The organism is Nitrosopumilus sp. b1 (assembly GCF_014078545.1).
Classification (GTDB): domain Archaea; phylum Thermoproteota; class Nitrososphaeria; order Nitrososphaerales; family Nitrosopumilaceae; genus PXYB01.
In genome coordinates this window covers 1-57,671 of the sequence record NZ_MU078717.1, presented here as the reverse complement: position 1 = coordinate 57,671, position 57,671 = coordinate 1, and the positions used below count along the sequence as shown (strand labels likewise).

Sequence of the window (57,671 nt, the reverse complement as noted above, 5' to 3'; positions counted from 1 at the left end):
TAATCATGAAAGAAGCAGGAGTCCAAAAAGGCTCCGGCACTCCAAATACTGAATTTGCTGGAGATATTCCAATGGATGCCGTAATCAAGGTAGCTAAGACAAAACTAGAGACGTCATATGCTACATCAATCAAATCAGTTGCAAAGACCATCATTGGTACCTGCAGAAGCCTGGGAATCAAGGTAGAAGGAAAATCTCCAAAAGAGATTACTGCAGAGATTAATGAGGGTAAATGGGACGCAAAGTTCCAATAGTTATTTTATCAGGTATACAGGGTCTTTTTCAGTTTTTTGTAATTCAACAAATGTCTCAGTTCCCTGAATTCCATCAATCTTACCAATCTTTTCGATAACGACAGTATGAAGTGCCTCTAGGTTTTCAGCAAACACTCGAATCATTATATCAAATCTGCCTGTGACTTCAGAGATAGATGCAACATCTGGAATCTCCATGAGCTGCTTGTGAATGCTCTCCTTTAGTTTTGGATCACGATTTATGCCAACTGATGCCTTTACTCCAAATCCCAAGAGAGTGTCATCAATTACTATGGTGAATTTTTTGATAAGCTTCTTTTTCATCAAGCGCTTGATTCTGCTGTATAGAACAGATGCATTGATGTTGAGCTTCTTTGAAAGATTAGGAACAGAGATTGAACCGTCCTTTGTTAACTCAAAGAGTAATTTCATGTCAAGTTCATCAAAGCGGTGCAATGCTTGTCAAAATCTTTTCTTGACGTTAATAAATGTAGGTTTTTTTTTCAAAAAAAAAACCAAAACAGGTAAAATCCTAGTAGAATTATCTGATTTTTTGAAAATAACTGTACATTTTCAAACAGCAACCTCTAAACGATTTTAAATAGGGTTTCTGAATTTCTTGCATAATGGTTTCTGATGCAGAGTTAGAATCAATGATTAAAAAGGCCAAGGAAGGCGACAAGGACAGAAAGTTCACTCAAGCAGTCGAACTGATAATGGTCTTCAAAGATATTGATGTAAAGAAAGGATTCTCACTTAATGAGACCATTCAGCTTCCAAAGACTAGCTCACCAGCTCGTGTATGCGTATTGGCAAAAGGTGACATGGGAACCAAGGCAAAAAATGCAAAAGCAGACAGAGTTGTAAATGAAGATGAGCTAAACAAGATGGGAGCAGACAAGAGAGCTTCTCGTAAATTTATCAACAGTTATGATTTCTTTTTGGCAGATACACAACTCATGCCAGTTGTAGGTAAGGTACTCGGACAAATTCTCGGTCCAAGAGGAAAGATGCCAACACCAGTTCCATTTAATGCACCAATTGAATCATTCTTGCAAAGATTTAGATCATCAATTAGAGTTAGACTGAGAGCATCATTGTCATTGTCTTGCAAAATTGGAGATGAGACAATGGATAACAAAGATCTTGCAGTAAATGCACACACGGTGATTAACACAATTGAGAAAAAATTACCAAGCGGTGACAAGAACATCAAAAGAATTATGATTAAAACAACAATGGGAAAACTAGTCAAAGAAGTACCACAGGTGAAGAAGAAGAATGCATGAGAATAGAACAGAATACCCTAAAAGAAAGACCCAGATGTATCAGCAGCTTCAAGAGCTTCCAAAAAAATACAAAGTTTTAGCACTAATCAAGATGGATAAGGTTAGAGCATCACAAATTCTTCCACTCAGAAAAAAACTAAAAGATGATGTAGAGTTTGTTGCAATCAAGGATAAAGTTGCAAAGCTAGCATTATCAAAAGTTGATGTTCCAGGACTCAAAGAAACAATTGAGCAGCTAAAGGGACAATGCATGTTACTTTTCACAAACATGTCACCACTGAAACTGAATCTTTTACTTGCAAAAAACAAAGTAATGATGCCAGCAAGAGGTGGAGATATTGCAAGCATTGATGTTGTTGTTGCAGCAAAGAACACTGGAATTGCTCCAGGTCCAATGCTTACAGAGTTCAAAGAAGCAAAGATTCCAACAAAGATTGACCAAGGAACAATTTGGATTTCAAAGGATTCTACCCCAGTCAAAAAGGGCGAGGTGATTAACACTAAACTAGCAGCACTACTTGGAAAACTAGACATCAAGCCAGTAGAGGCAGGCGTATCACTTGAGAGTGCACTTGAAGAAGGACTACTCTACAAGAAAGAAGAGCTAGTTATCGATATTGAGGCAATCAGAAACGAGTTTGCCCAAGCACACCAAGAAGCAATATCATTATCCATAGAGGCAGCATATGTCACACCAGAAAACGTATCCCAGATACTTGCAAAGGCTGCACAATCTGCACGCTCTGTTTCAGTAGAATCGGGATATATGACAGACGAGACAAAAGAGCAAATTCTACAAAAGGCTCATGCACAAGCACAAGGTCTTGCATCAAAAGCAAAAGACTACAAGCCAGCTTAATCAGATTTTACTCTAGGAAGATTCCAGTTATACTTCATTGCAACTAGTCTTAATCCAGTGACTAGTGATATTCCAATGATTGATGCAGAGTATAGCTCACCACCAATACTTAGAATGACAAAGAACACTACACAACCGACAAAACTTGCCGATGCGTAAAACTCTTTGACAAAGACAATAGGGGTCTGGCTCACAAAGACATCACGTAAAATTCCACCACCTATTGCAGTAAGAATTCCTGCAAACGTAATTGCTAGGAAATTTAATCCAAATGTGTGATAGGCAAATGTTGCACCAATGATAGTAAACACTCCCAATCCAATTGCATCAAATTTTAGAAATACATTCCAATGTTTTTTGAGTCGTGAGTATAATAGAAATATTGCAATTCCAGTGGCAACTGTTATTCCAACATAGGCAGGATCTGCAATAGAGTTTGGAGGATATCTCCCCAGAATCACATCTCTAATTGTACCGCCTGCAACACCGGTAATCGTTGCGAGAATCAAAATTCCTACAATGTCAGACTTGTGTTCGATTGCCTTGAATGCACCAGTTACTGCAAATGCCATTGTACCAAAGAGATCCAAAATATAGATGAATACCTCTGCTGGAACTGAAAAATCTACCAAGCCATATTGTGAAGCTAGGGAGTAATAATTAACATTGGTGGAAAATTAAATGTAAAATAGAAAATTTAGGTTTTATCCAAACAGAGAAGATAATCCTTCCATTGCAGCTTCTTCGGATTTTCCAGCCTCTTCTTTTGATTCCTCTTTCTTTGCTTCTGCTGCACCTGCGTCACCGGCTGCTGCTGGTGCTGCGGCTGCTGCAACTGCTACTGGAGCTGCTTTGATTGCTTCTTCAATGTTTACATCTGCTAGTGCTGCTACAAGTGCCTTTACCTGAGCCTCGTTTACCTCAGCTCCAGAGGCCTTTACTACGGAAGTAAGGTTTGCCTCATTGACATCTTTTTGTAGTTTGTGCAATAGTAATGCAGCGTAAACGTATTCCATCGTATCGGTCTTTGACTGGGGGAGTAATATAAAACTATAGAGAATCAACTTGGATTTTCATTTCTAAATTTTATAGATCTAAAAAGGCATACCACATTACAAAATCTATCTTTATGATATTCGATGTGTTATAGAAATTATCAAAGCCAGCCATCTGCAAAGATGTGGGGGGTCACAAAAATTGTCATCCCGGTAAAATTGTGACCCTCTACAAATTAAAAATTTGATAACTTATTGGGTTAAAATTTTGAGACTTCGACACACAGAATAGAGATTTTGTTTTAGGTTCTTGTCTGTGAGTGTGTCTTTTCTGTTGATTAGGATGCGTCTTGCTTGGTCTCTTTCGGAACCAGGTGGTAGTGACAAAACATTGTTGATTAGCTCAGGTAATGATTCCCTAACCCAACCATCCAAAATATTGTAAACCTTTGGAGGAATTAATACAACATTGTCTTTGTACTGATCAAGTACATCTGTAAAATTGTCTTGCTCAATTCTGTAGATCAATGCAAAAATACAGTTCTCAGAAGTTGGATTTTCTAAAATTTCAGCAGAACGTGGACCAGCTTTCCCCTGTTCCACCTTATTGATCAATCCAATCGGATTAATTATCAAGCCATTAATTCCAACTTTAGATCCATCAACTCCAGTGACAACTCCAAAGAGAAATTTCTTGTACTTTCCATTTGGTCGTGCGGCAAAGACGTGAACTCCTTCCTTCATTGAAGGGGTTTTTTTACCAAACATGAGCTATCTCTTATCATATTGTATTTAATTGATGGTAATTTAAGAAAATAAGATTGGCTTTTTCAAGCTCATTTTACAATTAGACAGGGCACTTTGGTTGAATGCATTACGTGATTTGAAACGCTTCCAAGAAATTTTTCCTTTAATCCACCTAATCCACGAGAACCAATCACTATCAAATCAATCTTGTTAGTTGATTTATTTGCATATGCTGCGATTGCTGAACCCGGATTTCCCTTGATGATATCAGATTTTGAATCGACGCCTTTGTTGTCTATTTGTTTTTTAGCAGATGCCAGATGCCTTTTTGCTTCTTTGTACATTTGTTCTCTAGCAGCTTTGTTTGGAACATATGCTTGGACTGCTGGAAAAGGTAGCACGTAAACTAGATTTATTCTAGCGTCAAACTTTTGTGCAACATCAATTGCTTGATCCATAGCTCGTTTAGAATTGGCTGAGCCATCAAGTGGGAGAAGAATTTTGTTTATTTTCTTTGCCATTGCATTCAAAAAGTGTTAAAGTAATTAAAATACTTTATACGTTTTCCAAAGTTGATATCACATAATTTCCTAAAGGATGAAACTATTCAAGTAATTAATGATAAAACTAAAAATGCTGCGCTAACACCTGCAATTATTAAACCAATTCTTCTCCCTAGTAACATAAATTAGTTTTTTCTAATTATGATATAACAATTTCTAAAATTATTTGTTTGATTCGGTAATGGTACTTGATTGAGATATTAGTAAGCTACGGGATTTCATAGTTTTCTTAAACAAGACAAATCCTAATGCAGTAGTAGTTGCGCCAAACAGAATATTTAGAAGACTTGATTCGCCTGATGCAGTCATTAACGTAAATACTAGGCCAAGACCCATCATTCCAATTCCCAATCCTGCAAAGATCATCATGACCAATGGAAGTTTGGTTGGAACTTGACTTGGTCCTCTCTTTGGTATTACACCACTAGCGACTGACTTGTGGCATACATCGCAATAGTTTCCGTGTTTTCCTTCCTTGTTTGAGGATTTGAGAAAATAAAATTCTAAATTGCAAAGATCACATGGTCTTGTTGTAAGAGTAATCTTTCCGTGTTCATCAAAATCTTTTCCGAGAACTAACATGCATTTTTTACAATAGTATCCGGAAATTCTCCACATCTTGTGGAACTTGTATTTTTTAAAGCCGAGGACTTCTCCACACCCGGAGCAACTAGCCATTACTTATCCTCTTTAGATCCAACGACTGTTTTTTTGCCTCTTGCGATCTGTGCAATTCCTTCTCTAGCCTCTATAATTGGTAGGCCAATTATAAAGAATGATGCTACACTTACCCACACAACTGCAATTCCTACCCATAGGCTGTAAAATGCAGTGTCAAAGACATAATCTGAAAAGAACAATGGCAAAGGCCATGCGACTATGAGGATTAGAGTCATTGCTCCACCGCCCCTAATGCTAAACTTGAATGCCCTCTTGAGTGTCTCCTCATCTGCATCAAGCTCGTCTAGTTCTGCCTCTGTCAAATCAACGAGTTTGATTCTCTCCTTAATTTGGCTCCACTCAAATGGAACTTTCTTAACAAGACTTCCAATTATTGCAATTGCACCACCAGACAATATTCCTGCAATGTTTCCAAACAACATTGAATAGTTGTTACCCAATGTTGCCAATGAAACCTCGCCACCTGGAGGTAGTGATGCGGCAACGCCGATCCATGTGGATAGTGCTATGACCAGTCCTGCAATCGCACCAGCAGTAGCGGCGTACTTGTTTGTCCGTTTCCACGTAATTGTTAACGCGATTGGAATTACTGCAGAGCCTATCAATACACCCATTGCAAGGTAAACGAATCCTAGTGAAAGTCCCATTGCTAATAGTATAACTGCTAAACCACCCATACCTATTCCAAAGCCTACAATTACCGCTCGAGAAACTTTGAGCAGTTGCTTTCCGGTAGCATTTGGATTCTTGTACGTCCGGTACACATCATATGTAATCAACGATGACACAGCAATCAGCTCAGCTGATCCTGCAGAAGTAACTGCCATGAATAACATTGTCAAAACCATAATTGCACCAACTTCACCCATCAAAACTGAAGCTGCTGCTGGAACTACCAATCCAAGCTGTACCTGTTCTGGTGTCAAGTCTACCTGCAGCGCCACCGCCGTCAGACCCATAGTTGTTGCTAGTGTAAATGGAATTGCAAACCAGCACATTCCACCTAAGAGGAATCCCTTTACTGTGGATGCTGGTCTTGCAGCAATTGCTCTTTGCCAGTATGCTTGGTCAACAAACACTGTACCAAAGTTTCCTACTATGTTGATTATACCAAACATTAGTCCACCAAGGGATGCCATTGTAAGGTATGCTCCTGCAGCGTTACCCTCTACTGGGTTTAGCTTTGCAGCTTCGACAAGTTTTTCGTACATACCTTCAACTCCGCCAGTGATATCGCTGGTAAAGTATACGGTACTTACGAATGTGAGTATGACTATGAATATGATAATGGTATGCATGTAATCAGCAACAAATGTCGCCTTTAGTCCTCCTACCAAAGTGTAAATCATCACTCCAATTGGAATCAGGAATGCAGCAAGCGAGATATTCATGCCTGTAAGGCCGTTTACTACTGCTGCACCGCCCAAGAGAAGCATCGAGGTAACAATCATGTTGGTCATTAAAGCAAAAACTAGGAAAACTCTGTGAGCGCCATCACCATATCTTGCACGAATAATTTCTAGGAAAGTGTGAGCGTTTGGTGCTTTTCGTTTTAGTTCAATCGCCAAGATTCCAAATAGTAGAACTTGGATTGAAGCTCCTGCAGCATACCAGAAAGGACCGCTAACACCGTACTGGTACGCAACCGTTGAGGATTGTAGTAAGGTTGCAGCCCATGTCCATGCAGATACGATAGCTGCAGCAGTTAGGCCTGTCTTGATGACTCTTCCAGCAGTGTTAAACCACTCTGAAGTTTGAGCAACACCAAGATACTTTTCTTCGACTTTAATCTCAAATGTAATTACAACTGCAAAGACTGCTCCGAGTCCAACAACGATGAACCATCCCCATGATTCATCTAAAACTTCACCAATTTTGAATTCGCCTTCTATTACACCGGCTGCATAAGCTGATTGTGAAAAACCAATTCCGGCAACTAGTGCTACAACGATGATAGCTAATATGGTGCTAGATTTTCCCCCAACCACGTGAGACTAAGATGCTAGAGTTTACTTATGTATTCAACAGCTAAATTTCTTTATTAACTTAAAATTTGCCAAATCCTAAAAAATTCTGTCGACGTCGACTAGTACAGACTGTATAATCTACCAAGAGATAATTTGTCAGCAGGATCAACTGTTGCAATCTTTCCGTCTATCTTTACTTCATAAGTTTCCGGATTGATCTCAATCTTTGGTGTTTTGTCATTGTGTATCATGTCTTTTTTTCCAATGTTTCTACAGTTCCTGACTGCAACAAGTTTCTTCTTTGTGCCAAGCTTTTCTTGCAGTCCATCATCAAGTGCAAGCTGCGAAGTAAATGTAACAGATGTGGTTCTTACTGCATCACCATGTGAGCCCCACATTGGTCTATAGTAGATTGGCTCTGTAGTTGGAATTGATGCATTGGGATCACCCATCAGAGAGTATGCGATAAAGCCTCCTTTGATGATTAACTTTGGTTTTATCCCAAAGAATTGTGGAACCCAGATCACAATATCTGCCATCTTTCCGGGCTCAATAGAACCCACATAATCAGAAATTCCGTGCGTAATAGCGGGGTTAATTGTGATTTTTGCGATGTATCGCTTTACTCGCAGATTGTCATTTTCACCAGTCTCGTCTGGCAGCCTTCCTGTCATCTTCTTCATCTTATCGGCAGTTTGCCAGTTTCGTGTAGTGGTTTCCCCAACTCTACCCATGGCCTGACTGTCTGATGACATCATGCTGATGACTCCCATGTCATGTAGGACATCTTCTGCTGCAATAGTCTCACCCCTAATTCGAGATTCTGCAAAAGAGACATCTTCTGGAACTGCAGGGTTGAGATGATGACATACCATCATCATATCAAGATGTTCAGCCAACGTGTTGACTGTAAATGGTCTTGTTGGATTTGTAGATGATGGTAAAATGTTTGGCTCGCCTGCAACTCTCATGATATCAGGTGCATGTCCGCCACCGGCTCCTTCAGTGTGATAGGTGTGAATTGTTCTGCCAGCAATTGCGGCAATTGTATCATCGACAAAACCACACTCATTTAGCGTGTCAGTATGGATTGCAACTTGGGTGTCTGTCTTGTCTGCAACCTTTAGAGCAGAATCTATTGTTGCAGGAGTTGTACCCCAGTCCTCATGTAACTTCAAACCACATGCGCCAGCTTTAATCTGCTCCAATAGCGCAGGTTCTTGAGAATCATTTCCCTTTCCAAGAAATCCAAAGTTCAACGGAATATCCTCAACTGCTTGAATCATTTTATGAATATTCCACTCACCTGGAGTGCAGGTAGTTGCGTTTGTTCCATCAGCTGGACCGGTTCCACCTCCAATCATTGTGGTTGTTCCATTACATATTGCATCAATTGCCTGCTGTGGTGAAATAAAATGAATGTGGGAATCTATTGTTCCGGGAGTGCAAATGGTATGTTCACCTGCAATGACTTCGGTGTTTGATGATATCACCATGTCAACATCATCCATAATGTTTGGATTTCCTGCCTTTCCAACACCAACAATCTTTCCATCCTTAATTCCAATGTCGGCCTTTAGAATTCCAAGTATCGGATCAATTATTACTGCATTTGTGATTACAAGGTCAATAGAGTCCTCTCTTTTTACACCACTTGCCTGACCCAATCCATCCCTTGCACTCTTTCCACCACCGAAAACAACTTCGTCTCCATACTTGAGGAGATCCTTTTCAATCTCAATTATTAGATCCGTGTCAGCAAGCCTGACCTTGTCCCCGACTGTTGGACCAAATAGCTCAACATAGTTTTTTCTTGGAATGTTTAATGTCATGCTCCCTTAAACCCCGCTTCTTTTGCCTTCTTTATCGCCTGTGATTTGTTGGTATCCAACGGGCCATTTACCAGTCCACTGAATCCAAAGACAATTCTCTTTCCACCATACTCTGTCAGCTCAACCTCTCTTGAGTCACCTGGCTCAAATCTTATCGAGGTTCCAGCTGGAATATTCAGATGATATCCGTATGCTTGCTCTCTTGGAAATGATAATGCCTTGTTTGCCTCAAAGAAGTGAGTGTGTGAGCCGACCTGAATTGGTCTATCACCTGTATTATCCACATGAAGCTTGATTGTCTTTTTGCCAGAGTTTGCGGTGATTGGTTCAGTTGAGACAAAATATTCGCCGGGAATCATATCACTCACACTATTGGGTTATGTACTGTCACCAGTTTTGTTCCGTCCTCAAAAGTGGCTTCAACCTGAATGGAATGGATTAGATCAGAAACTCCAGGCAAGACATCGTCTTTTGATAAAACATGTTTGCCAGAATTCATTAGATCTACTACAGACTTGCCGTCTCTTGCTCCTTCTAGTATGTGATCAGTAATTATTGCAACAGCTTCGGGATGGTTTAGCTTTAGACCACGTTGCTTTCTCTTTCGTGCAAGCTCTGCTGCCAAAAAAATGTGTAATTTGTCAATCTCTCTTGGAGTAAACATCATGGCCAGAGTAGTAGATTAATGTATTTAATAATTGATGGAAAAGAGGCAAATTAAAATTTCATACAATATGAAGGGCATTGTGCTAAAGGTAACCCAGATTGTAGGAAACATTTTTCATGATTCAAAATTAATGCATCTAAAAAATTCTGGTGCCGAGATATTGTCGGTTTCAAGGGCAGAGCTTGAAAAGAATAGATTGCGAAAAGCAACTAATCTTGGAACAGATGTTGGTCTGATTCTGGATACAGGAAAGCATCTTCACAATGGCGATGTCATTCAAGACGGAACAAAGACGATCATAGTTGAACAAACTCCGGAAAAAGTCATCGGCCTCCGAGTAAAAAGAGATTCTGATGAGATTCGTTTCTTGGTTGGTCACATCATTGGAAACAGACACAGGCCAATTGCGATGGATTCAGGGAAGGTCTATTTCCCAATTCAGGCAGAATCTGAGCTTGAAGTCTTTAGGCGATTATTTTCTGACATCATTGAGGATTTAGAGTTAAAGATTGAAGAGAGAGTTTTCGTACCACATTTAGGAGCAAATGTTCATGAACACTGAGGATCTCTTTGAGGAGCTTGGAATAATGCAATTATCTGACTCGTTTTTCCCAACCGGATTATTTGCAACATCAAATGGATTAGAGTTTTTGCATATGACAAAAAAGATTTCATCTCAGCAGGAGTTGTTTGAGTTCATCAAAATTGCAATAAACCAGCAAGTTGGACCTGCTGATTGTGTTGCAATGCTTAATGCATACGAGTCAGCAAAGAATACAGACTTTTCAGAGATTAGACGAATCGATGAGATAATTTTTGCACTAAAGACAATCAAAGAGATGCGTGAGTCGTCTTTGAGGTCTGGAATTCAGATGCTAAAGTGCGTCAGGGAATTTGTTAAAGACGATACCCTTGAGTGGTTCCAAGACGAGGTAAGAAAGAGGTCAGCGCATGGCAGCCATCCAATCGCATTTGCATTATGTTGCAATGCATTGAAGATAAAAAAGGAGAAAGCATCACTTATGCTTCTTTATGGTTTTGCAACTAGCGTTGTGGGTGCAGCCCTACGCCTTGGTTTGATTCAGCACTTTGAAGCACAAAAAATTCTTCATCAGATAAAGCCAGTAATTACAAATTTCATTTCAGAGAACTTTGATAAAAAGACCTCAGAGATTTGTCAGTTTTCTCCGCAGCTTGACATCTTTCAGATGAGTCATGAAAATATGGATTCAAAGATGTTTCTTACATGATGGTGATTACATGACAGAGAGAATACCGAGAATTGGAATTGGTGGCCCTGTAGGCTCTGGTAAGAGCATGCTGATTGAAAGAATAGTTCCGATTCTTGCTCAAAAGGGATACAGTGTAAGCATCATATCAAATGATGTCATATCAAAGGAGGATGCAGATAGGATGCGCTCAAACCTTGCCACAAAACGCGGTTTGTTACCTGAGAATTTGGTAATCGGATTGGCAACTGGCGGATGCCCACACACTGCAATTAGGGAGGATCCATCAATGAACATCTCTGTAATTGAGGAGATGGAATCTCAACATCCAGAACTTGATATGATTATAATCGAAAGCGGCGGAGACAACATCACTACAACATTTAGTCCTCTCTTGGCTGATTACTTTATCTACATAGTTGATGTTGCAGGAGGCGACAAGTATCCCAGAAAGGGAGGGCTCGGGATAGAGACCTGTGATCTATTGATAATAAACAAAATTGATCTTGCCCCGCAAGTTGGTGCAGATATGGAAATTATGAAAAGGGATGCAGAGAAGATTCGCAAAGAAAAGCCTTTTGAATTTATCAACTGCAAGACTGACCAAGGGGTAAATGAAGTGGTAAATCACATAATTCGTGATCTACTCTTCGATGCAAAACCAAAAGGAACCATAGAGGCATAAATTGAGAGAACTAAAATTCTATACCCCAGATGACATTCCCTCTGAGATCTTGGTATTTGATAGAGACGTAGAACAGTTAGGAGTCGGCAAGTCTGGAAAGATTGGATTCTTGAGCATTACAATAGAAGATAGGGATTCAAAGAGTGTCATCACTGAGATAGAGAGTCAGGCCCCATTGCATCTGCAAAAGGCGCTGTACTGTGAGGAGTCATTTCAAAAAATGGCCTTTCTTTATGTTGTATCTTCATCAGGAGGCATTTTACAAGGAGACCGATACAGAATTGACATTTCACTAAAGGAGAACACATGTGCGCACGTTACCACTCAGGGGGCGACGAGAATTTACGGAATGAATTCAAACAGTGCAATACAGATGGTTACCCTCAACCTTGCAAAAAATTCGTATCTTGAATTTTTGCCTGACCAGATAATTCCATATGAAAAATCAAGATTTTACCAAAAGATGAACCTCAACGTTCAAAGTGATTCCACACTGGTTTATTCTGAGATGATCACACCCGGACGAACCGCAATGGGTGAGTCGTTTAGCTATGATTTGTGCTATCTTAAAACAAAGTGCACTGATGAGCTTGATAATCTTTTGTTTTTAGATGTTGTAAAAATGGAACCAAAGAAAAACAGCTTGGCATCATTTGGGATACTGGGGGAAAATGAAGTTTTGGGAACAGTTTACATTGTTACAAAAAAAGAAAACATCGAACCGATAAAAGAGAGCATACATCAGATCATCGAGGAATCAGGAATCCTTGGAGGTGCAAGTATACTTCCAGGCGATTCTGGCATTATTGTGAGATTCCTTGGCAAAAAAACAGACAAAATCAAGGATGTAATTTACAAAACATCAGGTATCGTACGGAAACAAGTACTTGGCGCGCCATTTTCAGTAATCAGGAAGAGCTGAACTTAGATCAATTGCATTTCAAAATGATTTTTGACGAATTAAGATTTCTTGTATATATAAAAAATTAATTTTATGAAACCTATCTATCTTTTCTGCGTATACTATATGTGTTAAGAGTAGAGTGCATAGAAACAAAAAAGGATGGCTCTGTAAAAAAATCAAAATTCGAATATTCCACAAACCATGAAGTCATGCTAAACAGCATGTATGAAAATACTCGGGATAAAATAAAAAATCAAAGAATGCTCACTCTAGTGGAGATTCTTGCATTTTTCTCGTATCATGTAGCAAAAAAAATCAGAGAAAATAATGGAGAGGACAGAATTGAGCTTGAGCTGAGGGATTTTCTTCGGTACGATAATGTATTACATACTCTGCAAGAGTCAAACGAGATTCAATTTGCTGTTATTGCAGATAGATATCCAAAGAAGATTATTCATCTTTTTTTGGAGTCCATTCCAAAACTAATTGATTAGTACTACTGGTTTTGATGTAAGTTTTAGGACTTTGCTTGTAACATTACCAAGATCTTCTTTGCTTTTGCCCAACCCAGTTTTTCCCATTACTATCAGGTCAACGCCAAGTTTTTCTGCAATTTCGGCAATCTTTGATGGGGGATCTCCTAGCTTTACAATTCTCTCATAGTCATTTAGCTGCTTTGGCATAATCACGCTTCGTAGAACTCGCCGACCCTCTTCTTGCATCTGTACTGTCATCTCTTCATCCATGTTCTCTTCTTGCTCATCGGTCCACTGTATTACATGAAGAACGTGAATTCTTGCCTTAGCGTAACCCTTTAGCAAAAAGTTTGCATGATTTAATGCCTTTAGTGAATCAATGGAGCCATCTATTGGAACAAGAATTTTTAGAATCTCTCTATTTTCGTTATCAGGTAATCGTTCAAGATCAGACACCATCATAGAGTTTGTGGACTGGTTTGCCTTGTGAAATATTTCACCAATGCTTCGTCTTGCCTCAATCAGTGGAAGAATTATGATGATTGTTGCAGCCCCAATTGCCCAGACAAATGCCATCCAAATCCAGATATAAAATGCCGAAAGTGAAAAGATGTAATCAGAAAAATACAATGACAGCGGCCATGCAACAACTAAGAAGAGAGTGGTAGAAAATCCAACTTTGATGCAGAATTTAGATGCATTGCTTAGTGTCTCCTCGTCTGTGTCTTTTTTTATCATGTTTCGGATTCTATCATCAACAAGCAGAATCTTTTGTTTCATTGAAGCAAAGTCAAAGCTTTCAGGTTTGATGAGGCTACCACCAAGGGTTATTCCAAGAGATACGCCAATTGATGTCAGGTTGCCAATGAGTAATGGAATTAGATTTCCAGTGGTTGCAATGCTGATTTCTCCATAAATCATGTTAGTAACAAGAATCCACGTAACGACACCAGACACTAGACCAATGATGGCTGCTGATGTTGCTGCAAACTTGTTTGTCTTTTTCCATAAAATTCCAAATGATATTGGTGCAACTGCAGAACCAATCAAAATTCCCATTAGCAGATAGACATATTGTAAGCTTACTCCAAACTGGAACAAAATTGAGGCTAAAATTCCCATCCCTACTCCAAAGATCAAAATTGTAAATCTCGAAATCGTCATTAGCTCACGACCTGAGGATGCAGGTTTGATGTATGTCCTATAGACATCATATGTAACAAGAGAAGATACGCTGACGAGCTGCGAGGAGCCTGCTGCAGTCACTGCAGTAAATATTATTGTTAGAATCAGTATCGCACCAAGATCACCCAAAAGATTTGCAGCTGTAGTTGGCGCAACTAGTCCCAGCTCAATCTCAGATGGAGACAGGGTAACGCCAGTTGCGATGGCAGCTAGACCCAAAGTTGTTGCAAGTGTAAAGGGAATTGCAAACCATGCTAGTCCTCCAAGGATGAACCCCCCAGTTGCAGCCTTTGGTCTTGCAGCAATAGCCCTCTGCCAATATGATTGATCAACAAAGACCGTACCAAAGTTTCCTACTATGTTAATGATTCCAAAAATTAGTGCACCAGTTGATGCCAAGGTAAGATACATTCCCATGGCATTTCCTTCCACGGGTTTGAGGATTGATGCGTTTGTGAGTTTTTCATACATGCCATTTATTCCGCCAATTTCAGGAGATACAAAATAGATACTTGTTACAAAGACTAGAATTACTACAAAGATGAATGCAGAGTTTAGGTACTCTGCAAAGAAAGTTGCCTTTAATCCTCCAAAGATTGTATAGACAATAATTCCAAGCGGTATCAAAAATGCTGCAATTGTAATATCAACACCTGTCAACGAGTTGACAACTGCTGCACCCCCTAGTACCAGCATTGCAGTGACTACAGTATTTGTCATCAGTGCAAAGAAGAGAAAGACCTTGTGGGAATGTTTACCAAACCTTACAAAGAGCATCTCAGGAAACGTGTGTGTCATTGGCGCCTTTCGTTTGAGCTCGATTGCAAGAATTGAAAATAAGATAACTTGGATGCTAGCTCCGGCAGCATACCAAAATGCACCGGCCATTCCAAATTGAAAAGTTACAGTTGATGATTGGAGAAGTGTTGCAGCCCACGTCCAAGCAGATACGATAGATGAGGCAATTAATCCAGTCTTAATTGTCCTACCAGCAGTGTAAAACCATTCAGATGTCTTTCTTGTTCCTAACCACTTTGTTTCAGCCTTTACCATCAAAGTTACTGCTAATGCCATGAATAGACCTACTCCGAGCAATACGACATAGCCAATATTCTCAGTTAGAATGGCACTCAACTAGAAGAGTAAGAATTTCTCATTATTAAAGAGGATTTGTTTATGATGTACAAGGAATGATTTGCTAATAGATGTTAAATAGAACAATTTCAAATAAGAATAATTGGTTGACAAGATAGATGAGTTAATTCTTTCTGCGCTAAGCCAAAATTCTAAGCAGTCCATCTTTGAGATTTGGGATGTTATCAAGGGAAATGGTTATGATTTAACTGAAGAAGAGATAGAATCAAGAATTAGCAAACTGGAAGAAGACAGAGTGATCAAAGGATATACAATTACGATTGATACCAAAAAGATTCATCGAAGAGTGATTCGCGTTGACCTTGTTACATTTAGAACATCTCAAGCCTTGCCAAAAAGATTGGACGGATTAAAAAAATACTTGCGTGATGCTCCATTTGTTGTATTTTCTGGCAAGACGCGTGGAGGATACGATTGGATTACTGTAAAATCATTTTTGTCTGAAGAGATGGCAGATGAGGAAAACGACATTTACAGAAATCTCTTTGGCGATATAATCCAAACATACGAAGTTTATGACTTTGTTCCACAAAAGGAGGCATCAATGTATGCACTTGCCTACACTGAAAGTGAGTACAAGAAATTCCTCAAGGAATGGAGTCCTCCGTTTCTTGGACATTAAATAAAATTATTTTATCTTCTTTTGATAGTGGATAGTCTCATCAATCATTGCGTGAGTTTGTCGTCTAAGATCCATTAGCATCTTGATTAGCTCGACTCGCTGTTTTGGAGTGACATTGTGTGCATCCTCAATTAGATCATCTAGTCTTGAGAGCGTAACCTTTAGGGCCAGAGTGCTCTTTTTTGCTATTTGAATGTGCTTTGAGTCATTTTTTGTAACTGGTTCTTGGTTAGTGCTCTTTATTTTTCTAATTTGTTTTATTGTAAGCTTGTTTGAGATAATCTCATCAGCTAGCTTTGTCTGTAGTGATTCACCTGCAGTTGTTAGCTCCAATGCTTGGCTTATACTAAGATGATTGGTGGTAATCTTTTCTTTGACCTCTTCGGGTAGTCGCAATAGCTGCATTCTATGTGATACGTATTCCTCACTTTTTCCAATCTTTGATGCAAGGTCGCCAACCCCTCCCCATCCAAAGTCTACTACATATCGGTGATATGCTTCTGCTTCTTCGATTGGATCCATTGATTTTCTTTGAATATTCTCGGTTAACTGAATCTCGTATGCTTGCTTGTCTGAGAATTCACGAATCTTACACGGAATAAATCGCCATCTAAGTGACTTGCATGCGATAAATCTTCGGTGTCCTGCAACAATTTCAAACCCTTGTTCTAGTGGACGGATTACGATTGGTTGAAGCAGACCATGTTGCCTAATACTCGTCTTTAGGTTATCAGCATCTATAGAATTTTTTTTGTCAGTGTATCTTACTGCATACTTGGCAGGTCGAATCATCCTAATCTCGATTGGTTCGATTATAGAATTATCATAGATCTCCAATGTCCCAAAATCCCCATAGATTTACCCACTACAAAGTATTTATCGATTTTTTGAAGTATGAGGATATTACAAAATTTTTTGAATAAATTTAAAAAAATTTCAAAAACAAGTTGGTGTATACAATTGGACCGGTATTGTTGGAGTATTTAATGGAAAAAAACAAATTTTTGTAGTTACTTTTTTTGTGAAAACATTTCTTTTGCTGCCTTTTCCATCTCTTGAGGCGGGATATCTTTTGTATGAGTTGCAATTGCCCACCTGTGTCCATAAGGGTCTTGAATTTGTCCATATCTGTCTCCCCAAAACATATCATTAATTGGCATAATCGGTGTTGCTCCAGCATCAACTGCTTTTTTGAATAGCTTGTCTGCATCTTCAGTATAGATATGCATGACAACAGGTGAACCGCCAAGTTTGTTTGGTCCAACTGCACCCATCTCTGGAAACTCATCTGCCATCATAATGATAGAGCTTCCAAGCTGAATCATTGCATGCATTACTCTTCCATCTGGCATCATGCTACGATAGATTTCATGAGCTCCTAATGCTTTAACGTAAAAGTCAAGTGCCTTTGCACAATCATTGATTACAAGATGAGGAGTAACAGATGAAAATCCTTTTGGAATTGCATCAACCATACACTACTAGACTCAATAGAAGTATTTAGAAATTTTCCAAGATTTGGAAATTTAGCTCATTGAAAATAATACGAAGAGATTATTTACGGGTCAAAATGGAATCGAAGATGCAAATGTATCGAGTCAAAAGAATAACCATGTCTGAAATCATCATGGAGATTGAAGCAATGGTAATGAATGAAGGTCATAAGGACTATAGCTACTGGAAGATTGGAAATACTGACAGACCAACTCCTAGAAAAAAGCAGTTTGCCAACCAAGGAGAAAATACAAAGTTTTGGAAACAGTGGTATACTGTAAACAAAGATGACTCGTTAGAGATTTGCAAGCACTTTATTGAGAAAGGAATGAAGTCAGAGCTGACAAAAGAGACTGGCGCAAACTATGTGTATGTTTTTTAGACTCATTTAATTTTGTAATCTAGTTCTATGATTTCTCATAAAAAAATGAATTATTTGATTGAGCAGACTGGAACGCATTGTAATGTGCAGACTTCTGCATCTGGATCATGTCTGCATGCAGATTCACATTCAAGGTACTCACCGTTTAACTCTGAGCATTGCTCAGATGAGATGTATTCACATTCATTAAATTCTTCTAGCCAAGTTCCACCAAAGTTGTTGCATTGAACCTTTGGGCTTGCCATTCTGGTTGGAATCTCTTCAACGAATGTTTGGCCATTATTTGTTCTACATTGTCTTGGGAATGATTCCATGACTGGATTTCCCGCTGCTGCGCATTCTTCAAAGCTGTCAATTGTAGACTCTACCAAAGTCCAACCTCGCTCGACTAACTTCGGGGCAGTCTCAAAGGATACACACGCAGGTGTGGTATCATATTTTTGCAATAGAATAAGTGAATCCATGCACACTATATCTTCTAAAGATACTCCAGACTTGAATTGATCTAGTGGAGCTTTGATCAAGTTTTCAACAAGTAATGTGATTACATATTGTTCCTTTTTGATCTCCATGTTTTCTTCAGGATATGGTTCTGTGTTTGTCAACGTTAGGGAATAGGTATCAAATTCAACTGAAGTAGTTTCGCTAGTTTTAATTTCAATTGTAGAAGATTTGTCAGCACCTTTTGTAATGTTAAAAGTCGCAGTTACCTCACCTTCCCAGATACATGTTACACTCTTTGGGCACCGTGAATCAGAGATGTCTTCAAGTGTGATATCTAGTTGTTCTGATTTAATTTCAGCTGTCTCTCCAAGGGATAGTTTAATCGGAGAATCCAGCTTTGCATCATGGTGTGCAGCAGTTGCACTGGGCATCATCATAAGGCCAGAAAGTGCGACTGCGGCAATCAAGAAGAGTGTGAAGTTTGTTTTCATATTGTCTTATCAATTTTGTCAAAGATACATAATAACCTTTGATTAAATTTGGTTTTAATCAAAGCCTTTATCCAAATATGATATTTGAAAAGACATGTTTCCAACAAACGATGACAAAATAGGAGCAAGTTCTAAATATTCGAACTTGTCTTGGAGCACGATATGAGTAAACTAGTTCTAGGAATCATAGCAGCAATTGTCATAGTTGGTCTCTTTGCAGCTATTCTCCTACTAGATCCTGAGGATGCTATTTCAAAAAACGTTGATGTAAAGGAGCCTACAATTACAAAGTTTTCTTCAATGGAAGAATCGGGTTCTCTGATAAAATTTGTAAGTTATAATGAAGTTCAAGAGTATTTAGCTGAATCTGTAATTCAAAATCAATTAAACAGTGGATTCAGAGGAGGCGGTGTTTTCATGTTTGACGATGGTCTCATGTTAGAAAGAAGAATGGTAGAAGCAGTATCAGAGCCCATGCCAACCTCTGCACCAACACCGGGAGCTCCACCAATGGCAGAACCACAGGCCGGAGTGGATGAATTTGATGGCGGGGTTGGAACAGGTGTAGATTTCTCAAAGACAAATGTTCAGGTTGAAAATGTAGATGAACCAGACTTTATCAAAACAGATGGCAAGTATCTTTACGTATTATCACAAAACAGTCTTACTATAATTGAGGCATATCCAGCAGAATCTGCAAAAGTAATACTCAAAGTTGCACTAGATGTTGAACAACAAAACCTAGAAAACATGTTTCTAAATGGAGACAATCTTGTGATATTTTATCATGGTTCTGGAGACACTATGGGAATTGCAGAATATGACTATATCCCACAAAGAATCTACACCCCAAAGACTATTGCCACAATCATTGATGTATCAGACAAAGAGAATCCAGAGATAATTAATACATATGAGATTGATGGTTACTACCACAACTCTAGAATGATTAATGACACAGTTTACCTCTTGACTACAAGCGGAGTTGACTACTATAATCCAATCATTCCAAGAATCATCACTGAAGATGCAATATTTGCACCAGATGTGTACCGCTTTCCAAATCCAGAACCAAATTACAACTTTAACACAGTAAGCGCGTTCTCAGTATCTGGTGATTTAATAAATTCTGAATCATTCTTGATGGGTCATTCCAATACAATTTTTGTTTCAGAAGACAATTTGTTTATCACATATCAAAAGAATCTTCCCCATACATTCTATGAAGCAATGCAAAAAGACAGATTCTTTTTAGTAGTTGTTCCATTATTACCCCAGTCTGTTCAAGATGAGATAAAGTCAATTCAAGATTCAGATTCGGATTCATTCTCAAAATGGAACCAAATCGAGAAGGTCTTACAGGATACATACAATGCAATGTCAAAGGAGCAAAAAGACCAACTCTATGATAAAATCAACAAAGCGATTGCAGAATACGATACAAAGGTAAGAGAAGACACACAAAAGACTGAGATTCACAAGATTCACCTAGATAATGGAAATTTCAAATACATCGCAAATGGCCAAGTGAATGGATACCCACTGAACCAGTTCTCAATGGATGAGCACAGTGGGAAATTCAGAATTGCTACAACTTCAAACTCTTTTTCAGTCAGGGAATCAATAACATCAAACAATGTCTACATACTAGATGAATCACTAAAGACGGTAGGAAAGCTGGAAAAGATTGCAGAAAATGAGCGAATCTTTTCTGCTCGATTCATGGGTGACAAGCTATTCTTGGTGACATTTGAGCAGATTGACCCATTCTTTGTAATTGATCTTTCAACTAACACGCCAAAGATCCTAGGTGAGCTAAAGATTCCAGGATTCTCAAACTATTTGCAGCCATATGACAAGGATACCATAATTGGATTTGGACGCGACACAAAGGTAAACCAATGGGGAGGAGTCCAGACATTAGGTGTCAAGGTATCACTCTTTGATGTAAGTGATCTAAAGAATCCAAAGGAGATTGACACCATATTGATTGGTGATGGCTCAACTGATTCAGAAGCGCTCTACAACCACAAGTCATTGTTGCTAGATAAGGGCAAAAACATAATGTCAATTCCAATCAAAGGTAGTGTTGATTCAATTTCCGGCTCTAGCATTAGAGCACCAGAATACAAGACATGGAATGGATTCTATGTTTATGGATTTGACAGTAAAGGATTCAAAGAAAAGGGAACCATCGTTCATTTTGAAGGAAGTAATTACAGTTATTCGTACATGCCAGCCAGATCATTTTACATTGAGAATACATTGTATACGGTAATGGATGGCTCTATCAAGATGAATGACATTGAGAATCTTAGTGAGAAAAAGTCAATTCACATAGCACAGACTGGAAAGATAATTCCGTTCATGAAATAAAATCAGCGACGGAATTTCTTAATACTGGACCCTATTGAGTGCAGATATTGGGGAAAAAAGAGATTTTAGCAAAATTTTCAGCGGATTCTGATAGGTACTACAAGGTAAAACTATTCGAAGAGCAAGGATTTGAGCGCAAGTCATGTGCCACATGCAAGAGATTCTTTTGGACTCTGGATGCAAATAGAATTCATTGCCCTGACCATGGCTCTGATACCTACTCCTTCATAGGAAATCCCCCTACAAGCAAGAGATTTGATTATACAGAATCATGGAAGCAGGTAGAGTCATTCTTTGTAAAAAATGGTCACACATCAGTGAATAGATATCCAGTAGTGTGCAGATGGCGAGATGATCTCTTCTTTACCATTGCATCAATTGTAGACTTTCAAAGAATAATGGGTTCAAAAGTTGTCTTTGAGTTTCCTGCAAACCCGTTAGTTGTTCCGCAGACATGCCTTAGATTCAAGGACTTGGAAAATGTCGGCGTCACTGGAAGACACTTTTCTAGCTTTTGTATGATTGGTCAGCACTCTGTTCCAAACTCTCAAGGATACTGGAAGGATGAGTGTGTTGATTTGGATTTTAGATTACTTACTGATCAATTTGGTATAAAGAGAGACGAAGTTGTCTTTGTTGAAGATGTTTGGGAAGGCGGCGGTTCATTTGGATCATCACTGGAATATTTTGTCAGGGGATTAGAGATTGGAAATGCAGTGTTTACAGAATTTCAGGGTGAGCTAAACAACGCAACTACACTGGACCAAAAAGTAATTGACATGGGGGCAGGTCTTGAGAGATTTGCATGGATTACAATGGGTACACCTACTGCATATGATTGCTGCTTTGGCCCGATTACAAATAAATTGTTTGAAAAGATTGGAATTGATTCAGATTCCACATTACTTACAAAATACTTTACAGAGATTGCAAAGAATTTGGATAACTTTGAGGACTTGACTGATGTAAGAAAGGTTGCAATAAAAAATTCTGGGCTAACGGATGAGCAGCTAAGGCGAATCATCACACCAATTGAAGGTGCATATCTGATTGCTGATCACTTGCGCACACTAATCTTTGCAATATCAGATGGGGCATTACCCAGCAACGTTGGTGGAGGTTACAACTTGCGAATGATGCTACGAAGAATTATTGGAACGATGGATAACATGAAGCTAAAACTAGACATTGATGATCTTATTGATACACATGTAGACTATCTAAAGGAGACATATCCTGAGCTTGATGGAGCAAGAGAGGACGTCAAGAAGATTATCAAGGTTGAATCAAGCAGGTATGAGGAATCAAAATCCAGAATGGAAAAGATTGCAAACAATCTTCGTGCAAAGAAGAAGGTTCCTAGTGTCGATGAGCTAATCACAATGTACGAATCAGACGGAATCACGCCTGATTATCTCAAGGAATTGCAGGTAATTTCAGAGATTCCCTCTACGTTTTACTCAAAATTATCAGATTTGCACCAATCAGAAAAGAAAAAGACAATTGAGCATCTTCCCTTGGAGGGCCTCCCAGAAACTGACATGTTATTTTACAAAGACGACCCAATGGAATTTGATGCTAAAGTTCTCAAAGTTTTTGATGACTCCATAGTATTGGATAGAACTTCATTTTACGCTAGAGGTGGAGGACAGGAACCAGACTATGGTAGTATAGCTGGATTCAAAGTGATTGATGTAAACAAACATGGCGATGTTGTAGTGCACCAGCTGCAGGGTGGAACACCAAAGGAAGGAGAGACAGTTACATGTAAGGTCGATGCAACTAGACGTGGAAACATTACAAAGAATCACTCAAGCACACATGTTCTAAACTCTTCATCACGCAATGTGCTGGGCTCTTGGGTTTGGCAGCACTCTGCATTCAAAGAAGCAGATCATGCAAGACTAGACATCACGCACCACTCTGCACTGACTGATTCGGAGATTCAAAAGATTGAGAAAAAGGCAAACAGCATTGTAAAAAAGAACATGCCAATATCAATTGACTACTATGACAGAGGAACTGCAGAGCAAAAGTACGGATTCAGAATTTACCAGGGAGGAGTTGTTCCAGTAAAGTCAGTTAGAATCGTATCCATTGAGGACTTTGATGTTGAAGCCTGTGGTGGAACGCATGTAAAAAAGACAGGAGACATTGATCTCATAAAGATTACAAAAACAAAGAGAATCCAGGATGGAGTTGTCAGATTAGAGTTTGTATCAGGTGAAACAGCACATCAATACATTACAGAACAAAAGGAACTAGCTGCAAAAGAAAAGGAGTTAGCTGCAAACAGAGAGAAGCTAGAAAAGCAAAGAGAAGAACAAAAACAAAAAGCAAGGGAGTTGATTCCAGTTTTGCTTGAGCGAGTATCTGCAGGAGAGTCTGGAAATCTAGAAGAGGTAACGGTAAAGGAAAAGAGATGCTTTACATTCAGTGAGAATTTTGATGAATTCTTTCACATCAATTTTGGTAAAAAACTGATTCAATCAGAATCAAAGGCGGCATATTGTGGAATTTTTGAATCAGGTCCAACAATTCGTGCGATTGTATACTGTGGGGAGGAATCAGGCATGAAAGCAGGCGATATTGCAAGGGAGATTGCTGGGATTTTAGGCGGTTCAGGCGGTGGAGATGCAAAATTTGCGCAAGGTGGAGGAAAAGACACATCTAAAAAAGACGCTGCAATCCAAAAGGCAAAGTCAATGATTTTAGGATGATACAATGGAAATAGACTGGAATAATATAGAAAAGAAATGGAGAGACAGATGGGTTTCAGAGAAACACTTCGAAACTGATCCAAATGATAAACCAAAAAAATTCATCACAGTAGCATATCCTTATCCAAATTCACCACAACACATTGGACACGGTAGAACATACACACTAGCTGATGTCCATGCCAGATACTATCGCATGAAAGGATTCAATGTTTTGTTTCCAATGGGATTTCACTATACTGGAACCCCGATACTTGGAATGGCAAAAAGAGTTGAGGATGGGGATACAGAGCTAATTGATAATTTAAAAAACTTGTATAAAGTTCCGGAAGAAACCATCAAGGAATTTGTAGAACCAGTAAAGATTGCAGACTATTTTCATGAAGAGATAAAAGCCGGAATGATTGAGATGGGTTATTCCATTGACTGGAGAAGAGAGTTTACAACAATTGATCCAGTGTATCAAAAGTTTATCGAATGGCAGATTAACACATTACGTGACAGAAAACTGATCATACAGGGGTCTCACCCAGTGGGGTGGTGCCCAAAGGATCAAAACCCAGTGTCACAACACGATACACTTGGCGATGTAGAGCCTGACTTTACAGAATACATTTTGATAAAGTTTCAGTTTGGCGATTACATCATTCCGACTGCAACGCTACGTCCTGAAACAATTTTTGGTGTGACAAATCTCTGGGTGAATCCAGACACAGTTTACAAAAAGATCACAGTAAACGGTGTAAAGTGGATTGTAAGTGCAGAGTGTGCACGCAAGCTAGAATTTTTGGACAGAGAGATAACATATGATGGTGAGATAAAGGGCGCAGAATTAGTTGGAAAAGAGGTTACAGTTCCGCACAGAAATGAAAAGATTCCAATGCTTGAAGCTAGCTTTGTAGAATCACAAACCGGAACGGGTTTGGTAATGTCAGTCCCTGCACATGCCCCATTTGACTGGCAGGCATTGACAGATTTGAAGAAAAATGGGCATGATTTAGCCTCAAAGATACAGCCTATCTCAATAATTCAAACAGAAGGGTATGGTGAATATTCTGCAAAGGAAGCATGTGAAAAGTTCGGAGTTGCCAATCAAGATGATGCAAAGCTAGAAGATGCCACAAAGGAGATCTATGAAAAAGAGTTCTACAAGGGAGTCTTGAAACAAACATGTGGAGAGTTTGCAGGAAAAAAAGTTTCAGAAGCAAAGGACATTATAAAAGAGTGGCTTGATTCTAAGAAACACTCTGAAATTTTACTTGAATTAACGAACACGCCTGTAAAATGCAGATGCGGCACAGAATGTGTTGTAAAGATTCTCAATAACCAATGGTTTCTAAACTATGGTGACAAAGAATGGAAGGAAAAAGCTACAAAATGTTTTGAAGAGATGAGCATTCTTCCACAGGAGATTCGTGGAGAGTTTAACTATGTAATCGGATGGCTGCGAGAGCGTGCATGTGCAAGGCAACATGGCTTGGGTACAAAGCTACCGTGGGATAAGGACTGGATTGTTGAGAGTCTATCAGACTCTGTAATTTACATGGCCTACTATATCTTGGCAAAATATGTCAATGCTGGAGAGCTAAAGCCAGACAACCTATCAAAAGAATTCTTTGATTTTATTTTCTTTGGTGCAGGAAACGCAGATGCAGTATCAGAAATAACAAAGATTCCAGCAGAAACAATTCATAAGATTAAAGACGAGTTTTCATACTTTTATCCAGTTGATTCACGACATTCAGGTCGTGACTTGGTGCCAAACCACCTGACATTCTTTGTTCTTAATCATGTTGCAATATTTCCAGAAGAAAAGTGGCCAAAGGAGATTGTAGTGAACGGTTCTGTGTTGATGGATGGAAAAAAGATGTCAAAGTCAATGGGAAATATCATTCCATTACGAAAAGCAATTCAGGATTACGGTGCAGACCCAATTAGACTTGCAATTATAATTTCAGCAGAGCTGTTACAAGATGCAGATTTTAATTTAGAATCAGTTGTAGGAATAAAGCACAATCTAGAGGCATTAATGGAGGAATGCACAAAACTAAAGCCGGGACAGCCAAGTAATCTTGAGGCAGAAGATGCCTGGATTAAGAGTAAAACACAGTCAATGGTTGCAGATGTATCACTATCAATAGAAAAGATGAGATTGCGAGAGGCATTACACGATATTTTATTCTCGTTTGAAGGTGATTTGCAGTGGTATCTCAAGCGTGTAAACGCAAAGAAGAGAGAGGACTATTCCGGAATACTACATGAAGTAAACTGTATTCGTGTGGCAATGCTATCGCCATTTGCTCCACATGTATCGGAAGAGATGTGGGAGATACTAGGACAGTCTGGTTTGGCATCACAGTCTAGCTGGCCTGAAATTTCTGCCGATTCCTTTGATAGTACAGCAATTCAATCTGAGGACTTGTTAAAGTCAATCATTGATGATATTGCGAACATTCTCAAGGTTACAAAGATGTCACCTAAAAAAATCACAATATACACTGCAGAGCCATTTAAGGTCACTGCATATCATTCAATTTTGAAAAGAGTGATGGATGGTGAGACAAACATGGGTGTAATCATGAAGGACCTAATTGCAAATCCAGAGACTGCAAACATCAAAAAGAATCCAGACTTTGTGCAAAAGACAATCAAGGATATTTTATCAGAACCCACAGAAATAAGAAAGACAAAGCTTGAAGCCAAAGACTTTGATGAGGAGAATCTTTTGTCAAAGGAATTGCCTGCACTGATAAAGAGTGACTTTGGTGTTGAGATGCAGGTCTTTTCTGAAGCTGACGATAACATCTATGATCCAAAGGGAAAAGCAAGACACGCAAGACCATACAAGCCAGCAATACTGATAGAATAGATATTGGCGATTCGAATCAAGAGGTATCTTCTCGTTATAACTCAATAGTCTTTCTTCTGATATCCGCCTTCTGTGTTGAATTATTTTACTAGACTTTTTTTTTATTGAATTTATTGTATCCTTCTTGATTGTATCCTTCTTTGTCGTAACCTAGGTGATCATATCCATTTTGATCAAATCCGTTACTGTCGTATCCGTCTTCGTCATACCCATTACGGTCGTATCCATTTTGATCAAATCCGTTACTGTCGTACCCGTCTTTATCGTATCCGTTTTCATCATACCCGTCTAGGTCATATCCGTTTTTGTCATATCCATTTTTGTCAAACCCGTTTTTGTCGAAGCCTTTTTTGTCATAACCATTTTTGTTATACCCTTCTTTGTCGTATCCTTTTTTGTCATATCCATTTTTGTTATACCCGTTTTTGTCGTATCCTTTTTTGTTAAACCCCTCTTTATCAAAAGTAGTTTTTGTGTCGATGTGAATTCCAACTATAGAAAAGCCCCGATTGTCATATCCGTCTTTATCGTATCCTTTCTTGTCATAACCATTTCTGTTAAACCCATCCTTATTGTAACCCTTGAAATTAAATCCATCTTCGTCATATCCGTCTTTGTATCCTCTTTTGTCGTACCCTTTTTTGTCGAAGCCTTTTTTGTCGAAGCCTTTTTTGTTAAACCCTTTTTTGTCATAACCATTTTTGTCATATCCATCCTTGTCATACCCGTTTTTGTCGTATCCTTTCTTGTCATAACCATTTATGTCATAACCATCTAGGTCGTATCCGTACTCGTCAAACGTACGACTTAATCTGTCCAACAAACCCATAACAGAATTTTATGAATTCAAATCAGTTAAGTTTTTTCACACTTTTTTGCGCAAGTATTATGACATCAATTGACGAGAATCCAACAAAAAAGTTAAACTTGATTTCATTTGGTGAGTACCATGGTAGTGTGCTATGTTTGTGGTGAGCCTGCCTCTTGGAGCTATTCTCAGGAAAAAGGAAAGGGAACTGTAACACGCTACTATTGTAAAAAGCACAACCCAAATTCTTCACCTGAATAGCTAGAATTCCAAGATTAAATGTAAGGAACCGTATTTGATTAGGATTCTTTTATGAGGGATTTTATTCCAGCAATGTTTTCTGGTGTAAGCTCTATCTCCTTATGATCTGTCTTTACGTGTGCAGTTACCTTTTCCATTAGTTCAGATTCTGTTTTTGCAGATGCAGACCAAGAACAGTCCTTTCCTGCATCTTTACAGCTAATGCTTTTTGTCATGATAAAATTTAGAGTTTCATGTATTTAATTTATTTTTTGAAGAGATGTCATCACAGCATAGATTAAGTGAGGAATAAACATTGAAAAATTATGACAAAACCAGAAACCGCATATCTATACGCTAGAGAAAAACACAAAGGAAAGACCAGAGCAGACGGGATAACGCCCGATATAATTCACCTAGAGGCAGTAGTCAGCAGACTAAAGAGTCTTGGAGTAACTGATGATGATGTTTTATGTGCTGCTTGGCTTCATGATGTCATAGAATCAACAGAAACAACATTTGATGATATCTATGAAAGATTCGGGCAGCGTGTTGCAGTACTTGTATCAACATTGTCAAAAGACAATAATTTGCCTAAAAAAGAAATTGAAGAACAATATGTAAAGCAGCTTCAAGGGGCTCCGTTTGAGGCAAAGTTGATAAAATTATGTGACATTTCTGCAAATCTGAAATCACTTGATAGTTCCATGATATCTAAGAACAAAAGAAAAAAGGCAACTAACAAAATATTGCACTATCTACGAATAATTAAAAATGATTTGGTAGAAAAAAAATCAGATTATCCAAAAATTGAAAGCATCATCAAAGGGATAAATGAAATTCTAAAAGAGAAACACCAAAGACCAATTAATCTTGATTGAGCTTAATACCTAAAACAATCAACCGTGTGATCATTTACAATTCCTACAGCCTGCATAAATGCATAACAGATTGTACTTCCAACAAAGTTAAAGCCTCTTTTTTTCAGATCTTGGCTTATTCTATCGGATAGAGTAGTGGATGCAGGAATCTCCGATGCATTCTTGAATTTGTTTTTAATTGGAGTGTAATCAACAAATTCCCAGATGTACTTATCAAAGGATCCAAATTCTGATTGCACCTCTAGGAATCTTTTTGCATTGTTTATTGCAGAGCTCACTTTGAGTTTGTTTCGAATAATTCCTTCATCCTTTAAAAGTCGATTGACATCTCTTTGAGTAAATTTTGATAACTTTGATGCATCAAAGTTGTAAAATGCTGCACGATACGTTTCCCTTCTTTTTAGAATGGTAACCCAGGACAATCCAGCTTGCGCGCCTTCCAGTATCAACATCTCAAAGAGTTTTCTGTCATCATGAACTGGAATACCCCATTCTGTATCGTGATATGTTACATTTGGTTCTGATTCAGCCCACTTGCATCGCTTCATGGTTTGTATGGTTTTTAGAGGAATTAATCTCTAGTTTTTTGGATTTAGGATTTTGATTCTTCTTTGCACCCATTCTGGAATATTCCTTTTGCTGCACTTCATCTAGCTTTCCAGCCTCACAAAGCTTTGCATCGCCACGTTCATCATGGGTGCATTCCAAAACATTATCAGCCAATAACCCGCCAGCTAGGCTCCATGCCTCATCCTTTGTTATCTCAAACTTGAATGATAGAGTATTTACTTTGGTAAAGAATCCATTTCGAGAGTTTCTAATTACAAAACTCTTGATCTTATCCTCCATTGTAGGGGCTGGCTGCTTGAATTTCTTTGGGCCAAATCTATGTCGAAATGGCTTACGGTAACTACCCCTATCTGACATTATCATTTGATCAAAGGAGCTTCTATTTTATCAGTTCGAAAGTTTGATGCAACATAGTCAGGCTTTTTAGTTGTGATAACATAGTATAGTCATGGTATCAAGAAACGCATCCTCTGAGGAGATAAAAAAGAATCAAAAAAACCAAAAGATGAGAATCAAGGTAAAAAAGGCTGCAAGGAGAAGTGGCAAGGCAGTAAAAGAAGACAAGATAGAGCCATCTGCAAAGAAGAAAAAGGCAGTATTCTCACAGAAAAAAGTAGCTACAGTAAAAAAATCAAGATATTAAAAAGAAAAAAGGGAATTATTCCCTTGGAATGTTCTTTATTTGATCCCGAATATCTTTTACTTGCTGCTTTAGGTCCTTTGCAGATTCAAAGTCCCCTTCAGAGACAGCATTTCGTAAATTCTCCATTGCAGATAACATTTCAGTAATCAATGCGTCTTTTACAGGATCTCCAGTGGAATCACCGAACTTTTCTGTAATTCTGTCAATCTTTCTATCTAGTCTGTCTGTCATCTTTTCAATTCTCATAGAATTGTCCATCTCAAATGAGACAGAGGCAGTGTTAGAAATGTCGGCTGCATCTACTACATGAATTGTCTTTGTTCTGGTTTTACTATCAGAATCAAAATCAACCTCAACTACCTTCCATACGACGAATTTCTCGCCGTCTTCGTTTACAGCAATACCAATTCCTGCGCGTTTTGCTTCGGGAAATAATGATGCTGCATCAGATAGTGATTCCGTAATTTGCTCTTTTAGGGATTTTCTATCGGAATCATCAGTAATCTGGATTGTTCCCTCAAATCCAGTCACTTCGATTACCTTATGGGGCCTATGCATTGTTTCAGGCTCTGCAAATGCAGATGGGACTGTTACAATGATTCCCACAATAGCAATCATCAAAATCATTTGTGATTTCATGAAAAGATTTCGTGAATTTTTTCATTTAAGGAGAGCGAATAAATCATCAGTAGAAATGGACAATTTTGGACCATTTTGTCAGATTTGTAATCTAGTGGTATGTCCATTAAATTCCAAACAAACCTTAAATCTTATTTTGACTTTACAGATTCATGGATGCAAGACTAGCGATTTTTGTGATTGTAGCCGTTGCTGCAATGTTTGCTCTTGCACCAATGCATGCATACGCCGAATCCGGTTCTGTCACCCCTGATGGTGGCGACGGATACGGGGACGGCGAAGGAAAATCATGTCCTTCAAAAGAGAAAAAGTCTGCTTCTTTTACACAATTATTCATTTAATCAAAAGACTCTGAATGAAACCATTCTTCATCATCCCTTGATGTTTTACGGATAGGACGTTTTAGAACAAATATTGCTCAATGAATCTACGAATGTTTTTTGCTTATAATGGATTACTGAGAAATTCTACTAGTAACAAGATTTTCCATGTGCTGATGGAAAGACAACGATTAACTGATCTCTTGATTCAGATGGAGAATACTTTGAATCACCAGAAAAGACAGCATTTGCACGAACTAGACCATCAGGATCCCAATGCATTGCTTCTGTCATGGTAAAGTATCGACCCTTTGCATCGGTAATTCCACTTGCAATGATTCCATCATCAGGACAGACCCCATCAACTCGTATCAAGATTTCAGCATGCGGTATTGGATTACCAGAAGAATCTTTGAGGTTTCCAGAAAATGCAATGTCGTATCCGGCATTTACCTGAATGCTTCTCCACTGAAACAAACGAATCTCGGTATCTAGTGTTTCAGCGTAAATTGCTCCTACAGATACTGCAGATAGTACCATCAGAGATACAAGGAGGATTCTCATGGAACATGTACGTCTTCTTTGCATTTATCACTATGCCACTAGGTGATTTCTGAAATAGTCTATTTATTAGGCTGAGTAAGAAATTTTATCATTGAAGATAGCAGTTATGGGAATGGGTGTTGCTGGCTCGTATCTTTTGGCCAGACTCAAAAACACTGAACATGAGGCCGTTGGCTATGAGCGAATGCCTCAAGAAAGGCATGATTCAATCTGTGCATGGGGAACGATAAAACCAGTTTTAGAAGATTTTTGCAAAAAGGTTGGACGAAATTTTGATGACTTTCTAATTCATGATGGCAAAAACATGCATGTAAAGATGAACAATGACGTAAAATTTGATATCGGTTTACAAGGACTTTGCACGTACAACAAACTTGGTCTTATCCAGGATTTTATCAAAGATTGTAATGTAATCTATGGCAAGTCGCCATCCTTAGAAGAGTTGGAAAAAGAATACGATATGATTGTGGATTGTACTGGATTTCACAGAGTGTATCTTCCAAAGCTAAAAGAGGATTTTTTCCTGCCAACTTACGAATACAAAGTTGAATATGAAGATGGAGTCCCATACGATGACTTTTACATTGAGCCATTTCCTGGAATGTCAGGATACTTTTGGTATTTCCCGCTAGGAAAGAATCTCGCACACATAGGAGCCGGTGATTATAGAAAGAATCACATCAAAGCAACCGATGATTTTCTAAAGAAACATGGGGGAAAAGTTCTACAGACAAAAGGCAGGCCGATTAGACTGGCAACGCCTGACAGATGCAAACCATACTACTCTGGAAAGGTTGTTGGAGTTGGAGAATCAATCGGTACTGTTTATGCCCTACTTGGAGAAGGTATCATTCCTTCAATGCAGTGTGTTGAGCTATTCCTAGAGAACATGAATGACTTTAAGGCGTATGAAAAGGCAGTTGAGGAACACTACAAGGTTTATGCAAAGGTGTTCAAGTTTGTCAGAGCAAAGATTCACAAGGATTTTTCAATTCTAAAATCACTGCCAGACTTTTTGGCAATATTTCGTTACATGAAAAAGAATGAAAAGAGATTTGGAATGGATATCAAGATGGCTGACCTAATGAAGGTAGCCAAAGCATAAAAAATCTAGGATTGTCCCCAAGATGGGTATCCACCTTCTAGGGTGACAGCGTCAAAACCCTCTTTTACAAGCTCATCTGCTCCAATGTTTCCACGGTATCCAGTACCGCAGTATGTGCAAATCTTCTTGCCCCGCATGTCTTCAATCTGCTTTTTCTTTGCATTTCTAATCGCCAGACCAAGTGGCATGTGAATTGAACCATAGACCTTACCGCCTGCTAGCTCATCAGCTTCTCTGACATCGATGATGACATACGAGTTTTTGTTTTGTTTTAGTGAATCTGCAGTAATTTTTTCTGCCATAGCAGACACTAAACAGTAGAGTAATTTATGTCATAAAATTCTTAATTGCTAGATCGACAATCTGAAAGCATGGATGCAAAGGAAAGGCACAACAAGGCACTAGATAGACTTCAAGAGTACAAGTATGAGCTAAAAAATCAGATAATAGAGATGCAAAAACTAGATCAAAAATCAGAATTTATAAAAAAGTGGAATGAGCAGACGATAAAAGAACGAGAATTAGAGGTAGCAGTAATTCAAGATATTATAAAAAATCTGATCAGATTCTAGACAAAGCTTACAGAACTAAAGTTCTCACGTACTGTTCTATTTGATTTCATGTTATAATCATAAATTGTTTCAGAGTATTCTTTTAGAATTTCTTTCATTTCATCAATGGAATCAGCAAGATAAAATCCAGGACAGTCACCTGTAAATTGAAATGTTGCATGCACTCTGGCCTTTCCCTGCTCGTTTTCAAGCCAAGTAGAGAACGGGTAGAGATAGCACACCCCAGGCCTATCTGGATGCATACTGCATCCTCCTTTTTCATCTAAGAACCTGCATGAGATATGAGTACCATCATCTGCTTCTGTCTCATTTTTTTTTCTTTTCAGATTGATGTTAGTCATTACTGTAGTGCCACCAGGACTTGGTTCCTCCCATGTTGCAGTAACGGTTTCGTTTTTGATAAAATCAGAAACTTTTTGATACTTGAGTCCTGCACCGATTGTGATTAGATCATCAGATGTTAGTGGTAATCTTCCCTGTCTGTCACAGCAGTTGTGACAATCAGGCCAAAAACATTTCCATAAAACAAATTTTTCTTGTTCAACTAAATATGGAATATGAAAGACGACATCTTTTACTTTAAGAGCTTTTTCCGTCACTTTTGGAATTTTTCCTAAGATAAAATCATGAATTGTTTCATCAACATCCCAGTTTTTCTCCAAAAGAGTAAGTGATTCTTCAATTTCTTTTAGGGACAACGATAACTTATAATCGGTTTTGGAGATGTTATTAATGTTGAGTGATAAAGGCAAGTATGCATCAGCAACGCAGAACAGACGATTTGTCTGGAAAGAAATCGTATGGCCATTAATTTTAGAAATAAACGATGTGGTCTTTACACTTGATCAGTACCAAAAGAAAAGAGACGAAATATGCAAAAAAAATAATGTCGATATCTCAAAGACATCTAGGGGCCTTGTGTCACTTTTACAAAAAGGAATTATCTACAAAGAGAATTCATTGTACTGCATTCATTTTAGATTGATTCCATATATGAGACTAAAAGCTCAATGTGATTATGCAACAGCGATTCACGAAGTAAAGATTAGGTAACTACAAATAATTATATTCTAACCAAACAGCGTCTTTCTTGGTAGCCCGATAGTCTAGTGGCCAAATAATTTTAGGTTAAGGATTCCGCGCTCTGGATCTCAGGAGTGGATACGCGGGGACGGCAGTTCGAATCTGCCTCGGGCTACTGGTAAAATTCTATCTTGATGCTTGTGCGATTCTTTCTAATTCGTTCTTCTTTTTTACAGAAGGAGCATTAGGATCGTTTTCTGAAGCCAGGATTAGGTGTTCTGCAAGATATTCCTCAATTGCTTTAGGATTAGAAAATGTTGCCTCCTTGACCCCATCTGCGATAAATCTTAGTGCAAGGTCAACTCGTCGCAATGGTGCGACATCGACTGATACATGATAGACAGTACCACCATAAACAATTCTTGTAGTATCTTCATTTGGTGCAGAGTGTTCTACTGCTCTTACCAGTACCTCAATTGGATTCTTTCCAGTCTTTAGATGGATAATTTCAAGTGAAGCTTTAATGGTGTTGAGAATTCTAGCTTTCTTTCCAGTCATTCGACCAGTGTTCTTTGCATATTTTTTTCCAAAATGCATCAGTTTGTTTGCTAATCTTTCAACAATGTTAACATCAGCTTTGTTGAATCGTTTAAGTGCAGAGCGACCATAAGTGTATGGAGTGATCATCTTTCGTAGAGAGATTGCAGTCTTTAATCCAGGATCTTTAATTTCAATTCCATCAAGGTCCCATTTTCTAAATAACATCAAGTTTTGAGTTTCAGGCATTTCTATCTCCTTGGCTTCTCCTTCTTTCCAATTACTAGTTCATGTAATGAGGTTCCATTTACTTTGAAAACTTTGTAACGAACACCGGGAATATCTCCCATTGCACCACCTTGTGTAGCACCCATGCCTTCTACATGAACTTCATCGTGTTCATCAATAAAGTTCATCGCTCCGTCTCGTGGTAAAAATGCAGTAACAGATTTTCCGTTTTTGATTAATTGTACTCTAACACATTTTCTAACTGCAGAGTTTGGTTGTTTTGCTTCAACACCAACTTTTTCCAAAACAATTCCTCTTGCCTGAGGTGCACCACCCAATGGGTTTGCTTTTTTATCTAAACCAAGTTTTCTTCTCTTGTATGTAGAAATTGCCCATCGTTGTCGTTTACGTTTTGCTTTCAACACACGACCTGCAAATAGACCAAGAGGAGACTTTGCCATTACTTACAACTCCAATGTAGCTCTTTCAGGACTGTTAATCAGTACACTAGAAATGTCAAAATATCGTTTTGCAAGTAACCTTGCTTTTTCAGCATTTCGACCTTCACGTCCTACTACAATTCCTTTCTTTCTTGGATCAACCATAACTATTGCCTGAGTTGAACCATCAGATCGCTTATTTATTTTTACTTCAGAAACCAGTTTAGAATTTAACATATTTTTTAAAAAGTTAGCAGGATCATCGTCATACTCGACTAGTTCGACATTTCTTTTGACAATGTTTTGAAGGGATTTGATATGAGAACCGCCTTTACCTATTGCAAGACCCATTTTACCATTATTCACAACGAAGATAACTCGATTTTGTTTTTCATCTTCGACACAATCTCGTGCAGTAGCACCAGTTACGTTTTGAAATAGCGACATTAATCGCATTTGATCAGTTGTCAGTTTAATTGATTGTGTCATAATTCTCCTTTTGTTCTCGAACGATTTGTGTGTCATTTAAACTTTCAATTGCTCTGAAAGTTGGTAAGGTTTTTATTCGCATCATTCAGTTTCGGCTTCTTTGATAATTGATGTTATGTTTGCATCAGAAAGTGATGTAAACGAGACTGTTGAAACTCTAAACTGCAATCCACAAAGTCTTCCTAATGCAACTGAAGAACCTTGGAATTGAATTGTTGGTACTTTACTTTTTTTTGCATCTTCTGAAATTTTCTCGGAAATATTTTTCTCAAGGGATTGAGAGACAACTACAAGTTTTGAATTTTTTATAGTGTTTACTACTTGTTTGGAACCAAAAGTGCACTGATCTTCTTTTATTGCATCTTTTAGTGCTTTCTCTAACAATTTACCCATTGTATTTTACCTGTAATCCATCGATGAATGAGACCTTTATAGATTTATTGCAGCTCAATGATATGATCTGAGAAGAAAATCTATTTCGTATCAGAATCCAAAGATGCTTCCAATGGAGGCAAATACTTGGCCAATCTTCTCAAAAAAGTTATCAGATTCGTTTTCTTGTGGGATTGTTTTTATGACTTTGGGTGATTCCTGGTTAGAGATTATTGGCGTTGGTTTTTGTTCAGTTTCTTGAAAAATTAGAGTTTTCACCGGGATATTTTTTTGAGTTGTGTCCATATTGATTTTTGATGTAGAAAATTGGGGATCAATTTCTAAAACTTGCAAGTACAATGAAAGTGCTTCATTGTGATTTCCCATTTGAGAAAGGGAGTTTGCCTTGTTGTTTAGTGCAGGAATATAATTTGGATTAATATCTAATGCAGAATCAAACTGTTGAATTGCTTGTGGAAATAATCCAAGCTTATTCAAGGCTGCACCAATGTTTGTTATTGCTGCTAAGTTTTCTGGATTCTTACTCAAGTCCTGATCAAAAAATGAAATTGCCTCAGAGTATTTACATAATCTAAACAGTGCAGGTCCCATCCCATCATAGTATGACACCACATCAATTAGGGTACTCTTATCGCATCCAAGTGTCATTTCATTTAGCATGATACCAAGCTCAATATCCTCAACACTAAGATTTTTTTGAGGTTCTTCTTCTAAGACTACTTTAGTATTTGCAGTTTCTTTTTTTGGTTTGACATCATTTACTATGTTATTTTGTTTTGTCGTTACGCTAGTTGGTTCAATCTCTTTTAGTTCATTTTCAAGTTCTCTTAATGTCTCTTCAAGCTCTTTGAGCTCATCGTTAATCTCGTCTTCTAGTGTATCAAATGACTCCTCTAGTGCATCAAGCTCTTCTTCCGTAACAACCGGTGTTTGAATTGGATCTTCTTGGTACATCACATAATCAAAGTATGCAGTTTGTTCAGAATCTGCATAATGCGCAACTGCAGAATATGTTCCTTCTATTTTGAAGTTAACGTTATCAACAATTAGAAAAGAGATTTCAAATGCATTTTTTGCATCAATTTCACCAAAATAAAATCCTCCAGGAATTCCAAATGGATCATATATTCCAATTAAAACGGTTGGTTCTTCTTGTGATGAAACTTTACCACGTATAGTTACAAATTCCCCATCTGTGTACTCATTTTTTTCTGCAGAAAATTCTGTTATTTCGGGAATAATAGTTACAGTAGTTTCTTCTATTGATTCTCCTGATATCAAAAATGTCTCTGAAGTCTTAATCTTTCCATAGTCAATCTTGATTTGATATTCTCCAGATTTTTCATAAAATGGTGCTACAAGGGAGATTGTTTTTGAGAAGGAATTATCATCTAAAATCTCAACATTGTTTGCAGATAGTATGATTCCATCTGGATCATAAACACGTAATGCCAGAGATGGCATCTTTTTTTCTTCAACTTCCCCTTTGATAGTGAGGGTATCACCTACAGCGTACTCCCCTTTATCAGTACCAAGTAAAATGCCAGAATCTGCAAATGCAGGTACAATAAAGCAACTTGCAATTGCTAGGAAAAGTATAATTTTTGTGCCCAACAAAATAATTTTTTTATTTTTCTATTTAATGCTCACGTAGAAATTATACGTAGAAGAAATTCTAGTTTTTTGAAACAAAATATGTTTCTGATCTTGGTTCAGATAGTGGAATGGGAGATCCTAAAGAACTCCAAACAAAAGTCTCAACTGTGTATGTACCAGAAGTTAGAGGATTCCATGATTGTGACATTGATAATTTTTGATAGGAATCAAGTGAGCCAGATATCCAGGATAGTGTAGTAATGGTGCCAGATTCGTCTTTGATCTGATAAACAAAAACAAAGTCTTGGGAAAATTCTTGCTCGTTTTTGATGTTTCCTAAAATTTGAAGTTGGTCATCAACAAAAAGATCTGTGAGTTTGTTGCCAGTGACTGAAACTATTTCCATTGGATCACTAGTAATACGATCTAGTGGTGGAATGTTTGATTCAAGAACGGCAGTTGCTGTAATTTCCAAGCTGTCAGATTTTGAATGTGGAATTGGTAGCGTGTTATCATCATATTTTGTAATGAGTGTGTTACCAGGTTTTGCATAAAGTCTGTTTCCGCTGGAAGTATCAGTTTGTGTAAAAAATATCGTTGCTTGAAATAAACCAGAGTCCTGTGATGATTCTATTGCTTCTACAGTAATTCCTGCAACATCAGAGCTGGATGAAACTCTAACGGGTATTTGATCAACTCCTTCTGGATTTAGATTCATGTCTGCATCAATAATGCGTATTACTGCCTGATCATTTGTCATGTATTGTTTTTGTAAAAATGATACATCGCCAAGATTCCAGCTTAGTCCAGCAGACTCTGTTAGGACAACCCCGTCTGCAAATTCAAATGAAATTGTAATTGCGCCTTCTCTGTCAGCCTCAAGATATCCGTTGTTAGGACCATTTCCCATAGTCCTTGGCTGTGTATCAAACGTACCATCACCATCGGCATCATGTAAAAATCCCGTGAGAATTACCTCTCCAGTAAATATTCCAGAGTTTAATTCAGTTTCAGTAAACTTGTATGGTTTTAGTGATTTATCACGGGTTGAGATCTTTATTGCATGACTAGACTCGGAACCAATTGAGTCTATTGCGTCACTGTGTGCATTCCAACTAGGAGCCACAATCATAATCCTTACTTTATCAGTCCAGGTGTAAACGGGTTTATCAAAGTAGATTGGGGAAAAAGGCTGGTCATATACAGGAGTCTCTTCTGCATATGCAAAAAATGACAATAGTGCAAAAAGAATTAACAAGTGATTTCAATAATTATTCTGCTTGATTGAATTTAACACTTGGTGAGTGCACTATGCACTAGTTTGTGCTTTCTTTGATACTTGCATGTAAAGGTCTACAGTTCCACTTCCAATTGGAATGTTACTTCCAACGATGACGTTTTCTGTAACTCCTTTTAGTTGTTCAACCTCTCCTCCAAGTGCAGCGTGTGCAATTGTTGGGACTGTAATCTCAAATGCAGCTCTTGCAAGAACACTGTCTTTTGTTCCAGCAATTCCGTGTCTACCAATTTGTTGCATGTATCCTCTAGAACACATCAAATCAGATACCAACATGATATATCTAATGTCAACTTCCAATCCTTGATCTTCAAGAGTTGTTTTTAGTTCATTAATCAAAGCGTTTCTTGCTGCCTCAATTCCAAGAGTTCCGGCAATCTCAAAGACATTATTTGTTCTAACATTCTTCTTGTCAATTCCTTGGACTCCCAAGACTTTGGCAATGTTTGAACCAGTTGTTTGTATAACCCATTCATCATCTTTTTGAACAAGGGTTACTCGCTCTATATCTGGAACTCCCTTTACTGTTGTATTGAGAACTTTGTTTCTAATTGTAATTACTGTTGGTGCATCGGATTCTTCAACCAATTTTAGAACTACTAGTTCACCATGGGTTTCAATCTTGAATTTCTTATTGGAAGATAATGCTTCTTCAACGTCAGCAACTGTACAACCTCTCTCACGCAGTCTATTTGCACTAAGGTTTAGTTTTATTTCAGTTGCATAATCTGTTTCCGTATTTCCAATGAGTGATGAAACTTTGGTTTGAAGTACATTTCTTGCCACATCAATTGCTTTCTCACGGGATTTCTTTGATTCTTCATCTAGGTAGATATCCATAGTTGGAGTAACTGGTTTTTTGCGTGCGTCAACTAGCTCAATTAATCTCGGAAGACCTAATGTTACGTTTCTTTCTCTAATACCTGCAAAGTGGAATGTTCTTAATGTCATCTGAGTACCAGGCTCACCTATTGATTGTGCGGTAACGATTCCCACTGCTTGTCCTGGCTCTACCTTTGCTTTGTTAAACAAGTCAAGACCTTTCTTGCAAATCTTCTCAACTCCTTCTTTGCTGAGCTTTGAATCCAATAATGCTTCAGAGACAATACTCTTTAGTCTTGGATTGAATGTCTTTGTGTATTTTTTAGTAAGCTCAGTAATCTCTTCTTTTGTAGCTTTTTTACCAGAGTCTACAATTGTTTGTGAATCAATTAATCTGTGAACATTAAATGCCTCACCGTGATCACTCTTTGCCACATCAATACCATCTTCACCATAAAGGAATTGGATAATGTGTCCGTGTGGGTCTCTAACTGTTCCATCATATTCCAGCTTGATATGCTCTAGTGCATTGATGAGTCTTCTCTGCATGTAACCACTTTGTTGGGTTCTAACTGCAGTGTCTACCAATCCCTCTCTTCCTGCCATTGCGTGGAAGAAGAATTCTAGTGCAGACAATCCATCCCTATAGTTTGATTTTACAAATCCGTGTGCATCTGGATTATCATCATGTTCTCTAAAGTGAGGTAATGCACGGTTGTTGTATCCCTTGAGAAGACGTTGACCTCGTCTTGACTGTTGTCCTAATGCACCTGCCATCTGTCCTACGTTTAGTGCAGAACCTCTAGCGCCAGTAATTGCCATAATCTTTGCTGCATTGTTATCATCAAGTGATTGGTCAGCAATGGAGCCTGCCTTGTCTCTTGCTTTGGATAATTCATTAACAATGTATGCCTCTAGTGCTTCATCTGCTGAAAGACCTCTAGTTAGCTTTAGTGTTCCCTTCTTTGCTTCAGATATCAAGTCGCTTACTGCAGTGTAGCTTGTCTGGATATCATCAAAGATTCCCTGTCTTGCTTTTTCAGATAATTCAAGGTCACCATATCCATAGCTAAAACCATAATGAGTGATAAACTGCTTTGCAATAATTAAGACAGAGTTTAGGAATTTCTTTGCTGGTTCGTTACCATAGTCTTTGGCAATTCTATGCAAAACACTTTCTGGTTCTTCAGCACCAATTGATGACTTGTCAATAACTCCGCTGATTAATTCGCCGTTTTTGATTACAACATCCTTTGGTGTTCCTTTTGTTCCCTTTGACCACTTTGAAGTCATGACATAGTTGAAGTCTTTTGGAAGGAATAATGAGAATAATTGCTTTCCAGTGTATAATGGGCCATCCTTTCCTTTGTCTGCGGGTTTTGGTAATTCATCACTGTATCCTGCAAGCATTGCAAGGTTTGAGAATTCTTGTACTGAAAGTCTGGTATCATCTTTTGTAAGCAAATAAGAACCAGTTACAAAGTCACGCAGTGCACCAATGATTGGACCACCATATCTTGGTGAGATTAATTGATCTTGAACACGCATTAGAAGAATTGCTTCTGCTCTTGCTTCCTCACTTTGTGGAACATGAAGATTCATTTCATCTCCATCAAAGTCTGCGTTGTATGGTGGACATACTGATGGATGTAACCTGAATGTTTTTCCAGGCAATACTTTGACATAGTGTGCCATGATTGACATTTGGTGAAGTGAGGGTTGTCGGTTAAACATAACAATATCACCATCAAGTAGGTGTCGTTCAATTAGATATCCAATCTCAATAGTTTCAGCAATTGTTGTTCTGTCTTCAACAAAGTCTAATCTGATTTTTACACCGTCTGGCCTAACGATATAGTTGACTCCAGGAAAGATGTTTGGTCCATTGATTACAAGTTTTCTCATTCGCTCAATGTTCCATTCAGTAACAATTTCTGGAATTGTAAGCTTCATTGCAACAGATTCTGGAACACCAACTTCTGAGAGGTCTAGATTAGGATCTGGTGAAATTACAGTTCTGCTAGAAAAGTCAACTCTCTTACCTGAAAGTGAACCTCTGAATCGTCCCTCTTTTCCTTTTAGTCTCTGAGTTAGTGTTTTGAGGGGTCTTCCAGAACGATGATGTGCTTGTGGGATTCCAGATACTTCGTTATCAAAGTATGTAGTGGTATGATATTGTAATAGGTCAACTAAATCTTGAACGATTAATGGTGGGGTTCCTGCTTCCTTGCTCTCCTTTAGTCTTTGATTAACTCTGATGATGTCTACCATCTTGTGTGTAAGATCATCTTCTGAGCGAATTCCAGTTTCTAAAATGATTGATGGTCTTACAGTAACTGGAGGAACAGGCAATGCTTGAAGAATAAACCATTCAGGTCTTGCTGTTGCAGGATCATAGGATAGTAAAAGCAAGTCTTCATCAAGAATTTGTGAGAATCTTTCGCGAATAGTAATTGGTAATAGACGGTGCTCACCAATCTCAGTTTTTTCTATGAATATGGTTGGTTTTGTAAAGATTAACTCGTACTGAGTCTTACCACAATGTGGGCATTCTTTTGCTTTTTTTGCTTTGTCAAGAATTTGTTCTGGAATTCTCTTTTGAGAAATTACAGTGTAGGCTGCCTCTTTTTGTTTAATTTTTCTAAACTCATCAAGATCCTCCTGTGTGAGTTTTAGTCTAGAACAAGAACGACAAGTTGCAAGAAGTAATTTGTAGATATTATCAATGAATGCAATGTGAAGAACTGGTTCAGCTAACTCAATGTGTCCAAAGTGACCTGGGCATCTTGCTGCGGTGTTTCCACAAGTAAGACATTTTTGTCCTGGTTCTAAGGTTCCTAATCTACCATCCATCAATCCACCTTGTACAGGCATCCCATCCTCATCATATGTCTCGGGGGCAGTGATTTCTGCAACAGAGTACTTTCTGATTTCATTTGGGGACCAAACAGAGAATCGGATTGCATCAATTGATTTTACAGTTTGAATCGACATTATACTCGCTCCTTTATCAAAAGTCGTGGTGCAACGTTAAGACTTTGCATCTCTTGTAGTAATAATTTGAATGCATATGCAACAGATACTGATGAGACCTTTGCCTTGTCACCACAAACTCTGCAAACATACTTTCTTTGTTTAACATCATGATATGCAACTAGACCACATCTTTCACAGACAAAGATATCTGATTTGTCAGATTCATCAAGCAGTCTATCTTTGAGAATCATTGATGCTCCATATGCAATTAGACAGTCTCGTTCCATCTCTCCGAATCTCAATCCACCACCTCTAGCACGTCCTTCGGTTGGTTGTTTTGTAAGCATCTGAACTTGTCCTCTTGCTCTTGCATGTATCTTATCAGATACCATGTGGTGTAATTTTTGATAGTATACTACTCCGATGAAGACTTCTACTGGAAATGATTTACCAGTTCTTCCATCATACATTATCTCTTTACCAGAATATTCAAAGCCTGAATTTTCCATTACTTCTTTTACTTCATCCATCTTTTCTCCAACAAATGCAGAGCCATCAAACTTCTTGCCTCGAAGTGCTGCTGCCTTTCCAGTGACAGATTCCATAAACATTCCAACTGTCATTCTAGATGGGAATGCATGGGGGTTAATCAAAACATCTGGAGATATTCCTTCTTTAGTATATGGTAGGTCTTCAGATTTTGCTAAAATTCCAAGTACACCTTTTTGTCCATGTCTTGATGCAAACTTGTCTCCAATCTCTGGAATTCTCATATCTCTAACTCTAATCTTGTACATCTTTCCACCTTCGTTAGATTGTGTCATGACAACTGTGTCAACTACTCCGGTTTCTGATGGTCTTACACCGATTGATGTGTCTCTTCTGTATGGACCAGTTGATTCAAACTCTCTATACTCTTCCATGAATCTTGGAGGACTGGTTTTCCCAATCAAGATATCACCACCAAGTACTGGAGATTCTGTTGCTACAACACCATCGTCTTCTAATAGACGATATGCTTTTTCACCTTTGTAACCTCTAATGTTATCCTCAGCATTTGGAATCTCAAAGTTATCCCTCATTCCACCTGGGTATTGTTTAGCTTCTGCATCATAAATTCTGTAAAAGAATGTACGAGCAAGTCCTCTATCAACAGATGCCTTGCTGAGAACTATAGCATCCTCAATATTGTATCCATCAAATGGTAAAACTGCAACAACACAATTTTGACCTGCAGGCCTATCCTCTAATCCCAGTAAACCCATTGCTTTTGTAGTAACAATTGGTGTTTGAGGATAAAGCATGAAATGTTGTCTAACATAAGTACTGGTATTCATCATCGGTGTAGAAAATCCAAGGCTTTGTTTTGCCATTGCTGATTCGTATGTGTTTCTTGGAGACTGGTTATGCTCTGGATAAGGAATGATTGATGCGCCTGCACCTAAAATTGCAGATGGGAAGATTTCAAGATGAGTGTGTTTCTTTGTGTCCTTTTCATCTAGAGTGACAAAGCAGTTTTCTTCTTCATTTGCATCTATTAGTTCAATCACTCCCATTCGGATTAGATCATTCCAAGAAAGTAATTTCTTTGAAATCTTATCTAGTAAGTCCTGAGTAAGTAATGATTTTCCATCTTTTATGATAATTAATGGTCTTAAGACTCTGCCAGCATTGCAGTTTACGTATAGTCTTCTTGTTGCACCCTCAATCTCTGGTTTGTGGAAAGATATTCCAACATGTGGGTGAATCTTTGAGGTCCTTCTGAGTTCACGTAATGACTCTGCTAGTTGTTCTCCATCTTTGTAATATCCAATTAGTCGTCCATCAACAAATATTCTAGCGCCATCTTTTTTGAGATCTTCTTTTGCATCAGAAAAGTGGTTTGTCCCAAGATCGTATAATTTTTCAACAATTTCTTCAGATGAAGAGTTTACTGAAATAATTGCAGATAATGCCAAGTTCTTTACAAGACCACAGTTTGAACCTTCGGGGGTTTCACTTGGACAGATTCTTCCAAAGTGCGTTGCATGCAAGTCTCTTGCTTCAAAGTTTGGTTGAGTTCTACTCAATGGAGATTGAATTCTTCTCAGATGACTAATTGTTGAGAGATAGTTTGTTCTATCAAGTAATTGAGTCACACCAACTCTTCCACGTCCCCAGTTTCCAGTCGCAATTGCATTGTTTAGTTTGTCAGTAACAATTCCAGGTCTAATTGCTGCAGCAACTGCATTAATTCCTCTCTTTTGACCTGATCTTTCTAATTGATATTTCATGTCTCGGACCAAATTTCTAAATGCAGTTCTAAATAGGTCAGCTAACATCTGACCTGCAAATTTGATTACTTTGTTACCATAGTGATCCTTATCGTCTGCATATATCCATCCAAGTTTTAATTCTAATAATTTACATGCTGCTTCACCGAGGAATTGTGCTTTTTCCTTTCTGTTTTCAGGATGTTTTCCCAAGTGAGGCAATAGCCCCCAATCAAGCAATGTCTCTGCACGTTTGATTTGGAATTCTTCTAACATACCAGGTGCAATTCTTTTACTGATGTAGATGATAGCATCTTTTGATGTTGGAACATCTCCAGACTTTTCAAATGATGCTTCTAATTCATCTTGAATTTCATCAACTAAAGAAACAGATGCTGCAATCTCTCTATCTGATTCTAATGCCAGTGCTCTCATCAAAGTAACTACTGGGATATCAACAGGGGAACCAGGAATTCTAGCAACGATTAAGCCGTCATTCTTCATTACTAGTTCTAATTTTGCACGATAGCCAACAATTGAAGAATATACTTTAGCTTTGAATACAACGTTACCACCAACTGTTTCTCTATCTACAATAATTTTGTTGTAAGATAGATCTTCTAGTCCTACAATAACTCGTTCAGAACCGTTAATGATAAAGTATCCACCAGGATCGTTTGGATCCTCACCATGTTCAATTAATTTCTGAGTTGAGAAATTATGTAATATGCATGCGTTTGATTTCACCATCACTGGAATATCGCCAATGTGAACAAATCTTGATTCTAAGATTTTCCCATCTTCTACAACACTTGCTTCCATCATAACTGGTGCAGAGTATGATACATTTCGTAGTCTTCCTTCTGCTGGTGTGATGTGAGTAATAGAACCATCAAGTTCCATCATTCTTGGTTGTTGAAGTTTTACTTTTCCAAGCTGAATCTTGTATGGATATTCTGCGTTCTCAATTTCAATTTGTCCAACTTCGTTGATTATGCTTTGTAGTCCTCTTTCTAAAAATTCATCAAATGAGTTTAAGTGCTGTCTTGCAATTCCCTCTCTTTTTAGAATATCCTGAATGATAGGCCAACGTTTGTTTGATGGATCTGCCATTTAGACTTCCACCACATATCGATAGTATAGGCTGTCGCCAGCAGTGCTGCTTTTTCTGGTAATCTTAATCATATCGCCTGGTTTTACACCTAGTCCCATAATTGCTGGATCATTTACAAAGATAAGTGGGAGTTCAGTCGGTTGGCAGTTGAATTTTTGCAATACTTCTTCTGCTTCCTTTTTTGTCATGATTTCGTGTTTTGGAACATAAACGTGATCTGGAACTAAAATTGGGATTTTCTTAGATGCCATTTTAAGCGACCTCATCAAGAACATTAGCTGTAGATAATAAGAACACTGACAAACTGTCAAAAACTCACCGAGAGGTTAATATATATCTAATCTGAAAACTGGAAAAAAATTCTGTGTTTTTTCTTTTTAGTCAAGAATATTTTTCTTAACCTTAAATAGTATAGGTTGAAGCGATTATTCGATGAGTACTCGTCTTTCGGTGTTAGCTTTATCTGCAATTTTAGTTGCAAGTATTGGACTAACACCAGCTTTTGGACAGATCGTAGAACCAATCCGTGTTAGTACAGATCTTCCTTCATATTCTGATGGAGATACTGTAATAATATCTGGAGAAGTCAAAGAACTTCTCTCAGGATTTCCTGTGACCCTACAAGTCATATCAGCAAATGGTAACTTGGTTACTGTAAAACAACTTGACGTCGGTACCGACAAAAAATTTGGTACTGAGTTAACTGCTGGTGGAGCTCTTTGGAAGTCAAAAGGAACATACACTGTAAAGGTTCTCTACGGTACTGAATCTAGAACTGCTGAAACTACCTTTGAATTCGGTGGATCAACAGGACAACCAGGCACAAAACCAACAGGACCTACAATACAAGTTGGAGAATTTGCAATTGGATACTCTATTACTGGCGGAAGCTTACTTAGCATCACACCAGATGAGGAATCAAAATCTCTAATCTTAGAGATATCTACAACTGGCGATGGTCAATTAACCATTAACTTGCCCAGAGCAGTAATAGATGCAAAACTAGGTGGCTGTAGTGGTGAAGATGACGATTTCTTCGTATTGATTGATGGTCAAGAAGAGGACTTTGATGAAGTATTAACTTCAGACATGAGGACTTTGACTATCTCATTCCTAGAAGGATCTGAAGTAATCGAAATTATCGGTACCTGTGTAATTCCAGAATTTGGCGCAATTGCAGCCTTGATTTTGGCAGTAGCAATTATCTCAATAATTGCAGTATCTGCAAGATCAAGACTTAGTATTATGCCAAAATACTAGATCTTTTACTTTTTTTCATTTTTTAAATACACACAACCAGCTCAAGATTATCCTCGTAAGATCTGTTTTTTGAAATCTAAAACAATTGTCTGTTAATCGATCAAAGAAGTATAGTTTTTCCAAAGTCCACAGATTACCAATATCTAAAAAGAATCAAAGATCAAAAAGGATCAAAAAATGAAAAAAGTTCAAAAACTGACCTTAGGATATGAAAAAAGGATCTTTGCATATATACATAAATATAGACAATCGTATGGAATCTTGTAAATTGAATTTCGGGAAAAACCATCAAAAGGCAGTTTTAGTAGTTTTACTTACAGTTTCAATTATCTCCGTGTCATCATTTAGCTTTGCAAGTGCTGCCGGAGGAATCTCATTAACTGCTTCTGCAGAAGGCAGACCATCCCAAATTGATATTAGCGGAGAAACAACAAGAACCTCAGATATCACAATTACAGTAACAGCACCAAACAGAAATGTAGTTTCAATTGCTCAGATAACTCCAACTGCAGATGGAACTTATGCAGATAAAATTAACGTCGGTGGCTTACTTTGGAGCCAAGATGGATTTTACAAGATTACTGCTCAACAAGGAACAGGTGGAATTTTCAAAGTTGCTTTAGAAGTAGAAGTTAAAGGCGGTAAAGTCATAACACCATATGCGTTCATCTCTTCTCTTGAGGATGGAAGAGTAGCAGCCTTAGAACCAGAGAGAGGATTGACCCTCTATGCAGATGCAGTTGAAGGCTCTACAACTATCACAGCAAATGGACACACAACTTCATTTAATGATATTACACTTACAGTTAAGGCACCAAATGGAAACGTAGTTTCAATTGCTCAGATTTTACCAGATATCAATGGCAACTTTGAGAAAAAGATCACAACTGGTGGTCCACTATGGAAACAAGATGGATTTTACAAGATTACTGCTCAACAAGGTGACGGTGATCAATTCAAGAGCACAGTACAAGTCGAGATCATCGATGGAAGAGTAATTCCAGAATTTGGCGCAATTGCAGCCTTGATTTTGGCAGTAGCAATTATCTCAATAATTGCAGTATCTGCAAGATCAAGACTTAGCATTATGCCAAAATACTAGATCGCCAACTAGGTTTTTTAAATATACATAAATAGAGACGTTGTTAATTCGCAAACAAGATGAATACTCGTACCACGTACGCACTACTAGCCATATTGGCCACAGTAGGAACTTTATCAGTTGCACCTGCAGTATTTGCTCAAGGATATTTTGATGAGGAAGCATGCCCAGATTGTGACGGCATGGATAATCGTCAGAAAGCCATGGCTTCTGCAGACAATGAGATTCCTATAACGGTCAAGACCGACAAGAAAACTTACAATCATGAATCTACAATCAATGTTAGTGGCACAGTTGCATATTACAAAACTGGAGTCCCAGTTACAATAACTGTGGTAAGTCCATCAAACAATATTGTCACTGTCCAACAAATTGATGTAAATCAAGATAGAACATTCAAGACTGCATTAAACACTGCAGGAAGTCTGTGGAAATATGACGGAACTTATGTTATCAGAGCTCAATATGGTTCACAAGATATCAACAATAGAGTACTTGTAGAACTAACAGATGGTGTCAGTAAATCTACACAACCACCAAAAGAGTGTACTGCATCAGAACTTAATGCAAGTGGAAGTTGCATTCCATTTACAATATCTACTGGCTCAGTAACAAGTGCAAGCATCAATACAGCAAGCAAATCATTAGTAATAATGATTGAATCTGTTAATGACGGTACATTGACTTTGACTCCATCACAAGAAATCATCAGTGGCGTTCACACCATTTTAGTTGATGGCGAACAATGGGATGATGTTACTATCAACGGTAACGAAATCACCATAATGTTCCTTGGAGGGGCTGAGAAGATAGAAATCTTTGGTGCAAAAGTAATTCCAGAATTTGGCGCAATTGCAGCCTTGATTTTGGCAGTAGCAATTATCTCAATAATTGCAGTATCGGCAAGATCAAGACTTAGTATTATGCCAAAATACTAACAACTACACTTTTTTCATTTTTTCATTTATTCTAGCTAATTGCATAATAGTAAAGGAAATATAGAATTGCACTACAAGTTGCTTGTGCGAAATCTTCTGGTGGCAATAATAATTGGGGTTTTTGCGTTTAGTGTAATTCCTGCATTTGCACAATCACAATCACTACTATCTGTTAGTTCTTCAAAGAGCATATACACAGAAGGAGAAACCATTGTAATTTCAGGAACCGTTACAACGGTAATTGGAGAGACACCGGTTACACTTCAGTTATTCCATCAAGGAAACCTAGTAGAAGTTGCACAGCTTAACGTAGCAAATGATGGCACGTTTACAAAGACCATCTTAGCACAAGGTCCCCTTTGGAAAAATAATGGAGAATATACAGTTAGAGCATCATATGGTCAGGGAGTAGTTGCAGAGGCAACATTTGAGTTTGCAACAAAGCAGGCAATGGTTGAGACAACAGATAGGTTTGAAGTTGATGCCGGTACATCAGGAACCTTTGATGTAGAGTATTCAATCAAAGGAGGTACTGTAAAAAATATGTTAATTGATCCAGACATCTATGCATTAATCACAGTTATTGATTCAACAGCAGATGGAGCAATAACCTTAAAGCTCCCGAGGGAATCAATAGATGCAAAAGTCAACATCTGTAATGGTAGTGATGATGTTTTCATAATTCTAATTGACGGTGTAGAAGTGACATATTCAGAAAAAGATACAAACTCGGCATCAAGAACTATTACTATAAATTTTGAAGAGGGTGATTCCGATATTGAAATAATCGGTACTTGTGTAGTACCAGAATTTGGCGCAATTGCAGCCTTGATTTTGGCAGTAGCAATTATCTCAATAATTGCAGTGACGTCAAAAAATTCACTCAGAATGAGAATCTAATCTAGAATCCATATTTTTCTTTGAAAGGAGATACAGAACGTAATTCAGAAACTACTTTTTTGAGAATATCAACTGTAGAATCAATCTCTTCTTTTGTGTTGAAAATCCCTACAGTTAGTCGTAGGGAACCAGAAATTTGCTCATGAGAAAAACCCATTGATTGTAAAACATGGGATGCCTTTTGTGTCTTTACAGAACATGCAGAGCCAGTAGATGCCGCAATTCCATTCTCATCTAATTTTATGATGAGATCCTCACCATTTACACCAAGAAATGTAAAGTGGGCATTGTTTGGGGTTCTAAGCGTTTCATGTCCATTGTATGTAGTATGAGAGATTTCATTTGTGATTTTAGATACCATGTAATCTCGTAAGTTTTTCATGTGGGAGATATTTGCATTAAGGTTTTGGTGAGCTAGGGAACATGCCTTTCCAAAGCCTACAATTCCTGAAACATTTTCTGTTCCAGATCTTAAGCCGTATTCTTGTCCCCCACCCAAAATTAATGGATCAATATTGATACCATTTCGTATGAATAAGGCACCAATTCCTTTTGGGCCATTGATTTTATGAGAAGATATTGAGAGTAGATCTATTCCTAGATTTTTGACATCAATCGGAATTTTTCCTACAGCCTGAACTGCGTCAGAATGGAATGGTACATTATGATTTTTGCATATTTTTGCAATATCCAATATTGGTTGAGTCGTACCAACTTCGTTATTAGCAAACATTACTGTAACAAGACAGGTTTTATCAGTAATCTCACTATCCAATTCATCAGGATTAATCAGTCCTTTGTTGTTTACCGAAAGATAGGTCACATCAAATCCTTGTTTCTCTAATTTTTTACAAGGTTCCAAAATTGCTTCATGCTCTATAGAAGAAGTAATGATGTGATTTCCATCATTCAAGTTTGCTATCCCACAAAGTGCAGTGTTATTTGATTCAGTTCCGCCAGAAGTAATTAAAATTTCATCAGGAGAAGCATTAATCAGGGTTGATATTTCCTTTCGAGCTTTGTTGATTGCCTTTTCAGTTAGTCTCCCAAACCTATGGATTGATGAAGGATTGCCATATTGTTCCTTGAGAAATGGGAGCATTGCATCTAAAACTTCTTCATGAATTTGTGTAGATGCTGCATTATCTAGGTAAATCAATCTACAATCACATTTAGTTTTCCTGGTGAATATCCATCAGGATCTATTTGAACAGAAGAAAACCCAAGTAATTTCAATTTCATTTTAATTTCATTAATTTTTGATGGATCATTGAGAAGATACAGCTCATCAACATCCACTTCAATTTTTGCAGAACCATCAAGATCACGAACGCGTACCTGTTTTGCGCCAACAATTTGTTTGACAAAAGTTTCACCCATCTCAATTCGCGTAAGTTTTTCTGCAGTAACACGTTGTCCCCAAGGTACTCTTGAAGCAAGACAAGAGTTTGAAGGCCTATCATGAATTGACAGTCCAATGTCTTTTGAGATGTACCTGACTTCGTTTTTTGTGAAATTACATTCCACTAATGGATGTAAGATATTGTTTTTTTGTAATGCGATTAAACCAGGACGATAGTCTCCTAAATCATCAAGATTTGTGCCATCAACTATAGTTTCAATTTGATTTTCTTTTGCAATATTGATTAGATAATGAGATAGTTCTGTCCTACAGTAAAAACAACGATTCTTATCATTACGCACAAAATCTTCATTTTCTAATTCACTGTAGTTGATGATTATTTGATTAATTCCAATTTCTTTGCAGATCTTTTTTGATGAATCTAGTTCGTCATTAGATAATGTCTTATAATCAGCAGTAACTGCAATAGCGGAATTGCCCAATTGGGCATATGCTGCATATGCTACTAGAGCACTATCTACGCCACCAGACACTGCAACAATTACACTTTTTTTATCTGAAAACCAATTACAAAGAGAATTTAATTTGTTCATTTTTGCTCCAAGGTTTTTTTTATTTCAGTTCTAAGAAAATCCTCGGTATATCTAAATGATTTTTTTATCTCATGAGAAATTTTTTGAATATCATCAGATTCAATTTTAAAATTTGACGGCTGATTTGGAGAGGTTTTGTAATTAACAATGAAATTTTTGTTTTCAATAACAATAGAGGCAGATTTTATGGTACGTGTCAAAGTAACTCTTTCTGAGTTTCTAATTCTAATTCCAAGGGTTCCAGTTTCTGAAAAGAGTAACTCTAAAAGATCATTCATTTTTGAAGAATCACAGATTACTGATACTAAATGAGTTGGTCTGCCTTTTTTTGTAATTGCTGATGTTATGGTCACATCTTTTGCTCCGCTATTCATGATTTTTTCAATTGTATTTCCCAGCACTTCTCCAGAAATATCATCAAGATTTGTTTCAAGAATTTGTACAGAATCATGGATGTATTCAGTGGATTTTTTTCCTGTAACAATTTTTAAAACATTGGAAAAATTTTCAAAATCCTTACAGCCTGCACCATATCCAATTCCATCTACCTGTAGGGAGGGGTAAAATTCTTGACATGAAGAAATCAAATTGATTAACATGCTAGCTCCAGTAGGAGTAGTAAGCTCTTCAACTGCTTGCCCGCCTTTAATTATGATAGAGGTATTTTTGAATATCTCCAATATTGCACTTGCGGGATTTGTTGTGGTACCATGTGAAAAGCTAACAGTACCACCACCTACTGCAACTGGAGTCGAAACAATTTCTTGATCAAATAATTCAAGATCATCTAATGCAATGGCACTACCTATAATGTCAATTATAGTATCAATGCTTGCTGCTTCATGAAAATGTACTGAATCTAGCGGTTCGCCATGAATGTGAGATTCTGCGGTGATTAGCGTTTCAATACTTCCAATTGAGAATTTTTTTGCATGATCAGATAAATTGAGTTTATTTACAGATTCTTCAATACATTTTTGAATTTCAATTCCTTTTCTTTCGTGGATATCTTCTTGGATTTCTAAAACAAGCCTTGTTGCTTCCAAACCTTTTTTCTTGGTTTTTTCAAAATCAAGTTTTATGATTTTAGAATCTGGAAAAAAATCAGCTGCTGTTTTGATTCCTTGTATGATTTTGTTTTTATCAGCACCAATATCTACTAAAGAGCTGAGAAACATATCCCCAGAAATTCCCGCAATGTGAGAATCGATAATCATAACCATGAAATGAAAAATATCAAAAATGCATATAAATTGTATCTGAGATGGACTCGACATTAGATTTAATTACGTAATATTCAGATGCCACAACATGATTACTATCATCGGTTCAGGAAAAGTTGGTGGAGATGCAGCACTTTTCTCAGCATTAAAGAAACTTGATGATCAAATTTTGCTTTTAGATATTGCAGAAGGATTGCCACAGGGCGAGGCAATGGATATCAATCATATGTTATCAGAGCAAGGAATTGATGTAGAGGTTAGAGGCTCAAACGACTATTCAGAGATGAAAGGCTCTAACATTGTTGTAGTAGTTGCAGGTTCGGGTAGAAAACCAGGTATGACTAGAATGGATTTGTTAAAAATTAATGCAGGAATTGTGAAAAGCGTAGTTGAGAACATAAAAAAGTATGCCAATGATTCCATGATAATTCCAGTTACAAATCCACTTGATCCTATGGCATACATAACATACAAGGTCTCAGGCTTTGACAGAAGTCGAGTTTTCGGAATGGGTGGAATGCTTGATTTATCCAGATTCCGACAATTTATTCACGAAGCTACTGGTCACTCAAGAGATTCTATTAGAGCCCTAGTTATTGGGGAACATGGTGAAAACATGTTACCGTTGCCAAGATTTTCTTCTGTTTCTGGAATTCCATTAACTTCTTTGCTCCCAAAAGAAAAACTAGATGAATTAGTTGTAAATACAAAACAAGTTGCAGCCAAAGTTATTGAACTTAAAGGGGCAACAGTACACGCTCCAGGAAACGCAATTTCTGCAATCATCGAGTCTGTAGTTAGAGATAGAAAACAAGTCATTCCAGTAGCCACGTATCTAGATGGGGAATATGGTCATTCTGATGTCACCATAGGAGTTCCTGCAGTAATTGGAAAGAATGGTGTTGAGAAAATCATTGAGCTTGAATTGAATGATGAAGAGAAGACTGTTTTCAATAAAGCAGTAGATAGTGTAAAAAGCGCCATCTCAGGAATAGACATCTAAATTAGATTTTTATCTAAATCAAAATTAAATTCCATATGGAATTAAATGAAATTTTAGAATCTTTGAAATCAGGTAAAGTTAATGTTCCTGAGGCAAAAAAACTCTTGGCATTACATTCAATTGAAAAAATTGAAAACTTTGCTAGAATTGACATTGGAAGAAAAAACAGAAGAGGAATTCCTGAAGTAGTATTTGCTGAAAAAAAACAATACTCTGAGATTGAAAAAATAATTAGAAAAACTCTTTCAAAATCAGATTCGGTGGTTGTTTCGAGAATTAAAAAAACTGATTATTCAAGAGTTGTTTCATTTTTGAAAAAATCAAAATTGAAATTTCAAAAAGGAAAAAACAACACAACATTACTCATCTTCAATAAATCAATTAAGAAATCTAAAGGTAAAGTAGGGATTTTAGCTGCAGGAACATCTGACATAGGAGTTGCAGAAGAAGCAAGATTAATGCTAGAATCAATGAGTATTGAATGCATATGTAGTTATGATGTAGGAGTTGCAGGAATCCATAGAGTTTTTCCAAAATTAAAGGAATTAGTGGAAAATGATGTGGATGTGATTATTGTCGTAGCAGGAATGGAAGGAGCGCTTGCCACAGTTGTTTCATCTTTAGTTGATGTACCAGTAATTGGAGTTCCCGTATCAGTAGGATATGGATATGGTGAAAAAGGAATGGCTGCGCTTGCATCAATGCTGCAGAGTTGCTCATTGGGATTATCTGTAGTAAACATTGACAATGGAATAGGTGCAGGAGCTGTTGCTGGAAGTATCGTCAATCAGATTAACAGGAAAAAGCATTAGAGTTTTTCATACTTTGAATTGTTATTGAGAATTCTCGTAAATCATATATAGAATACAGATAGGGATTCTATAGTTGTCTGGCAAACGAATTGTTCTAACTGCAGATCGCAGTTTAATGACAAATTATCGGGGAAATTTCCTGTATGGTTTTATTGCATGTGGACCATATGAAGTACTACCAGAATGGGTATTTGATAAAGTGTTTTGCCCCCCTGTCGAAACAGATCCTGTTACAGGAGAAGCAAAAGTAGCTCAAGTAGGACTTCGAAGGGTAGAGAGTGCATTACTTCAAGGATACAAGAGAGATGAAGTCTTTATTGCAAACCCAGATCACATTGCCAAATCTATAGGTCCCGACACAAAGGTAGTAGGTATTAATGTAATGGATCCGTTGGGGATGGCTCCAGTAACTACAACAATGTCTCCTGAAAAATTATCATATGTTGCAATGAAGTTTAAGCGAATGTGTGCAGACATAATTCAGTTAAAGAAAAAATATAATTTTCATGTTGTAGTTGGCGGCAATGGGGCATGGGAACTTGCAAAATCAGATAGAATGAAAGTTCACGGCATCGATACAGTCGTTGTAGGAGAAGCGGATGAATTAGCATTGGACCTTTTCAACGATTTAGAAAAAGGTGATGCGCCAGAGCTAATGCATTGTTTTGTAAAGAACATTCAGAATATTCCAAGAATTGAAGGTCCAACTGTTAATTCGTTGATTGAAGCTATGAGAGGATGTGGGAGAGGTTGTGATTTTTGTGATGTTAATAAAAGATCTAAAAAAGATTTACCGCTAGAAAGATTACAAAAAGAAGCAAAAATAAATCTAGATTATGGTTTTGATTCAATTTGGTTACACTCAGATGAAATGCTATTGTATGGATGTGACAATAGAGACTTTAGACCAAATCGTGATGCCATAACAGAACTCTGGAGAGGATTGAAAGGATTAGGTGCAAATTTTGTTGGAACAACACATATGACTTTCTCAGCTGTTGCAGCAGATCCTGATCTTATGCATGAGATTTCTTCAATTAATAACCAACATGAGACTGGAAGATGGCTTGCAACAAATCTTGGTATTGAAACCGTAGCACCTAGAATGGTCAAAAAACATCTTGGTGTAAAGACAAAACCCTTTGCTCCAGAAGAATGGGGCAGTGTAGTTAGAGAAGGCGCAGAAATCCTTAACAAAAATCATTGGTTCCCAGCAGCTACCATCATCATTGGTTGGCCAGATGAAACACCTGATGAAGTACAATACACTATTGACATGTTAACAGACTTTAGAAAGATGAATTTCAGAGGTTTAGTAGCGCCATTACTTTATCAAGACTTTAGTGAGAAGAACTCCATGCATTTCGGAAATCTTAACGAGGCTCAGTTCACACTCTTTTGGAAATGTTGGGAAAATAACCTTAGAGTGATTAACGATATTATCCCAATTATTCTGAGAAACAAGACCTATGGTCCTCCAATGAAGATATTCATGTATGGAATTATCAAAGCAGGTACTTGGGCAATTATGAGATACCTCAGAGGATTATGTAAAGATCTATTCAACGGAAGAATGCCAGAAGAGATAGTAGACAAGTATGCAAGAAGCAGATCGGTGTCTGCCCCAAAGATTGAAACTAAAAAACTATAGTTAATTGAGATTTTTTATTGCAACATCTGCAATGGTGTTTCTTTTTGGTGTTAGAGAGATAAAGTAATTTTTATCAGCTCTCTCTATTGATGGGACTTTTTTGTATGATCTAGATTGCAAATCAAATTCGTAGATTCCTGATTCTAGTTCACCCTTTGCATATATCATAAGATATGTATCGCCAGTAGCAGGACTTAATGGAATAAATGACATGACATAACCCTTGTACGAATTAACAGGCATTGTGTTTTTCATAGGAGGAGCAGCTGATGACATGTACATGAAGATGTCTTCAATGGTGTTGAATTCCTCGTACTCGATATGCATTAATCAAAAACAAGGGTTGTATTATAATAAGTTAAGGGAGAAATTACTTTCGTAATTTCAAGTGCTTTCTTACCTTGATTGCAACTACTGCTGGTGCTGCAATG

General features: G+C 37.8%; 61 protein-coding genes and 1 tRNA gene (1 of these 62 running past the window's edge). 27 read left to right on the top strand and 35 right to left on the bottom strand.

Going from position 1 to position 57,671, the window contains the following annotated elements; translation table 11 throughout:
- Nucleotides 1-254, top strand: the 3' portion of a protein-coding gene (locus C6988_RS04360) for a 50S ribosomal protein L11 (protein WP_182133842.1). 229 nt of this gene lie to the left of the window's left edge; the window shows 254 of its 483 coding nt (coding positions 230-483); its start codon lies off the left edge, out of view; its stop codon occupies nt 252-254.
- Here the strand turns inward: C6988_RS04360 and C6988_RS04355 are convergent, their stop codons facing one another.
- Nucleotides 255-686, bottom strand: coding sequence for an Lrp/AsnC family transcriptional regulator (locus tag C6988_RS04355; protein ID WP_182133841.1), 432 nt, complete (start codon nt 684-686; stop codon nt 255-257). It abuts the gene before it with no gap.
- A gap of 194 nt (nt 687-880) precedes the next feature.
- Here C6988_RS04355 and C6988_RS04350 point away from each other — a divergent pair, with 194 nt between their 5' ends.
- Nucleotides 881-1,543, top strand: coding sequence for a 50S ribosomal protein L1 (locus tag C6988_RS04350; protein ID WP_182133840.1), 663 nt, complete (start codon nt 881-883; stop codon nt 1,541-1,543).
- On the top strand, nt 1,536-2,402 hold the full coding sequence (locus C6988_RS04345) for a 50S ribosomal protein L10 (RefSeq protein WP_182133839.1): 867 nt from the start codon (nt 1,536-1,538) through the stop codon (nt 2,400-2,402). Before C6988_RS04350 ends, C6988_RS04345 begins: the two co-directional genes overlap by 8 nt.
- On the opposite strand, the gene C6988_RS04340 is transcribed toward C6988_RS04345, so the two are convergent.
- From C6988_RS04340 to C6988_RS04300, 9 genes are all read right to left on the bottom strand, one after another.
- The gene (locus C6988_RS04340) at nt 2,399-3,034 is read right to left on the bottom strand and encodes a trimeric intracellular cation channel family protein (protein ID WP_182133838.1); all 636 of its coding nucleotides are present in this window, start codon (nt 3,032-3,034) and stop codon (nt 2,399-2,401) included. The two genes, C6988_RS04345 and C6988_RS04340, sit on opposite strands and share 4 nt — an antisense overlap.
- A 72-nt stretch (nt 3,035-3,106) precedes the next feature.
- On the bottom strand, nt 3,107-3,418 hold the full coding sequence (rpl12p, locus tag C6988_RS04335; protein ID WP_182133837.1) for a 50S ribosomal protein P1: 312 nt from the start codon (nt 3,416-3,418) through the stop codon (nt 3,107-3,109).
- Nucleotides 3,419-3,649: 231 nt separating this feature from the next.
- A complete protein-coding gene (locus C6988_RS04330) occupies nt 3,650-4,165 on the bottom strand; it encodes a hypothetical protein (protein ID WP_182133836.1) in 516 nt (171 codons plus the stop codon).
- A 68-nt stretch (nt 4,166-4,233) separates the two neighbouring features.
- Nucleotides 4,234-4,665 carry a universal stress protein gene (locus C6988_RS04325; RefSeq protein WP_182133835.1) on the bottom strand — a complete coding sequence of 144 codons (432 nt, stop codon included), beginning with the start codon at nt 4,663-4,665 and terminating at the stop codon, nt 4,234-4,236.
- A gap of 204 nt (nt 4,666-4,869) precedes the next feature.
- Complete coding sequence (locus tag C6988_RS04320; protein WP_182133834.1) at nt 4,870-5,385, bottom strand: hypothetical protein; 516 nt, start codon at nt 5,383-5,385, stop codon at nt 4,870-4,872.
- Nucleotides 5,385-7,376, bottom strand: a complete 1,992-nt coding sequence (locus C6988_RS04315; protein ID WP_182133833.1) for a sodium:solute symporter family protein — start codon at nt 7,374-7,376, stop codon at nt 5,385-5,387. Before C6988_RS04315 ends, C6988_RS04320 begins: the two co-directional genes overlap by 1 nt.
- A gap of 98 nt (nt 7,377-7,474) precedes the next feature.
- Complete coding sequence (ureC, locus tag C6988_RS04310) at nt 7,475-9,187, bottom strand: urease subunit alpha (protein WP_182133832.1); 1,713 nt, start codon at nt 9,185-9,187, stop codon at nt 7,475-7,477.
- Complete coding sequence (locus C6988_RS04305) at nt 9,184-9,546, bottom strand: urease subunit beta (protein WP_182133831.1); 363 nt, start codon at nt 9,544-9,546, stop codon at nt 9,184-9,186. The genes ureC and C6988_RS04305 overlap by 4 nt, the downstream gene beginning before the upstream one ends.
- A gap of 5 nt (nt 9,547-9,551) precedes the next feature.
- On the bottom strand, nt 9,552-9,854 hold the full coding sequence (locus C6988_RS04300; RefSeq protein WP_182133830.1) for an urease subunit gamma: 303 nt from the start codon (nt 9,852-9,854) through the stop codon (nt 9,552-9,554).
- 79 nt (nt 9,855-9,933) lie between these two features.
- On the opposite strand from C6988_RS04300, the gene C6988_RS04295 reads away from it, so the two are divergent.
- The 5 genes from C6988_RS04295 to C6988_RS04275 all read left to right on the top strand — a co-directional run bounded on the left by C6988_RS04295 (nt 9,934) and on the right by C6988_RS04275 (nt 13,166).
- On the top strand, nt 9,934-10,416 hold the full coding sequence (locus tag C6988_RS04295; protein ID WP_182133829.1) for an urease accessory protein UreE: 483 nt from the start codon (nt 9,934-9,936) through the stop codon (nt 10,414-10,416).
- A complete protein-coding gene (locus C6988_RS04290) occupies nt 10,406-11,104 on the top strand; it encodes an urease accessory protein UreF (RefSeq protein ID WP_182133828.1) in 699 nt (232 codons plus the stop codon). Before C6988_RS04295 ends, C6988_RS04290 begins: the two co-directional genes overlap by 11 nt.
- 10 nt (nt 11,105-11,114) lie before the next feature.
- A complete protein-coding gene (gene ureG / locus C6988_RS04285; protein WP_182133827.1) occupies nt 11,115-11,768 on the top strand; it encodes an urease accessory protein UreG in 654 nt (217 codons plus the stop codon).
- A gap of 1 nt (nt 11,769) precedes the next feature.
- A complete protein-coding gene (locus tag C6988_RS04280) occupies nt 11,770-12,690 on the top strand; it encodes an urease accessory protein UreD (protein ID WP_182133826.1) in 921 nt (306 codons plus the stop codon).
- A gap of 107 nt (nt 12,691-12,797) precedes the next feature.
- Nucleotides 12,798-13,166 carry a hypothetical protein gene (locus tag C6988_RS04275; protein WP_182133825.1) on the top strand — a complete coding sequence of 123 codons (369 nt, stop codon included), beginning with the start codon at nt 12,798-12,800 and terminating at the stop codon, nt 13,164-13,166.
- Here the strand turns inward: C6988_RS04275 and C6988_RS04270 are convergent.
- Nucleotides 13,155-15,467, bottom strand: a complete 2,313-nt coding sequence (locus C6988_RS04270; RefSeq protein WP_182133824.1) for a sodium:solute symporter family transporter — start codon at nt 15,465-15,467, stop codon at nt 13,155-13,157. The genes C6988_RS04275 and C6988_RS04270 overlap by 12 nt on opposite strands.
- Nucleotides 15,468-15,570: 103 nt before the next feature.
- Here C6988_RS04270 and C6988_RS04265 point away from each other — a divergent pair, with 103 nt between their 5' ends.
- Nucleotides 15,571-16,110 (top strand): Lrp/AsnC family transcriptional regulator, encoded by a 540-nt coding sequence (locus tag C6988_RS04265; RefSeq protein WP_182133823.1) that lies wholly within the window; start codon nt 15,571-15,573, stop codon nt 16,108-16,110.
- 6 nt (nt 16,111-16,116) lie between these two features.
- Here the strand turns inward: C6988_RS04265 and C6988_RS04260 are convergent, their stop codons facing one another.
- Both C6988_RS04260 and C6988_RS04255 read right to left on the bottom strand, forming a co-directional pair.
- Complete coding sequence (locus tag C6988_RS04260) at nt 16,117-16,947, bottom strand: ParB/RepB/Spo0J family partition protein (RefSeq protein ID WP_182133822.1); 831 nt, start codon at nt 16,945-16,947, stop codon at nt 16,117-16,119.
- Nucleotides 16,948-17,120: 173 nt separating this feature from the next.
- Complete coding sequence (locus C6988_RS04255) at nt 17,121-17,585, bottom strand: VOC family protein (protein WP_182133821.1); 465 nt, start codon at nt 17,583-17,585, stop codon at nt 17,121-17,123.
- Between the two features lie 137 nt (nt 17,586-17,722).
- On the opposite strand from C6988_RS04255, the gene C6988_RS04250 reads away from it, so the two are divergent.
- Nucleotides 17,723-17,986, top strand: a complete 264-nt coding sequence (locus C6988_RS04250) for a hypothetical protein (RefSeq protein WP_182133820.1) — start codon at nt 17,723-17,725, stop codon at nt 17,984-17,986.
- Between the two features lie 50 nt (nt 17,987-18,036).
- On the opposite strand, the gene C6988_RS04245 is transcribed toward C6988_RS04250, so the two are convergent.
- Nucleotides 18,037-18,921 carry a hypothetical protein gene (locus C6988_RS04245; protein WP_182133819.1) on the bottom strand — a complete coding sequence of 295 codons (885 nt, stop codon included), beginning with the start codon at nt 18,919-18,921 and terminating at the stop codon, nt 18,037-18,039.
- Nucleotides 18,922-19,083: 162 nt separating this feature from the next.
- Here C6988_RS04245 and C6988_RS04240 point away from each other — a divergent pair, with 162 nt between their 5' ends.
- From C6988_RS04240 to leuS, 3 genes are read left to right on the top strand one after another with little or no spacing between them, the layout of a single operon-like run.
- Nucleotides 19,084-21,297, top strand: a complete 2,214-nt coding sequence (locus C6988_RS04240; protein ID WP_182133818.1) for a beta-propeller domain-containing protein — start codon at nt 19,084-19,086, stop codon at nt 21,295-21,297.
- 47 nt (nt 21,298-21,344) lie between these two features.
- A complete protein-coding gene (gene alaS / locus C6988_RS04235) occupies nt 21,345-24,017 on the top strand; it encodes an alanine--tRNA ligase (protein ID WP_182133817.1) in 2,673 nt (890 codons plus the stop codon).
- 4 nt (nt 24,018-24,021) lie between these two features.
- Nucleotides 24,022-26,886, top strand: coding sequence for a leucine--tRNA ligase (leuS, locus tag C6988_RS04230; protein WP_182133816.1), 2,865 nt, complete (start codon nt 24,022-24,024; stop codon nt 26,884-26,886).
- Nucleotides 26,887-26,974: 88 nt separating this feature from the next.
- Here leuS and C6988_RS04225 read toward each other — a convergent pair whose 3' ends face one another.
- Entirely contained in the window at nt 26,975-27,715 is a 741-nt protein-coding gene (locus tag C6988_RS04225) for a hypothetical protein (RefSeq protein WP_182133815.1), read from the bottom strand.
- 278 nt (nt 27,716-27,993) lie between these two features.
- Entirely contained in the window at nt 27,994-28,170 is a 177-nt protein-coding gene (locus C6988_RS04220) for a DUF1059 domain-containing protein (RefSeq protein ID WP_182133814.1), read from the bottom strand.
- 90 nt (nt 28,171-28,260) lie between these two features.
- Between C6988_RS04220 and C6988_RS04215 the strand changes: the two genes are divergently transcribed.
- Nucleotides 28,261-28,815, top strand: a complete 555-nt coding sequence (locus C6988_RS04215) for an HD domain-containing protein (RefSeq protein WP_182133813.1) — start codon at nt 28,261-28,263, stop codon at nt 28,813-28,815.
- 2 nt (nt 28,816-28,817) lie between these two features.
- Here C6988_RS04215 and C6988_RS04210 read toward each other — a convergent pair whose 3' ends face one another.
- A complete protein-coding gene (locus C6988_RS04210) occupies nt 28,818-29,363 on the bottom strand; it encodes a DNA-3-methyladenine glycosylase I (RefSeq protein WP_182133812.1) in 546 nt (181 codons plus the stop codon).
- Nucleotides 29,341-29,742, bottom strand: coding sequence for a hypothetical protein (locus tag C6988_RS04205; RefSeq protein WP_182133811.1), 402 nt, complete (start codon nt 29,740-29,742; stop codon nt 29,341-29,343). The genes C6988_RS04210 and C6988_RS04205 overlap by 23 nt, the downstream gene beginning before the upstream one ends.
- A gap of 91 nt (nt 29,743-29,833) precedes the next feature.
- Between C6988_RS04205 and C6988_RS04200 the strand changes: the two genes are divergently transcribed.
- Nucleotides 29,834-30,028: a hypothetical protein gene (locus C6988_RS04200; RefSeq protein ID WP_182133810.1), complete on the top strand. Its 195-nt coding sequence runs from the start codon at nt 29,834-29,836 to the stop codon at nt 30,026-30,028.
- A 15-nt stretch (nt 30,029-30,043) separates the two neighbouring features.
- Here C6988_RS04200 and C6988_RS04195 read toward each other — a convergent pair whose 3' ends face one another.
- Nucleotides 30,044-30,667, bottom strand: coding sequence for a hypothetical protein (locus C6988_RS04195; protein ID WP_182133809.1), 624 nt, complete (start codon nt 30,665-30,667; stop codon nt 30,044-30,046).
- Nucleotides 30,668-30,819: 152 nt separating this feature from the next.
- Between C6988_RS04195 and C6988_RS04190 the strand changes: the two genes are divergently transcribed.
- On the top strand, nt 30,820-31,008 hold the full coding sequence (locus C6988_RS04190; RefSeq protein WP_182133808.1) for a hypothetical protein: 189 nt from the start codon (nt 30,820-30,822) through the stop codon (nt 31,006-31,008).
- Between the two features lie 129 nt (nt 31,009-31,137).
- On the opposite strand, the gene C6988_RS04185 is transcribed toward C6988_RS04190, so the two are convergent.
- Complete coding sequence (locus C6988_RS04185; RefSeq protein WP_182133807.1) at nt 31,138-31,551, bottom strand: carboxypeptidase-like regulatory domain-containing protein; 414 nt, start codon at nt 31,549-31,551, stop codon at nt 31,138-31,140.
- A gap of 91 nt (nt 31,552-31,642) precedes the next feature.
- On the opposite strand from C6988_RS04185, the gene C6988_RS04180 reads away from it, so the two are divergent.
- Nucleotides 31,643-32,656 (top strand): NAD(P)/FAD-dependent oxidoreductase, encoded by a 1,014-nt coding sequence (locus C6988_RS04180; protein WP_182133806.1) that lies wholly within the window; start codon nt 31,643-31,645, stop codon nt 32,654-32,656.
- Nucleotides 32,657-32,661: 5 nt separating this feature from the next.
- Here C6988_RS04180 and C6988_RS04175 read toward each other — a convergent pair whose 3' ends face one another.
- Nucleotides 32,662-32,958 carry a rhodanese-like domain-containing protein gene (locus C6988_RS04175; RefSeq protein ID WP_182133805.1) on the bottom strand — a complete coding sequence of 99 codons (297 nt, stop codon included), beginning with the start codon at nt 32,956-32,958 and terminating at the stop codon, nt 32,662-32,664.
- Between the two features lie 69 nt (nt 32,959-33,027).
- Between C6988_RS04175 and C6988_RS04170 the strand changes: the two genes are divergently transcribed.
- The gene (locus tag C6988_RS04170) at nt 33,028-33,228 is read left to right on the top strand and encodes a hypothetical protein (protein ID WP_182133804.1); all 201 of its coding nucleotides are present in this window, start codon (nt 33,028-33,030) and stop codon (nt 33,226-33,228) included.
- Here the strand turns inward: C6988_RS04170 and C6988_RS04165 are convergent.
- Nucleotides 33,225-33,926, bottom strand: a complete 702-nt coding sequence (locus C6988_RS04165) for a YkgJ family cysteine cluster protein (protein WP_182133803.1) — start codon at nt 33,924-33,926, stop codon at nt 33,225-33,227. The two genes, C6988_RS04170 and C6988_RS04165, sit on opposite strands and share 4 nt — an antisense overlap.
- Before the next feature lie 34 nt (nt 33,927-33,960).
- Here C6988_RS04165 and C6988_RS04160 point away from each other — a divergent pair, with 34 nt between their 5' ends.
- Together C6988_RS04160 and C6988_RS04155 are read left to right on the top strand one after the other, a co-directional pair.
- On the top strand, nt 33,961-34,281 hold the full coding sequence (locus C6988_RS04160) for a hypothetical protein (protein ID WP_182133802.1): 321 nt from the start codon (nt 33,961-33,963) through the stop codon (nt 34,279-34,281).
- Between the two features lie 42 nt (nt 34,282-34,323).
- Nucleotides 34,324-34,426 (top strand) — tRNA-Gln (locus C6988_RS04155).
- Between the two features lie 11 nt (nt 34,427-34,437).
- Here the strand turns inward: C6988_RS04155 and C6988_RS04150 are convergent.
- The 9 genes from C6988_RS04150 to C6988_RS04110 all read right to left on the bottom strand — a co-directional run bounded on the left by C6988_RS04150 (nt 34,438) and on the right by C6988_RS04110 (nt 46,646).
- Nucleotides 34,438-35,037, bottom strand: a complete 600-nt coding sequence (locus C6988_RS04150) for a 30S ribosomal protein S7 (RefSeq protein WP_182133801.1) — start codon at nt 35,035-35,037, stop codon at nt 34,438-34,440.
- A 2-nt stretch (nt 35,038-35,039) separates the two neighbouring features.
- Nucleotides 35,040-35,477 (bottom strand): 30S ribosomal protein S12, encoded by a 438-nt coding sequence (locus C6988_RS04145; RefSeq protein WP_182133800.1) that lies wholly within the window; start codon nt 35,475-35,477, stop codon nt 35,040-35,042.
- Nucleotides 35,478-35,480: 3 nt separating this feature from the next.
- Nucleotides 35,481-35,945, bottom strand: coding sequence for a NusA-like transcription termination signal-binding factor (locus C6988_RS04140; protein WP_182133799.1), 465 nt, complete (start codon nt 35,943-35,945; stop codon nt 35,481-35,483).
- An 81-nt stretch (nt 35,946-36,026) separates the two neighbouring features.
- The gene (locus tag C6988_RS04135) at nt 36,027-36,338 is read right to left on the bottom strand and encodes a ribosomal L7Ae/L30e/S12e/Gadd45 family protein (RefSeq protein ID WP_182133798.1); all 312 of its coding nucleotides are present in this window, start codon (nt 36,336-36,338) and stop codon (nt 36,027-36,029) included.
- A 90-nt stretch (nt 36,339-36,428) separates the two neighbouring features.
- Complete coding sequence (locus C6988_RS04130; protein WP_182133797.1) at nt 36,429-37,952, bottom strand: tetratricopeptide repeat protein; 1,524 nt, start codon at nt 37,950-37,952, stop codon at nt 36,429-36,431.
- Nucleotides 37,953-38,013: 61 nt separating this feature from the next.
- Nucleotides 38,014-39,192, bottom strand: a complete 1,179-nt coding sequence (locus tag C6988_RS04125; RefSeq protein ID WP_255464221.1) for a hypothetical protein — start codon at nt 39,190-39,192, stop codon at nt 38,014-38,016.
- Between the two features lie 51 nt (nt 39,193-39,243).
- Nucleotides 39,244-43,047, bottom strand: coding sequence for a DNA-directed RNA polymerase subunit A' (locus tag C6988_RS04120; RefSeq protein WP_182133796.1), 3,804 nt, complete (start codon nt 43,045-43,047; stop codon nt 39,244-39,246).
- Entirely contained in the window at nt 43,047-46,394 is a 3,348-nt protein-coding gene (locus C6988_RS04115; RefSeq protein WP_182133795.1) for a DNA-directed RNA polymerase subunit B, read from the bottom strand. Before C6988_RS04115 ends, C6988_RS04120 begins: the two co-directional genes overlap by 1 nt.
- Nucleotides 46,395-46,646, bottom strand: a complete 252-nt coding sequence (locus tag C6988_RS04110; protein WP_182133794.1) for a DNA-directed RNA polymerase subunit H — start codon at nt 46,644-46,646, stop codon at nt 46,395-46,397.
- A 181-nt stretch (nt 46,647-46,827) separates the two neighbouring features.
- Between C6988_RS04110 and C6988_RS04105 the strand changes: the two genes are divergently transcribed.
- The 4 genes from C6988_RS04105 to C6988_RS04090 all read left to right on the top strand — a co-directional run bounded on the left by C6988_RS04105 (nt 46,828) and on the right by C6988_RS04090 (nt 50,595).
- A complete protein-coding gene (locus C6988_RS04105; protein ID WP_182133793.1) occupies nt 46,828-47,655 on the top strand; it encodes a PEFG-CTERM sorting domain-containing protein in 828 nt (275 codons plus the stop codon).
- 268 nt (nt 47,656-47,923) lie between these two features.
- Entirely contained in the window at nt 47,924-48,757 is an 834-nt protein-coding gene (locus C6988_RS04100) for a PEFG-CTERM sorting domain-containing protein (RefSeq protein WP_182133792.1), read from the top strand.
- A gap of 59 nt (nt 48,758-48,816) precedes the next feature.
- Entirely contained in the window at nt 48,817-49,695 is an 879-nt protein-coding gene (locus C6988_RS04095; RefSeq protein ID WP_182133791.1) for a PEFG-CTERM sorting domain-containing protein, read from the top strand.
- Nucleotides 49,696-49,779: 84 nt separating this feature from the next.
- A complete protein-coding gene (locus tag C6988_RS04090; protein WP_255464218.1) occupies nt 49,780-50,595 on the top strand; it encodes a PEFG-CTERM sorting domain-containing protein in 816 nt (271 codons plus the stop codon).
- A gap of 1 nt (nt 50,596) precedes the next feature.
- Here C6988_RS04090 and C6988_RS04085 read toward each other — a convergent pair whose 3' ends face one another.
- From C6988_RS04085 to larC, 3 genes are read right to left on the bottom strand one after another with little or no spacing between them, the layout of a single operon-like run.
- Nucleotides 50,597-51,754, bottom strand: a complete 1,158-nt coding sequence (locus C6988_RS04085) for a cysteine desulfurase family protein (RefSeq protein ID WP_182133790.1) — start codon at nt 51,752-51,754, stop codon at nt 50,597-50,599.
- Complete coding sequence (gene larE / locus C6988_RS04080; RefSeq protein ID WP_182133789.1) at nt 51,751-52,551, bottom strand: ATP-dependent sacrificial sulfur transferase LarE; 801 nt, start codon at nt 52,549-52,551, stop codon at nt 51,751-51,753. Before larE ends, C6988_RS04085 begins: the two co-directional genes overlap by 4 nt.
- The gene (larC, locus tag C6988_RS04075) at nt 52,548-53,774 is read right to left on the bottom strand and encodes a nickel pincer cofactor biosynthesis protein LarC (protein ID WP_182133788.1); all 1,227 of its coding nucleotides are present in this window, start codon (nt 53,772-53,774) and stop codon (nt 52,548-52,550) included. Before larC ends, larE begins: the two co-directional genes overlap by 4 nt.
- An 88-nt stretch (nt 53,775-53,862) precedes the next feature.
- Between larC and C6988_RS04070 the strand changes: the two genes are divergently transcribed.
- The 3 genes from C6988_RS04070 to C6988_RS04060 all read left to right on the top strand — a co-directional run bounded on the left by C6988_RS04070 (nt 53,863) and on the right by C6988_RS04060 (nt 57,240).
- A complete protein-coding gene (locus C6988_RS04070; RefSeq protein ID WP_182133787.1) occupies nt 53,863-54,777 on the top strand; it encodes a malate dehydrogenase in 915 nt (304 codons plus the stop codon).
- Nucleotides 54,778-54,812: 35 nt separating this feature from the next.
- Nucleotides 54,813-55,589: a nickel pincer cofactor biosynthesis protein LarB gene (larB, locus tag C6988_RS04065; RefSeq protein ID WP_182133786.1), complete on the top strand. Its 777-nt coding sequence runs from the start codon at nt 54,813-54,815 to the stop codon at nt 55,587-55,589.
- 115 nt (nt 55,590-55,704) lie between these two features.
- Nucleotides 55,705-57,240 carry a B12-binding domain-containing radical SAM protein gene (locus C6988_RS04060; RefSeq protein WP_182133927.1) on the top strand — a complete coding sequence of 512 codons (1,536 nt, stop codon included), beginning with the start codon at nt 55,705-55,707 and terminating at the stop codon, nt 57,238-57,240.
- On the opposite strand, the gene C6988_RS04055 is transcribed toward C6988_RS04060, so the two are convergent.
- Nucleotides 57,241-57,567, bottom strand: coding sequence for a hypothetical protein (locus tag C6988_RS04055; protein WP_182133785.1), 327 nt, complete (start codon nt 57,565-57,567; stop codon nt 57,241-57,243).
- Nucleotides 57,568-57,671: the final 104 nt, after the last annotated feature.

Bases quoted from the DNA above. Each gene is read 5' to 3' on its own strand.
- C6988_RS04120 (WP_182133796.1), bottom strand. From the start codon at position 43,047: ATGTCGATTCAAACTGTAAAATCAATTGATGCAATCCGATTCTCTGTT.
- C6988_RS04115 (WP_182133795.1), bottom strand. From the start codon at position 46,394: ATGGCAGATCCATCAAACAAACGTTGGCCTATCATTCAGGATATTCTA.
- rpl12p (WP_182133837.1), bottom strand. From the start codon at position 3,418: ATGGAATACGTTTACGCTGCATTACTATTGCACAAACTACAAAAAGAT.
- C6988_RS04220 (WP_182133814.1), bottom strand. From the start codon at position 28,170: ATGACAAAAAGCATTAGCTGTAAAGATGCAGGAAAGGACTGTTCTTGG.
- C6988_RS04250 (WP_182133820.1), top strand. From the start codon at position 17,723: ATGTCTGAAATCATCATGGAGATTGAAGCAATGGTAATGAATGAAGGT.
- C6988_RS04185 (WP_182133807.1), bottom strand. From the start codon at position 31,551: ATGAGAATCCTCCTTGTATCTCTGATGGTACTATCTGCAGTATCTGTA.
- C6988_RS04225 (WP_182133815.1), bottom strand. From the start codon at position 27,715: ATGGGTTTGTTGGACAGATTAAGTCGTACGTTTGACGAGTACGGATAC.
- C6988_RS04060 (WP_182133927.1), top strand. From the start codon at position 55,705: ATGACAAATTATCGGGGAAATTTCCTGTATGGTTTTATTGCATGTGGA.
- C6988_RS04195 (WP_182133809.1), bottom strand. From the start codon at position 30,667: ATGAAATCACAAATGATTTTGATGATTGCTATTGTGGGAATCATTGTA.
- C6988_RS04070 (WP_182133787.1), top strand. From the start codon at position 53,863: ATGATTACTATCATCGGTTCAGGAAAAGTTGGTGGAGATGCAGCACTT.
- C6988_RS04170 (WP_182133804.1), top strand. From the start codon at position 33,028: ATGGATGCAAAGGAAAGGCACAACAAGGCACTAGATAGACTTCAAGAG.
- C6988_RS04145 (WP_182133800.1), bottom strand. From the start codon at position 35,477: ATGGCAAAGTCTCCTCTTGGTCTATTTGCAGGTCGTGTGTTGAAAGCA.
- C6988_RS04055 (WP_182133785.1), bottom strand. From the start codon at position 57,567: ATGCATATCGAGTACGAGGAATTCAACACCATTGAAGACATCTTCATG.
- C6988_RS04330 (WP_182133836.1), bottom strand. From the start codon at position 4,165: ATGTTTGGTAAAAAAACCCCTTCAATGAAGGAAGGAGTTCACGTCTTT.
- C6988_RS04095 (WP_182133791.1), top strand. From the start codon at position 48,817: ATGAATACTCGTACCACGTACGCACTACTAGCCATATTGGCCACAGTA.
- C6988_RS04150 (WP_182133801.1), bottom strand. From the start codon at position 35,037: ATGCCTGAAACTCAAAACTTGATGTTATTTAGAAAATGGGACCTTGAT.
- C6988_RS04140 (WP_182133799.1), bottom strand. From the start codon at position 35,945: ATGACACAATCAATTAAACTGACAACTGATCAAATGCGATTAATGTCG.
- C6988_RS04205 (WP_182133811.1), bottom strand. From the start codon at position 29,742: ATGTCAGATAGGGGTAGTTACCGTAAGCCATTTCGACATAGATTTGGC.
- C6988_RS04200 (WP_182133810.1), top strand. From the start codon at position 29,834: ATGGTATCAAGAAACGCATCCTCTGAGGAGATAAAAAAGAATCAAAAA.
- larB (WP_182133786.1), top strand. From the start codon at position 54,813: ATGGAATTAAATGAAATTTTAGAATCTTTGAAATCAGGTAAAGTTAAT.
- larC (WP_182133788.1), bottom strand. From the start codon at position 53,774: ATGGTTATGATTATCGATTCTCACATTGCGGGAATTTCTGGGGATATG.
- C6988_RS04135 (WP_182133798.1), bottom strand. From the start codon at position 36,338: ATGGGTAAATTGTTAGAGAAAGCACTAAAAGATGCAATAAAAGAAGAT.
- C6988_RS04355 (WP_182133841.1), bottom strand. From the start codon at position 686: ATGAAATTACTCTTTGAGTTAACAAAGGACGGTTCAATCTCTGTTCCT.
- leuS (WP_182133816.1), top strand. From the start codon at position 24,022: ATGGAAATAGACTGGAATAATATAGAAAAGAAATGGAGAGACAGATGG.
- C6988_RS04300 (WP_182133830.1), bottom strand. From the start codon at position 9,854: ATGATGTTTACTCCAAGAGAGATTGACAAATTACACATTTTTTTGGCA.
- C6988_RS04305 (WP_182133831.1), bottom strand. From the start codon at position 9,546: ATGATTCCCGGCGAATATTTTGTCTCAACTGAACCAATCACCGCAAAC.
- C6988_RS04215 (WP_182133813.1), top strand. From the start codon at position 28,261: ATGACAAAACCAGAAACCGCATATCTATACGCTAGAGAAAAACACAAA.
- C6988_RS04320 (WP_182133834.1), bottom strand. From the start codon at position 5,385: ATGGCTAGTTGCTCCGGGTGTGGAGAAGTCCTCGGCTTTAAAAAATAC.
- C6988_RS04210 (WP_182133812.1), bottom strand. From the start codon at position 29,363: ATGAAGCGATGCAAGTGGGCTGAATCAGAACCAAATGTAACATATCAC.
- ureC (WP_182133832.1), bottom strand. From the start codon at position 9,187: ATGACATTAAACATTCCAAGAAAAAACTATGTTGAGCTATTTGGTCCA.
- C6988_RS04175 (WP_182133805.1), bottom strand. From the start codon at position 32,958: ATGGCAGAAAAAATTACTGCAGATTCACTAAAACAAAACAAAAACTCG.
- ureG (WP_182133827.1), top strand. From the start codon at position 11,115: ATGACAGAGAGAATACCGAGAATTGGAATTGGTGGCCCTGTAGGCTCT.
- C6988_RS04105 (WP_182133793.1), top strand. From the start codon at position 46,828: ATGAGTACTCGTCTTTCGGTGTTAGCTTTATCTGCAATTTTAGTTGCA.
- C6988_RS04345 (WP_182133839.1), top strand. From the start codon at position 1,536: ATGCATGAGAATAGAACAGAATACCCTAAAAGAAAGACCCAGATGTAT.
- C6988_RS04350 (WP_182133840.1), top strand. From the start codon at position 881: ATGGTTTCTGATGCAGAGTTAGAATCAATGATTAAAAAGGCCAAGGAA.
- larE (WP_182133789.1), bottom strand. From the start codon at position 52,551: ATGAACAAATTAAATTCTCTTTGTAATTGGTTTTCAGATAAAAAAAGT.
- C6988_RS04290 (WP_182133828.1), top strand. From the start codon at position 10,406: ATGAACACTGAGGATCTCTTTGAGGAGCTTGGAATAATGCAATTATCT.
- C6988_RS04160 (WP_182133802.1), top strand. From the start codon at position 33,961: ATGTTGAGTGATAAAGGCAAGTATGCATCAGCAACGCAGAACAGACGA.
- C6988_RS04245 (WP_182133819.1), bottom strand. From the start codon at position 18,921: ATGAAAACAAACTTCACACTCTTCTTGATTGCCGCAGTCGCACTTTCT.
- C6988_RS04240 (WP_182133818.1), top strand. From the start codon at position 19,084: ATGAGTAAACTAGTTCTAGGAATCATAGCAGCAATTGTCATAGTTGGT.
- C6988_RS04325 (WP_182133835.1), bottom strand. From the start codon at position 4,665: ATGGCAAAGAAAATAAACAAAATTCTTCTCCCACTTGATGGCTCAGCC.
- C6988_RS04110 (WP_182133794.1), bottom strand. From the start codon at position 46,646: ATGGCATCTAAGAAAATCCCAATTTTAGTTCCAGATCACGTTTATGTT.
- C6988_RS04255 (WP_182133821.1), bottom strand. From the start codon at position 17,585: ATGGTTGATGCAATTCCAAAAGGATTTTCATCTGTTACTCCTCATCTT.
- C6988_RS04190 (WP_182133808.1), top strand. From the start codon at position 30,820: ATGGATGCAAGACTAGCGATTTTTGTGATTGTAGCCGTTGCTGCAATG.